This window comes from Nocardia elegans NBRC 108235, assembly GCF_001612845.1.
Taxonomy (GTDB): domain Bacteria; phylum Actinomycetota; class Actinomycetes; order Mycobacteriales; family Mycobacteriaceae; genus Nocardia; species Nocardia nova.
The window spans coordinates 57,672-114,908 of sequence record NZ_BDBF01000021.1 but is presented as its reverse complement, the minus strand read 5'-3'; the positions used below and the strand labels follow the sequence as shown (position 1 = coordinate 114,908).

The 57,237-nt window shown below is 66.5% G+C and carries 53 protein-coding genes and 1 pseudogene (2 of these 54 running past the window's edge); 21 read left to right on the top strand and 33 right to left on the bottom strand.

Going from position 1 to position 57,237, the window contains the following annotated elements; translation table 11 throughout:
* On the top strand, positions 1-96 hold the 3' portion of the coding sequence (locus tag NE2_RS16815; RefSeq protein WP_063027217.1) for a TetR/AcrR family transcriptional regulator. 537 nt of this gene lie to the left of the window's left edge; the window shows 96 of its 633 coding nt (coding positions 538-633); its start codon lies off the left edge, out of view; its stop codon occupies positions 94-96.
* Positions 97-107: 11 nt separating this feature from the next.
* Here the strand turns inward: NE2_RS16815 and NE2_RS16810 are convergent, their stop codons facing one another.
* Positions 108-710, bottom strand: a complete 603-nt coding sequence (locus NE2_RS16810) for a cysteine hydrolase family protein (protein ID WP_063027215.1) — start codon at positions 708-710, stop codon at positions 108-110.
* Between the two features lie 192 nt (positions 711-902).
* Here NE2_RS16810 and NE2_RS16805 point away from each other — a divergent pair.
* Positions 903-1,812: pseudogene (locus NE2_RS16805) on the top strand (enoyl-CoA hydratase); the annotation flags it as partial.
* Positions 1,813-1,888: 76 nt separating this feature from the next.
* On the opposite strand, the gene NE2_RS16800 reads toward NE2_RS16805, so the two are convergent.
* Together NE2_RS16800 and NE2_RS16795 are read right to left on the bottom strand one after the other, a co-directional pair.
* The gene (locus NE2_RS16800; protein WP_063027213.1) at positions 1,889-2,710 is read right to left on the bottom strand and encodes an acyl-CoA thioesterase; all 822 of its coding nucleotides are present in this window, start codon (positions 2,708-2,710) and stop codon (positions 1,889-1,891) included.
* Between the two features lie 104 nt (positions 2,711-2,814).
* A complete protein-coding gene (locus tag NE2_RS16795; protein WP_063027211.1) occupies positions 2,815-4,029 on the bottom strand; it encodes an amidohydrolase family protein in 1,215 nt (404 codons plus the stop codon).
* A gap of 213 nt (positions 4,030-4,242) precedes the next feature.
* Here NE2_RS16795 and NE2_RS16790 point away from each other — a divergent pair, with 213 nt between their 5' ends.
* On the top strand, positions 4,243-5,064 hold the full coding sequence (locus NE2_RS16790; protein ID WP_063027284.1) for an enoyl-CoA hydratase/isomerase family protein: 822 nt from the start codon (positions 4,243-4,245) through the stop codon (positions 5,062-5,064).
* A gap of 4 nt (positions 5,065-5,068) precedes the next feature.
* On the opposite strand, the gene NE2_RS16785 is transcribed toward NE2_RS16790, so the two are convergent.
* The 4 genes from NE2_RS16785 to NE2_RS16770 all read right to left on the bottom strand — a co-directional run bounded on the left by NE2_RS16785 (position 5,069) and on the right by NE2_RS16770 (position 8,054).
* Complete coding sequence (locus NE2_RS16785) at positions 5,069-5,863, bottom strand: FadR/GntR family transcriptional regulator (RefSeq protein WP_307617859.1); 795 nt, start codon at positions 5,861-5,863, stop codon at positions 5,069-5,071.
* Between the two features lie 274 nt (positions 5,864-6,137).
* Positions 6,138-6,908 (bottom strand): SDR family oxidoreductase, encoded by a 771-nt coding sequence (locus tag NE2_RS16780; RefSeq protein WP_063027209.1) that lies wholly within the window; start codon positions 6,906-6,908, stop codon positions 6,138-6,140.
* A 196-nt stretch (positions 6,909-7,104) separates the two neighbouring features.
* Entirely contained in the window at positions 7,105-7,446 is a 342-nt protein-coding gene (locus NE2_RS16775; RefSeq protein WP_063027207.1) for a nuclear transport factor 2 family protein, read from the bottom strand.
* Positions 7,443-8,054, bottom strand: a complete 612-nt coding sequence (locus NE2_RS16770) for a TetR/AcrR family transcriptional regulator (protein ID WP_218018616.1) — start codon at positions 8,052-8,054, stop codon at positions 7,443-7,445. Before NE2_RS16770 ends, NE2_RS16775 begins: the two co-directional genes overlap by 4 nt.
* A 140-nt stretch (positions 8,055-8,194) precedes the next feature.
* Between NE2_RS16770 and NE2_RS16765 the strand changes: the two genes are divergently transcribed.
* From NE2_RS16765 to NE2_RS16745, 5 genes are all read left to right on the top strand, one after another.
* Positions 8,195-9,427, top strand: coding sequence for an FAD-dependent oxidoreductase (locus NE2_RS16765; RefSeq protein ID WP_063027205.1), 1,233 nt, complete (start codon positions 8,195-8,197; stop codon positions 9,425-9,427).
* A 95-nt stretch (positions 9,428-9,522) separates the two neighbouring features.
* The gene (locus tag NE2_RS16760) at positions 9,523-10,560 is read left to right on the top strand and encodes an alpha/beta hydrolase (RefSeq protein ID WP_106958373.1); all 1,038 of its coding nucleotides are present in this window, start codon (positions 9,523-9,525) and stop codon (positions 10,558-10,560) included.
* A gap of 62 nt (positions 10,561-10,622) precedes the next feature.
* Entirely contained in the window at positions 10,623-12,167 is a 1,545-nt protein-coding gene (locus tag NE2_RS16755) for an AMP-binding protein (protein WP_063027201.1), read from the top strand.
* Positions 12,168-12,170: 3 nt separating this feature from the next.
* Complete coding sequence (locus NE2_RS16750) at positions 12,171-13,085, top strand: LLM class flavin-dependent oxidoreductase (protein WP_063027199.1); 915 nt, start codon at positions 12,171-12,173, stop codon at positions 13,083-13,085.
* A gap of 308 nt (positions 13,086-13,393) precedes the next feature.
* Positions 13,394-14,272, top strand: a complete 879-nt coding sequence (locus tag NE2_RS16745; protein ID WP_063909404.1) for an acyl-CoA thioesterase — start codon at positions 13,394-13,396, stop codon at positions 14,270-14,272.
* 39 nt (positions 14,273-14,311) lie between these two features.
* On the opposite strand, the gene NE2_RS16740 is transcribed toward NE2_RS16745, so the two are convergent.
* The 9 genes from NE2_RS16740 to NE2_RS16700 all read right to left on the bottom strand — a co-directional run bounded on the left by NE2_RS16740 (position 14,312) and on the right by NE2_RS16700 (position 24,725).
* Positions 14,312-15,853 (bottom strand): class I adenylate-forming enzyme family protein, encoded by a 1,542-nt coding sequence (locus NE2_RS16740; protein WP_233429803.1) that lies wholly within the window; start codon positions 15,851-15,853, stop codon positions 14,312-14,314.
* 242 nt (positions 15,854-16,095) lie between these two features.
* Positions 16,096-17,640, bottom strand: coding sequence for an AMP-binding protein (locus NE2_RS16735; protein ID WP_063027195.1), 1,545 nt, complete (start codon positions 17,638-17,640; stop codon positions 16,096-16,098).
* A gap of 35 nt (positions 17,641-17,675) precedes the next feature.
* Positions 17,676-18,824, bottom strand: coding sequence for a thiolase family protein (locus tag NE2_RS16730; RefSeq protein ID WP_063027186.1), 1,149 nt, complete (start codon positions 18,822-18,824; stop codon positions 17,676-17,678).
* Positions 18,811-19,260 carry a Zn-ribbon domain-containing OB-fold protein gene (locus NE2_RS16725; protein WP_063027184.1) on the bottom strand — a complete coding sequence of 150 codons (450 nt, stop codon included), beginning with the start codon at positions 19,258-19,260 and terminating at the stop codon, positions 18,811-18,813. The genes NE2_RS16730 and NE2_RS16725 overlap by 14 nt, the downstream gene beginning before the upstream one ends.
* Positions 19,261-19,322: 62 nt before the next feature.
* Positions 19,323-20,378, bottom strand: a complete 1,056-nt coding sequence (locus tag NE2_RS16720; RefSeq protein ID WP_063027182.1) for an acyl-CoA dehydrogenase family protein — start codon at positions 20,376-20,378, stop codon at positions 19,323-19,325.
* On the bottom strand, positions 20,375-21,520 hold the full coding sequence (locus tag NE2_RS16715; protein WP_063027180.1) for an acyl-CoA dehydrogenase family protein: 1,146 nt from the start codon (positions 21,518-21,520) through the stop codon (positions 20,375-20,377). The genes NE2_RS16720 and NE2_RS16715 overlap by 4 nt, the downstream gene beginning before the upstream one ends.
* The gene (locus NE2_RS16710; RefSeq protein ID WP_063027178.1) at positions 21,520-22,281 is read right to left on the bottom strand and encodes an SDR family NAD(P)-dependent oxidoreductase; all 762 of its coding nucleotides are present in this window, start codon (positions 22,279-22,281) and stop codon (positions 21,520-21,522) included. Before NE2_RS16710 ends, NE2_RS16715 begins: the two co-directional genes overlap by 1 nt.
* 204 nt (positions 22,282-22,485) lie before the next feature.
* Positions 22,486-23,529 (bottom strand): acyl-CoA dehydrogenase family protein, encoded by a 1,044-nt coding sequence (locus tag NE2_RS16705; protein ID WP_218018615.1) that lies wholly within the window; start codon positions 23,527-23,529, stop codon positions 22,486-22,488.
* Entirely contained in the window at positions 23,526-24,725 is a 1,200-nt protein-coding gene (locus tag NE2_RS16700) for an acyl-CoA dehydrogenase family protein (RefSeq protein ID WP_084494094.1), read from the bottom strand. The genes NE2_RS16705 and NE2_RS16700 overlap by 4 nt, the downstream gene beginning before the upstream one ends.
* Positions 24,726-25,108: 383 nt before the next feature.
* Here NE2_RS16700 and NE2_RS16695 point away from each other — a divergent pair, with 383 nt between their 5' ends.
* Positions 25,109-26,014 carry a VOC family protein gene (locus NE2_RS16695; RefSeq protein WP_063027176.1) on the top strand — a complete coding sequence of 302 codons (906 nt, stop codon included), beginning with the start codon at positions 25,109-25,111 and terminating at the stop codon, positions 26,012-26,014.
* A gap of 79 nt (positions 26,015-26,093) precedes the next feature.
* Here the strand turns inward: NE2_RS16695 and NE2_RS16690 are convergent, their stop codons facing one another.
* Positions 26,094-26,549 (bottom strand): MaoC family dehydratase, encoded by a 456-nt coding sequence (locus NE2_RS16690; RefSeq protein WP_063027174.1) that lies wholly within the window; start codon positions 26,547-26,549, stop codon positions 26,094-26,096.
* Between the two features lie 158 nt (positions 26,550-26,707).
* Between NE2_RS16690 and NE2_RS16685 the strand changes: the two genes are divergently transcribed.
* Both NE2_RS16685 and NE2_RS16680 read left to right on the top strand, forming a co-directional pair.
* Positions 26,708-27,403, top strand: coding sequence for an SDR family NAD(P)-dependent oxidoreductase (locus NE2_RS16685; protein ID WP_084494093.1), 696 nt, complete (start codon positions 26,708-26,710; stop codon positions 27,401-27,403).
* A gap of 48 nt (positions 27,404-27,451) precedes the next feature.
* The gene (locus NE2_RS16680; protein WP_063027170.1) at positions 27,452-28,237 is read left to right on the top strand and encodes an enoyl-CoA hydratase/isomerase family protein; all 786 of its coding nucleotides are present in this window, start codon (positions 27,452-27,454) and stop codon (positions 28,235-28,237) included.
* Between the two features lie 85 nt (positions 28,238-28,322).
* On the opposite strand, the gene NE2_RS16675 is transcribed toward NE2_RS16680, so the two are convergent.
* Both NE2_RS16675 and NE2_RS16670 read right to left on the bottom strand, forming a co-directional pair.
* On the bottom strand, positions 28,323-29,465 hold the full coding sequence (locus NE2_RS16675) for an acyl-CoA dehydrogenase family protein (RefSeq protein WP_063027168.1): 1,143 nt from the start codon (positions 29,463-29,465) through the stop codon (positions 28,323-28,325).
* Positions 29,466-29,589: 124 nt separating this feature from the next.
* On the bottom strand, positions 29,590-30,075 hold the full coding sequence (locus tag NE2_RS16670; protein WP_063027274.1) for a MaoC/PaaZ C-terminal domain-containing protein: 486 nt from the start codon (positions 30,073-30,075) through the stop codon (positions 29,590-29,592).
* Between the two features lie 250 nt (positions 30,076-30,325).
* Between NE2_RS16670 and NE2_RS16665 the strand changes: the two genes are divergently transcribed.
* The 3 genes from NE2_RS16665 (at position 30,326) to NE2_RS16655 (ending at position 33,955) form a co-directional block, all read left to right on the top strand.
* A complete protein-coding gene (locus NE2_RS16665) occupies positions 30,326-31,447 on the top strand; it encodes an acyl-CoA dehydrogenase family protein (RefSeq protein ID WP_063027272.1) in 1,122 nt (373 codons plus the stop codon).
* Between the two features lie 108 nt (positions 31,448-31,555).
* On the top strand, positions 31,556-32,746 hold the full coding sequence (locus NE2_RS16660) for an acyl-CoA dehydrogenase family protein (RefSeq protein WP_084494099.1): 1,191 nt from the start codon (positions 31,556-31,558) through the stop codon (positions 32,744-32,746).
* Between the two features lie 3 nt (positions 32,747-32,749).
* On the top strand, positions 32,750-33,955 hold the full coding sequence (locus NE2_RS16655; protein ID WP_063027166.1) for an acetyl-CoA hydrolase/transferase C-terminal domain-containing protein: 1,206 nt from the start codon (positions 32,750-32,752) through the stop codon (positions 33,953-33,955).
* Positions 33,956-33,986: 31 nt separating this feature from the next.
* On the opposite strand, the gene NE2_RS16650 is transcribed toward NE2_RS16655, so the two are convergent.
* The 5 genes from NE2_RS16650 to NE2_RS16630 all read right to left on the bottom strand — a co-directional run bounded on the left by NE2_RS16650 (position 33,987) and on the right by NE2_RS16630 (position 40,142).
* Complete coding sequence (locus NE2_RS16650) at positions 33,987-35,618, bottom strand: AMP-binding protein (protein WP_063027163.1); 1,632 nt, start codon at positions 35,616-35,618, stop codon at positions 33,987-33,989.
* Between the two features lie 237 nt (positions 35,619-35,855).
* Entirely contained in the window at positions 35,856-36,653 is a 798-nt protein-coding gene (locus NE2_RS16645) for an SDR family NAD(P)-dependent oxidoreductase (protein WP_063027161.1), read from the bottom strand.
* The gene (locus tag NE2_RS16640; protein WP_063027159.1) at positions 36,650-37,597 is read right to left on the bottom strand and encodes an acyl-CoA dehydratase activase; all 948 of its coding nucleotides are present in this window, start codon (positions 37,595-37,597) and stop codon (positions 36,650-36,652) included. The genes NE2_RS16645 and NE2_RS16640 overlap by 4 nt, the downstream gene beginning before the upstream one ends.
* 3 nt (positions 37,598-37,600) lie before the next feature.
* Positions 37,601-38,941 carry a 2-hydroxyacyl-CoA dehydratase subunit D gene (locus NE2_RS16635; protein WP_063027158.1) on the bottom strand — a complete coding sequence of 447 codons (1,341 nt, stop codon included), beginning with the start codon at positions 38,939-38,941 and terminating at the stop codon, positions 37,601-37,603.
* 28 nt (positions 38,942-38,969) lie between these two features.
* Positions 38,970-40,142, bottom strand: a complete 1,173-nt coding sequence (locus NE2_RS16630) for a 2-hydroxyacyl-CoA dehydratase subunit D (protein WP_063027268.1) — start codon at positions 40,140-40,142, stop codon at positions 38,970-38,972.
* Between the two features lie 136 nt (positions 40,143-40,278).
* On the opposite strand from NE2_RS16630, the gene NE2_RS16625 reads away from it, so the two are divergent.
* The 6 genes from NE2_RS16625 (at position 40,279) to NE2_RS16600 (ending at position 47,574) form a co-directional block, all read left to right on the top strand.
* Positions 40,279-41,382, top strand: a complete 1,104-nt coding sequence (locus NE2_RS16625; RefSeq protein ID WP_063027156.1) for a CaiB/BaiF CoA transferase family protein — start codon at positions 40,279-40,281, stop codon at positions 41,380-41,382.
* Between the two features lie 91 nt (positions 41,383-41,473).
* Positions 41,474-42,313 (top strand): PaaX family transcriptional regulator, encoded by an 840-nt coding sequence (locus NE2_RS16620; protein ID WP_063027154.1) that lies wholly within the window; start codon positions 41,474-41,476, stop codon positions 42,311-42,313.
* Between the two features lie 249 nt (positions 42,314-42,562).
* A complete protein-coding gene (locus NE2_RS16615) occupies positions 42,563-44,206 on the top strand; it encodes an amidase (protein WP_063909403.1) in 1,644 nt (547 codons plus the stop codon).
* A gap of 497 nt (positions 44,207-44,703) precedes the next feature.
* Entirely contained in the window at positions 44,704-45,498 is a 795-nt protein-coding gene (locus NE2_RS16610) for an enoyl-CoA hydratase-related protein (RefSeq protein ID WP_063027152.1), read from the top strand.
* 1 nt (position 45,499) lies between these two features.
* Positions 45,500-46,636 carry an acyl-CoA dehydrogenase family protein gene (locus tag NE2_RS16605; protein ID WP_063027150.1) on the top strand — a complete coding sequence of 379 codons (1,137 nt, stop codon included), beginning with the start codon at positions 45,500-45,502 and terminating at the stop codon, positions 46,634-46,636.
* 41 nt (positions 46,637-46,677) lie between these two features.
* The gene (locus tag NE2_RS16600; RefSeq protein ID WP_063027148.1) at positions 46,678-47,574 is read left to right on the top strand and encodes an SDR family oxidoreductase; all 897 of its coding nucleotides are present in this window, start codon (positions 46,678-46,680) and stop codon (positions 47,572-47,574) included.
* A gap of 153 nt (positions 47,575-47,727) precedes the next feature.
* Here NE2_RS16600 and NE2_RS16595 read toward each other — a convergent pair whose 3' ends face one another.
* The 5 genes from NE2_RS16595 to NE2_RS16575 are packed head-to-tail and all read right to left on the bottom strand — an operon-like array spanning position 47,728 to position 52,328.
* Entirely contained in the window at positions 47,728-48,750 is a 1,023-nt protein-coding gene (locus NE2_RS16595) for an Rv3169 family protein (protein WP_063027146.1), read from the bottom strand.
* A gap of 45 nt (positions 48,751-48,795) precedes the next feature.
* Positions 48,796-49,839 carry a phosphotransferase family protein gene (locus NE2_RS16590; RefSeq protein WP_063027144.1) on the bottom strand — a complete coding sequence of 348 codons (1,044 nt, stop codon included), beginning with the start codon at positions 49,837-49,839 and terminating at the stop codon, positions 48,796-48,798.
* 7 nt (positions 49,840-49,846) lie between these two features.
* Positions 49,847-50,659, bottom strand: a complete 813-nt coding sequence (locus NE2_RS16585; RefSeq protein ID WP_063027142.1) for an enoyl-CoA hydratase/isomerase family protein — start codon at positions 50,657-50,659, stop codon at positions 49,847-49,849.
* Positions 50,660-50,691: 32 nt separating this feature from the next.
* A complete protein-coding gene (locus NE2_RS16580) occupies positions 50,692-51,501 on the bottom strand; it encodes an enoyl-CoA hydratase/isomerase family protein (RefSeq protein WP_063027140.1) in 810 nt (269 codons plus the stop codon).
* A gap of 44 nt (positions 51,502-51,545) precedes the next feature.
* Positions 51,546-52,328 carry an enoyl-CoA hydratase/isomerase family protein gene (locus NE2_RS16575; protein ID WP_063027138.1) on the bottom strand — a complete coding sequence of 261 codons (783 nt, stop codon included), beginning with the start codon at positions 52,326-52,328 and terminating at the stop codon, positions 51,546-51,548.
* Positions 52,329-52,585: 257 nt separating this feature from the next.
* Between NE2_RS16575 and NE2_RS16570 the strand changes: the two genes are divergently transcribed.
* On the top strand, positions 52,586-53,302 hold the full coding sequence (locus tag NE2_RS16570; protein WP_063027266.1) for a FadR/GntR family transcriptional regulator: 717 nt from the start codon (positions 52,586-52,588) through the stop codon (positions 53,300-53,302).
* A 25-nt stretch (positions 53,303-53,327) separates the two neighbouring features.
* On the opposite strand, the gene NE2_RS16565 is transcribed toward NE2_RS16570, so the two are convergent.
* The 4 genes in view from NE2_RS16565 to NE2_RS16550 are tightly spaced (at most 39 nt apart) and all read right to left on the bottom strand, a layout consistent with a single transcriptional unit that may run on beyond the window.
* Positions 53,328-54,395 carry an LLM class flavin-dependent oxidoreductase gene (locus NE2_RS16565; RefSeq protein WP_063027137.1) on the bottom strand — a complete coding sequence of 356 codons (1,068 nt, stop codon included), beginning with the start codon at positions 54,393-54,395 and terminating at the stop codon, positions 53,328-53,330.
* 20 nt (positions 54,396-54,415) lie between these two features.
* On the bottom strand, positions 54,416-55,273 hold the full coding sequence (gene menB, locus NE2_RS16560) for a 1,4-dihydroxy-2-naphthoyl-CoA synthase (RefSeq protein WP_233429802.1): 858 nt from the start codon (positions 55,271-55,273) through the stop codon (positions 54,416-54,418).
* Positions 55,274-55,281: 8 nt separating this feature from the next.
* Positions 55,282-56,040 carry an SDR family NAD(P)-dependent oxidoreductase gene (locus NE2_RS16555; RefSeq protein WP_063027135.1) on the bottom strand — a complete coding sequence of 253 codons (759 nt, stop codon included), beginning with the start codon at positions 56,038-56,040 and terminating at the stop codon, positions 55,282-55,284.
* Positions 56,041-56,079: 39 nt separating this feature from the next.
* A protein-coding gene (locus tag NE2_RS16550; protein ID WP_063027133.1) for an acetyl-CoA hydrolase/transferase family protein crosses the window boundary here: on the bottom strand, positions 56,080-57,237 show its 3' portion. 72 nt of this gene lie beyond the right edge of the window; only the last 1,158 of its 1,230 coding nucleotides appear in the window; its start codon lies off the right edge, out of view — the gene reads right to left on this strand; the stop codon is at positions 56,080-56,082.

The window sequence follows — 57,237 nt, the reverse complement described above, 5'->3', positions numbered from 1 at the left end:
TGGTATCTGAGCCACACCCAGCAACAGCTGCCGGTGGATCCCGACGACATCGTCCGCACCGCAACCGATTTCCTGATGGCGATCCTGACCGCCTGAGCCCCGTCCGGTTACGCGCGCAGCGCCGACTCGGCCCAGGCAGTGATCAGGTCGTCGACGGTGACGATATCGGCCAGCATAGCCATCGTATTGCGCAGCACCTGCTCGGCGTACTCGGCCGGGGTGCCCATCACCGCGTCGCGCGCGACCACCACCCGGAATCCCTCCTCGCTCGCATCGGCCGCGGTCAACGGCAAGGCCACATTCAGCGAGACCCCAGCCAGCACAACAGTGTGAATTCCCATGCTGCGCAGCACCGGAAGTAGTTCCGTACCGTGTGTGGGCGAGAGCCCCTGATGCCGGCCGAGCACGAAGTCGGCTGGATCCAACAACTCCGCGACGACTTGGGTGGACGGGTCCCCCGGCCCCCACCCGCCGGCTCGGTCCAGTGCACGCCACAACGGCGCCTTCCCGGGCCCACCGGCACCGAGGAATCCTTCGAACGTCGCGTGCACCACCGGGATACCGGCAGTGCGGGCGCCGGCCAGCAGCCGTGCGACACCCGACACAACGGACCGTACATCGGCGGCCAGCGCGGGAAGCACCGACTCGGGCCCGATCACGCCGTTCTGACATTCGACGCACACGACGGCGACTCCGGTGGGATCGGCCACCGCTCGGGCGCCGGGGATGCTAAATCCGCTTCCGTTACTCTTATTTGACGTCATCGTCAAACACTATCGAAAGCAGGTTCCGGTTTGTGGAGCAACAGGAGATTTTCGTAAGATCCCGCCCATCCCCGGTTCGGTACGGGCCATTTTGTCACTATCGTCAATTGAACTCCGGAGCTCGCCGTCGGCAGCTGCCGGGAAAGGCGTCCCCGTGAGTTACCGCTACATCCGCTACGAAACCCTCGAACAGGGCCGCATCGCACGCATCACCCTGAACCGGCCGCAGGCGCGCAACGCCCAGAATCGTGGGATGCTCGTGGAATTGGGCGAGGCCTTCGAATGCGCCGAAGCCGACGACACCGTCCGCGTGGTGGTGTTGCGCGGCGACGGTCCCGCATTCTCGGCCGGACATGATCTGGGCACCGCAGAGAGCGTCGCCGAACGCGAGCCCGGACCCGACCAGCATCCGAGCTTCCAATGCAACGGAGGCACTCTCGACGGCGCCGAATCGCGGCTGCGTCAAGAGTGGCATTACTATTTCGAGAACACCAAGCGCTGGCGACAGCTGCGCAAGATCACCATCGCTCAGGTGCACGGGAAAGTCCTTTCGGCCGGACTCATGCTGGCGTGGTGCTGTGATCTCATCGTGGCCGCCGAGGGCACTGCCTTCGCCGATGTGGTCGGCACCCGGCTCGGCATGTGCGGCGTCGAATATTTCGCCCACCCGTGGGAGTTCGGCCCTCGCAAAGCCAAAGAGCTACTGCTGACCGGTGATTCGATCGACGCCGAACAGGCGTATGCGCTCGGCATGGTGAGCAAGATCTTCCCCGCCGAAAGCGTATCGGAGCGAACGGTCGAATTCGCGGCCCGCATCGGCAAGGTCCCGTCGATGGCCGCGCTGCTGATCAAGGATTCGGTCAATCAGGCACAGGACGCCCAGGGCTTCAGCATCGCGCTGGACGCCTGCTTCACGATCCATCAGCTCAACCACGCCCATTGGAGTGAGATCTCGCGCGGCGAAACCTACGTCGGCACGGTCGACTACGGACTGGAGGACTGGCGGGCGGCCCCCGTGCTGCGGCCCGCGGACAAGAACACGCCGTGACGACCGCCGTCCCGTGGGGACCGAGCGCCGCCGGGTATCCCGGCGGCGCATCAGGTTTCACAGCCGCGGCGGCGATTCAGATCTTCGGCACGGGCCTGCCGGGCGGCGGCTCCCGGAACAGCGACTCCTGAGCCAGGGTGGCCACCGTGGCGCCGTCGGCCCGGCGAACCGTTCCGGTGTAGAGCCCCCGCCCTCCGGCCACCGTCCGCGGGAGCAGGTCCACCAGCACCCACTCGTCCAATCGCGCCGGACGATGGAACCACACGGTGTGGTCGAGAGTCGAACCCGCCCACTGCGCGCCACCGGGCACATCCACCAGACCACTTGACGTATCGGACAGATAGGTCAGCACACAGGCGTGCACGAGCGGCGAATCCGGCAACTCGATCGCGCTGCGAGCCCAGAACCGGCTCGGCCACGGAGTGGACCGGGTTCGCTGCGGTGGCACTCGTGCCTGCATCGACCACATGCGCTCGAATTCCCACTCGGGCAGCAACTCCGGCGCTGCGATGTCGGGCATCGGCTCGACCTCGTGGTCCGCGTCGTGCCGCGGCGTCGCGAACGACGCGGACATTGTGAAGATGACTTCGCCATCCTGCAGTGCGATCACCCGGCGCGCGGAATACGACCGGCCGTCGCGGTCCCGGTCGACCCGGAACAGCACCGGCCGCGCCGCACTGCCGCCGCGCAGGTAGTAACAGTGCAGCGAATGCGGCAATCGGCCCGGGGGTACCGCCCGGCCGGCGGCGTACAGGGCCTGCGCGGCGACCTGGCCCCCGTACAGCGAGAACGGCTCGTCGAAAAGCACGACCGAACGATGCAGATCGCGATCGATCTGCTCCAACTCCAGCAGATCCAGCAGCGTCGCAGACGCTATCGGTGCCGACTCCAGCGACATCTCACACCTTTCTCGGCGCACACCCGCGCGCCGGGCCGACCGGGTCGTCAACCGGTGTGCGCCACATCGATCGTCGAATATCAGTGTGGCACACTGTATTTCGATTAAGCGGAGACGGGCACACTGTCACCGGCGGGGTTGCGCACAGGAAGCCCGAGCAGACGGCGCGCGTTGTCACCCATGAAGTCGCGGGTGCGCCGCTCGTCCATGCCCTCGGCGTATTTGTAGAAGCCACGCGGTTCGGTCAGACCCTCCGGATGCGGAAAGTCCGAGCCGAACAGCACCTTGTCCCAGCCGACGGTGTGCACCACATCGGCGACCTTGCCCTCCCAGAACGGGCTCACCCAGATGTTGCGGCGGAACACCTCGTGCGGATGCTCGTCGAAGGCCTGCGGCATCTTGGCGTACGTGGCCTCGAAATCGTCGAACAGCGGCTGGATCCAGGCGCTGCCGTTCTCCACACTGGCCACGCGCAACTTCGGGAACCGGGTCAGCGTGCCGTGGCAGATGAGGCTGGTCATCATGTCGGCGATTTCGCGGTGCCCCAGCGCGATCCAGCGGAACGCGCTCATCTCCAGGTGGTTGTTGGTCTCCGGCGGTTCCCACTGATTGATGTAGCCGTCCAGCGGTGGCTGACTGGCGTGGAATACCACCGGGATCCCCGCCTGCTCGACATCACTCCAGAACGGGTCGAACTCCGGCAGCGCCGGCGAGCGCCAGCCCCGCAGGCCCTTCACCGGAGCCGGCTTCATCAGCACTACCTTGGCCCCGTTCTCTATGACATAGGCCAGTTCCCGGCGAGCGTCGTCGACCATGGCGGCGCTGATCACCGGTGTCATGAACAGCCGATCCTGATGGGTGTAGCCCCAGGTGTCGAGCATCCAACGGTTCAGCGCGTGGATCACCGCGACCACCAGTTCGGGGTCCTCGGCCGCGGAGTGCTCGACCAGATTGGCCAGCGTCGGATAGATCAGCGCCTCATCGACACCCTGACGGTCGAGTTCGGCGATGCGGGGTCCGGGCTCCCGGAACGAGGGTTCGGCATCGATGCCGACCGACAGCTCGCGCAGCGATTTGCCCTCGGCGTTCTGACCCGCGAAGAACTTCTCCCACGATCCCGGCGCGGCCACCCGGTCGAATGTCGGGTTCGGGATGTATTCGGTGATCCGGCCGAGGATCGCGATCCGCGCCGCGTTCCCGACCTGCACGAATTGCACTGCGCGGCGGTACTTCTCAGGTAGATAGCGCGTCAGCGCGTCCGGCGTCTCGTACATGTGCTGATCGGCGTCGAAGATCGGCGCGTCGGTGAACTGCGTCATGGGATGTCCCTATCCAAAGTTCGGCTACTGGCTCGACATCTACAGTAGAATGTTTTTGACGAAAGCGTCAAGTTCGTGCCCCTCTTTCCGCTACTTTCCACTTCACCAGACAGATCAACCACTAATACAACCGTCAAATCTGGCACAAAAGCCTCGGATGTAGCAAAATAAGTTACCCGTATCAGGATCGGTCGTGCCGGCGAAGGGAAGATGATGTCCGCGAACGCGCAGCCCAGACCACCCGCGGGCGACTGGCTCGGCACTCCGTATCTGCGCTTCGAGCGCGAGGGCGTATTCGCGGTCTGCACGGTGGATCGGCCGGAGGCACGCAACGCGCTGACCCCGGCGATGTACTTCGGTCTGCGGTACGTGATCAACCGGGTCGACCGTGATCCCGCCGTGGCCGGACTGCTGCTGACCGCTACGGGCGGCACCTTCGTCCCGGGCGGCGACCTCGGCAAGAGCGGCGCCGACGACTGGCTGGATTTCGAAACCGCGCTCGGAATGGACGTCACGCCGTTCGATACGCTGCGCCGTTCGGCCAAGCCCGTGGTGTGCGCGGTCAACGGCCTGTGCCAGGGCGGCGGCCTGATGATCGCTCTGTGCAGTGATCTGGCGGTGGTCAGCGACCGGGCGAGTTTCCGCGTCCCGGAACTATTGCGCGGCATCGCCGATACCTACTACGCCCAGGTGCTCGCACGCGTGGTCGGCGCCGTGCGCGCCCGCGACCTGCTGCTCACCGGGCGCACACTGTCCGCACAGGAGGCACTGGACTGGGGCCTCGTGTCGCGGGTGGTGCCGCACGACGAACTTCGCGGCGCCGCGACCGAAGCCCTGGCCCAGATCTGCCGGACCGCGCCGGCCGCGCGCCGGGAGATCAAGGCCAGTCTGGATGGCTACCTCGGGCATTTCGCCCGTATCGCGATGGAGGCCAGTCTCGCCGGTCCCGAAGCACTGGAAGGTTTCCACGCCTTCAAACAGCGTCGTTCGCCGCACTGGGTGCCCGCCGAATTGCGCCGCGACGGCCGGCTGTGAGCTGTCAGCCGAGCAGATCCAGCACGCTGGCCGCCGCATCGTCACCGAGAACGTAGCCCTCGGCTTCGCCGAGGTGACGGCGCCACAGCTCCTCGGCCGCGTCAGCATCCCGCTCGCGGATGAGCTCGACCAGCTTGCGATGGGTCCTACCGGTGTCGCGCCGCGCCCGCTCGGCGGAGGGACCACTGTCGGGTTGCAGTGTCACATTGGCGGTCTCGATGATGTGATGCACCATCTCCGACAGCAGGGTCAGGGTTTCGTTACCTGCCAGCCGGACCACCAGTTGATGGAATTCGCCGTGCAGCCGGATCGACCTCGGCGGGTTGTATTCGTCGTCGTAGCGGTCGAGCGCCTCGGTCAGCGCGGCCAGATCGGCCGCGGACCGGCGCAGCGCCAACCGGCCGACGCTCGGCACCTCGAGCGCGGCACGTGCTTCGTAGACATCTTTGACCGAGGCACCCTGATACTCGAGGATGAAACCCGCATAGCGGGCGGCGACTTCACGCCGCGGCGGCTGCACGCGCGCCCCGCCGTTGGCGCCGCGGCGGATGACGATCAGCCGTTCGGACTCCAGCACCCGATACGCCTCGCGCAGGGTCGGCCGCGACACCCCGAATCGGCTCATCAGCTCCGTTTCCGACGACAGCGCCTCACCTTCGGACAACTCACCCCGGATGATCTGACGCCGCAGTTCGGCGGCGACGAGTTCGGCCATCTTGGGCACCCGGACACGCTGGGTGGTGCCGCGGGCCGGGGATCGCCGCGCACGTGAGGCCCCGGTGGTGGAATCGACTGCCACATTTACCTCCACCGGCGAACCAATAGTCTATATGAATGATATAATACAACTAATTGAGAGTCTGTGTGCGCAGCGGTGAACTCAGCGGCTCAGCGCGTCTCGGGCAGGTCATCCGAGGCCGAAGTGACATCGGCTACTCCTCGAAGTGATCCGATCTATTCAAGAATCACACTCCAGCGGCGAGATCATTGCGCACGTGTCGACAACCGTCTTCCGCGTGGAGCTCTGAACCGGCCGACCCGGGCCCGTCCGGGGACGGACCCAGGTCACGCGTTCACCGCGGGGTGAAGCGCTGCGCACCGTCGAGTCGAATGGTCTCGCCGTTGAGGTAGGTGTTCTCCAGAATGTGGCGCGCGAGCGCTCCGTATTCCTCCGGCTTTCCCAGCCGCCGCGGATTCGGGATGTTGGCGGCGAATTTGGCCAGCGCCTCGTCGCCGACGGACTCCATGATCGGCGTGCGCATGGTGCCCGGCGCGATGGTGACCACCCGGATGCCCAGCGACCCGAGGTCGCGGGCGGCCACGATGGTCATACCGACCACACCGGCCTTGGCCGCCGAGTAGGCGATCTGGCCGATCTGACCTTCGAAGGCGGCGATGCTGGCCGTGGCCACGATGGCGCCGCGCTGTCCGTCCTCGTCGGGCTCGGTCTCCGCGATGGCCGCCGCAGCGATGCGCAGCACATTGTAGGTGCCGGTCAGATACAGGTCGATCGTCTTGGTGAAGCCCGTCAAGCTCGCCGGGCTGCCGTCCTTGCCGACCACCTTCTCCGCGACGCCGAAACCGCCGTGCGCCACCACCGCGTGCCGGAAGGTGCCGAGCTTGCCGGCCTCGGCCACCGCATTGCGCACGCTGTCCTCGTCGGTCACGTCGGTACGCACATACCTGGCCTTGGAACCGAGGTCGGCAGCGAGTTTCTCGGCCTTCTCGTCGGCGAGATCGGCGATGACCACCGCGGCACCGGCCGCGGCAACCTCACGGACCACGGCCTCACCGAGTCCGCCCGCGCCCCCGGTCACCAACACCACACTGTCGGCCAGATTCATATTTGCTCCTCGTCTCGATCCGATCGCCCGTCGCGACCGCGAGCACCTGGCGGCAACTCGGCCGCGACGCTGGGCGACATCACCCCATAGTAGAATCAGTTATCTAAATATTCTAATTCTGCGGATAGAGCGGATTGCGCCGCAGGTAACAGGTCTCGCCCGCCACGGCGGTGGCACGCCCTTCCGCTGTTCACGCTCAGGCCGGGGCCGGGCCCGCATTCCAATAGTCACGGTTGGCACTGATGCGCCCCCCGCGCAGTGAGCCGACCGACGCGCCGCGCAACCCGATCGGTTGCATGATCCATTCCACGACGAACGCATCCCCGCTGATATGGCTGCTCACCACGTCGTAGGAGGCCCCGGGCGCCTTCTCCAGCGCCCCGGCGACGAATGCCCGCGCCTCGCGGGGGCCGCGGGCGATGTGGCCGCTGGGCACATCCTCGAGTACGACATCGGTATCGAGCGCTGCCATAATGGCGTCGGCGTCACCGACATTCCATGCAGCGAAGTAGCGCTCGATCGCGGTCGTTTCGGTCATCGTATTCTCCTGTCTCCTGCATTATCTCGTTCGTTCCCGGGGCCCGAACGGGCCGCCGCAGCGTTTTCCAGCAGTCGCCGCAGTGGCCGGTCGAGCGCCGTTCCGTCTGCCAGGTCCGGTACCGTGACACCGGCGGCGATCAACGCCGGATGGGTGCCGCCGGTCTCGCGCAGGCCGCGGGTGGCCAGCCACCCGGCGAACATCAGATACGTGGCCGTGAAGAGGTCTACCGCGTCCGCCTCGCCAAACCCGGCGGTGCGCAGAATCGACAGCGCCGCACCGGTCAGGCGCTGAGCGGCCCGGGATTCGCGTGCGGCCGTGAGCACCCGCGTGCCCGTGCCGGGATAGCGCAGGAACGCGCGGTCCATGCTCGACACCAGATCGGCGTACTGATCCACCCAAGGCGCCTCGGGGTCGACGGTTATCTCGATGCGGGAGGCCACCGCTTCGATCACGCGATCATTCAGATCCTCCCCGCCGCGCAGGTGATAGTGCACCGCCGGCGGCGTGACCCCGAGCTCGTCGGCGACCGCGCGCACCGTCAGCCCATCCAGACCGCACCGCTGCACGATCCGCAGTGCGGCCTCGAGGATGTCCTGCGCCGACAAAGGGACGGGTTGTGTCCCACCACGCTGACGTGCCACCGACACCTCCGGGCGGTCGAGCTTCTCTCGCGTTCCGCGAATCATTATGTCACAGTAAATGAGCTTCTCATTACGCACCAGTAAATGAACTCGAGGAGGATGGAATGCGTTGTGACGCAGTCATAATCGGCGGCGGCGTGGCCGGATGCGCATTGGCGGCCCGACTGGCGGCGGCCGGGGTGGCGGTGACCGTACTCGAGCGCGAGCCGGTCTATCGAGACCAGGTTCGCGGCGAGGCCCTGGTGCCGTGGGGATTTCTCGAAGCGATCGAGCTCGGCATCGCCGAAGCCGTCACCGGCGCCGCCGGCGCCTCGGTGATCACCCGGATGGTGCCCTACGACGAGAGTCTCGACATCGCCCGGGCGCGGCGCGGGGCGATCGATCTCAGCGCGGCGGTACCGCAGGCGCCCGGCGTCATCGGAGTCGGCCACCCCGAGCTGCGAGAGGCCTTGGCCACCGCTGCGACCAAGGCGGGCGCCACGGTCGTGCGCGGTGTCGCCCGCTGTGCCGTCGGGCACGGCGCGACACCATCGGTCGACTACGAAAGCGCTGGAACCGAACACCATCTGGACTGCCGGATCGTGGTGGGCGCCGACGGCAAGAACTCGGCCACCCGAACCGCGGCACAGATCCCATTCACCATCACCAGCCCACGAGTAATGCTGTCGGGCATGCTCGTCGACGACCACGGCGCATGGGATCGCACCGAGACCACGATCGCGGTGAGCGGTCGCAACCAGTACATCGTCATCCCGCGCGCCGACGGGCGGATCCGGCTCTACGTGGGCCGCCGCACCACCGATCCGGAACGCATCACCGGGCCGGACCGGATCAGCCGATTCCTCGATGCCTACCGCACCCCCGCACTGCCGTGCGGCGACGCCCTGGCCACGGCGCAGCCCCTGGGCCCCTGCGCCACCTTCCCGTTGACCGATGCCTGGACCGATACCCCCGTTGTCCCCGGCGTGGCCCTGATCGGCGACGCGGCGGGGTGGAGCAATCCCGTCGGCGCCCAAGGGCTCAGTATCGCCCTGCGCGATGCCCGGCTGCTCGCCGAAGCGCTGCTGGACAACCGGACGTGGACCCCGGCGACCTTGCGTGGCTACAGCGAGGAGCGCAGCGTGCGCATGGCCCGACTGCGTTTCGCCACCGCGCTCACCGACATGCTCTCGGCGTTCGGGCTGCCCGACCGGACCGCCAAGCGGGCACGCATGCAGAAACTGGTGACCGAGCACCCGGAGACGACCGCAGCACTCGAGGGCATCCACTCCGGCCCCGGGACGCCACCGGCCGCGGCCTTCAGCCCCGACATCCTGACCACTCTCGCACTGGCCTGAGATCACCCGGGCAGAATTAGATTAATTGGTAATCTTATTGTTCTATTGACTGTTAGCATTCTCGACACTCGGACACAGTGGAAGGACGGTCGAGAATGACAAGTCTGCGGGCAGTACGGTTCTGGCCGGTCGTTATCGCTGTCATGGCCTTCGCGGGCGTGGCGGCACCGGCGACCGCCGCACCGGCGGGCAGCACCCGGTGCACGGAAGTCTCGATTCCGATCACCGCGGACCGCGGTGCCCAGATCTCCGGAACCTATTGCGTACCGGACGCTCCGGCCCGGGTACTGCAGATACTCGTCCCCGGCGCCACCTACGACCGAACCTATTGGGACTTCCCCGGATTCGACGGCCGCTACTCCTATGTCCAGCATGCCACACGCGCCCGACTGGCCACTCTCGCCATCGACCCGATCGGTGTCGGCTCCAGTTCCAAGCCGGGCGGGGTGCAGGTCTCGGCGTTGTCGGCGGCGCAGGCCGTGCACGAGGTCATCGGCGCCGCACGCGCCGGCGCCCTGGGCCGGGCATGGGACCTTGTCGTGCTGGTCGGCCACTCGTTCGGCTCGCTGACTTCGATGCTCGAGGCCGGCACCTACCACGATGTGGACGGACTGCTGGTCAGCGGCGCGTCACACGCCCCCGGGCCCGGCGGGGTCGCCACCATCGTCGGCGCGGCGCGCCCCGCACTCGACGATCCCGCCACCGCGGGCGGGATACCCCCCGGCGACCTGGGCTACCTGAGCGTCCCCGGCGCCCGCCAGGCCGCCTTCTACGCACCGGGAGACTCCGATCCGCGAGTGGTGGCCGCCGATGAGGCGACACGTGTCGCCGGTACGGTCGGCATTCTGGCCACCATCCCGGTCTTCATCCCCACCACCTTCGATATCGCGGTGCCGGTGCTGATCGCCAACGGGACCGCGGACAAGGTCTTCTGCGCGCAGGGCGCGGGCGGCTCCCTCACCGACTGCTCCAGCGCCGGGGCCCTGTACGGCTCCGAACGCCCGTTCTTCCCCCGCGCAAAGCTCGAGACCTATGTGCTGCCGGGATCGGGCCATTCGATGAATATGGCGCTCAACGGCGCCGAGTTCTTCGACCGGGCCGCCCAGTGGGTGCACAGCATCAGCGAATCGTGAAGCCCGCGAGGTGATCGACGATCACGTCGGGCAACGCACATCGAGCGACAACAGGAGAGTACGTGTACCCAGCTCACTTCGCCGCCGCCACGCCGGATAAGCCGGCGGTGATCGATACCGCCACCGGCGCCGTGCAGACCTACGGCGATCTGGTCGCCGGTGCGAACCGGCTCGCCCGGCTGCTGCGGGAGGCCGGATTGCGGCCCCGCGACCACTACGTCATCCTCGCCGAGAACCACCTGCGATATTTCGAGCTGGTCTGGGCGGGACTGAATTCCGGGCTGTACGTCACTCCGGTCAACCCCCATCTGACCGCCGCCGAGGTCGCCTATCTGGTCAACGACAGCACCGCGAAGGCGGTCATCACGACTGCCGCGCTGGCCTCGGTGGCCGAACAGATCGTCGACCTCACTCCCGATGTCGCGCGGCGTTTCATGCTCGACGGCACCAGCACGTCCTACGAATCGCTGGACGACGCGGCCGCGCGGTATTCAGGCGGACCGGACGATCAGGAGGTCCGCGGTACCTTCATGCTCTACAGCTCCGGCACCACCGGCCGGCCCAAGGGCATCCGCTACCCGCTGCCCGATCACCCGGCCGCCGACGGTGACGCGGAGTTACTGCCCAGCGGGCGAGCCCTGTTCGGGCTCGACGCCGACACCGTATTCCTGTCCCCCGCTCCGCTGTATCATGCTGCGCCACTGCGAGTTTCATGCCTGGTGCACTGCAGTGGCGGTACGGTGGCCATCATGCCGAAATTCGATGCCGAGGCCGCCCTGCGCGCCATCGACGAATACTCGGTCACGTCGAGTCAGTGGGTACCGACGATGTTCGTGCGCATGCTGAAGCTGTCGCCGCGGATCCGGTCCCGCTTCGATCTGTCCAGCATGCGGGTGGCCGTGCACGCCGCGGCACCGTGCCCGATCGAGATCAAGAAGCAGATGATCGACTGGTGGGGGCCGATCATCACCGAGTACTACTCCGGCACCGAGAACTTCGGCACCACCGCGCTGTCCAGCGAGCAATGGCTCGACCATCCGGGCTCGGTCGGGCGGCCGGTGGGCTGCACCGTCCATATCTGCGACGACAACGGCGAGGAACTATCGTACGACGACATCGGCACCGTCTATTTCGAAACCGCCGGCGCGAACTTCAGCTATCACCACGACCCCGAGCGCACCGCGGCCGTCGCGCATCCGGCGCATCCGGACTGGCATACCCTCGGCGATATCGGGCAGCTGGATGCCGACGGATATCTGTATCTCACCGACCGGCGTGATTTCACGATCATCGCGGGCGGAGTCAACATCTATCCCCGCGAAATCGAGGATGTGCTGATCCTGCACCCGCAGGTGGCCGATGTGGCCGCCTTCGGGGTGCCGGACCCGGACCTCGGCGAACAGGTCAAAGCTGTTGTCCAGCCCGCTGATTGGGCCGACGCGGGACCGGAGCTGACGCAGCGGCTGCTCGACCACTGCCGCGGCCGACTGGCCCCCTACAAGTGGCCGCGATCGATCGATTTCGCCCGCGCACTTCCCCGGCAGGACAACGGAAAGCTATACAAGAAGCTGCTGCGCGACCCGTACTGGGCCCAGGCGAGGCTGTGACCGATGCCCGAGCCGATTCCACAATTCGGGGTCTTCCTCCCGCAGTTCAACACCAGCCCGGATGCCGTGATAGCCACCGCTCGCACGGCCGAGGACGCGGGTTTCGATTCGTTCTGGCTCATGGATCATCTCTACGCCCCCGCCACCCCGCCGGTGGATGTGCCGGAGAGCTGGATTCTGCTCACCGCCATCGCCACCGCGACCGCCACGATCCGCCTGGGCCATCTGGTCGGATGTGCACCATTGCGGCATCCGGCGGTGCTGGCGAAGATGGCCGCGGCCCTGGATCGGATCAGCGGCGGCCGCCTGGATCTGGGCCTGGGCTGGGGGTCGGTCGAGGAGGAATTCGACCGGTTCGGCATCGAGGCCGGTTCGCCGCGGGTGCGCTCGCAACGACTGGCCGAGACGCTCGAGATCCTGGCATTGATGTTCACCGGTGAACGTTTCGACTACGCGGGCAAGCACTTTCAGCTGCACGACGCGTGGGGGCTGCCCGTACCGGCACAGGACCGGATCCCGATCCACATCGGTGGCGGCGGACCGACCCTGACGATGCCGCTGGTCGCCGAATACGCCGACTGGTGGAACTGCGTCGCCGGCGCCCGCGAGCGTATGGACCGGCTCGCGCCGCTGCGCGGCAGCGCGCGCATCTCCGCACAATATCCGGTCGGCCTCGTCCATCCCGGCGACGATCCCGAAGCCGTGCGCGCGAAACTTCTGCGGCGCATGCCCGAATCATCTTGGGGCCCATCGGTTGTCGGTACACCAGCCGAACTCGTCGAATACTTCGCCCGCGAGCGGTCGCTGGGCGTGGATCTGTTCATCCTGCGCTTCCACGACCACGCCCCCGCACGCACGCTCGACCTGTTCGCCACCGAGGTCGCGGCGCCGTTGCGGCGCGCGGCCGCGGATCGCTAGGTGCGCCGCCGGCCCGGCTATTCGATCCGGCCGACGACTGTGCCGACCGGGTATTCCACCTCGATCTCACCGACGATGACCAACGTGCCCACGGCGGGTGATTCGATCTCGGTTAGTTCGTGCGGCACGGAAGGCTCCGCTCGCGATGAATCGGGTGATCGGGTCTCACAACAGCCTGCGCACGGCGGCCCCAACGCGAACCGGTAGCACCTTCACAGGGTTTCGCCATATAGTTAGATAGTTAAGCGAAACAGTCGACTGGGTACGTCCGCTGTGCGGACTTGCCACCGAGAGAAGAGGTTCCGGCGATGAGTATGGCGACGCGGACTGTCGATCCGGTCTCCCTGGCCGATGTCCTGAGCATCCACCGGATCGGCGGATCCGAATTTCTCGGCCCTGCCCGGCCCACCGCGGCACCGCGCATCTTCGGCGGGGTCACCGCCGGACAGGCCATACTCGCCGCCCGGGCCACGGTCACCGACGACCGGCCGATCCACGCCCTGCAGACCACATTCCTGCGCCCGGGATACGGTAATTCTCCTGTCACCTACCGGGTCGAACCCCTGCACGACGGGACGTCACTGACCACCCGGCTTGTCACGGCCACCCAGCACGACCGGATCATCTTCACCGCCACCGCCTCGTTTCAGAGGCCCGAAAGCGGTCTGGCACACCAACTTACGACGCTGTCCGCACCCGATCCCGAAGACGTCGAACCGGCCGCGCAGATCGTGGGCGAGGGTGCCGGTCGGTCATGGCTGTCGGCACTCGAGCAGACCACGATGCTGGAATTCCGCTTCCCCGACACCCCGGTCCGGGTTTCTGCCGGCCAGGGCACCGCCGTGGCGCCTTCCCAGAGGTTCTGGGTGCGTCCCCTGCAGCCGCTGCCGGACGACGGCGTGGTCCATGCCGCCGTACTCGGTTATCTCTCCGACGCGCTACTGCTGTCGACCTCGCTCGGTCCGCATCGCCGGACCGCACAGGACCCCGATCTGCGCTTCGCCACCATCAACCACAGCATCTGGTTCCACTCACCCGGCCCTGCCGACGAGTGGCTGTGGTACGAGCAGGAAAGCATCTGGGCCGGATCGGCCCGGGCGCTGTGCCGTGGCTCGATCTTCCGGCGCGGCGGCGAGCTGGCGGCGACCGTCGTTCAGGAGGGGCTGATCCGGATCGCGCCGGAATAACGCGGTCGCCCGCCGGCCGTCTCGGACGTGCGCATCCGATCATGCTCCGGAAAAGGTCCGCCGCAGCGACTGCTTGTCCAGCTTTCCCAGCCCGGTCTTGGGCAGCTCCGCCACGACCTCGAGGCGCTCGGGCAGCTTCTGTGGCATGAGGCCCGCCCGCCGCAGGTGCGCAGCGACCTCGTCGAGGGTGGGCGTTGCCACACCCGGACGGGCGGTGATCACCGCACACACCAGCTCACCGCGTTCGTCATCGGGCAGGCCGATCACCGCCACCTCGGCCACGGCAGGATGTTCGGCGAGCAGCGCCTCCACCTCGACGGGTCCGATGTTCTCACCCTTGCGAATGATCATGTCCTTCAGGCGGCCGGTCACCTCCACATGTCCGTCCGAACGCAGATGACCCAGATCACCGGTGCGGAACCAGCCGTCGGCGGTGAACGCCGCGGCTGTCAGCTCCGGATCGGTATAGCCACGAAATACCGATGCGCCCTGGACCTGAATTTCCCCGTCCTGCCCCAGCGGCAGCTCCCCGTCCTCGCCGACGACGCGCAGCCGAAGTCCCGGAATTGGGCGGCCTTCGGTGTGTGCCAACTGCTCGTCGGTGTCGTCGGGGGACGCGACGCAGATCATCGGCACCTCGGTCGCGCCGTAGTCGTGCGCAACCGTCGCGTTCAGTTCGGCGCGGACCGCGTGATACACACTCGGCGGGCACGGCGCTCCGCCACCCTTCAGCAGGCGCAGGCTCGGCAACAGCCGCTCACCCGGGGGCAGTGTGCGCTGCTGGTTGAGCAGTGCGGTGTAGAACACGGTGCTGCCGCCGGTGAATGTCACGCGATGCCGGCGGAACAGCTCCGACGTGGTGGCCGGATCGAACGCCTCGACCACGACCGCGGGGAATCCGGCCAGCAGCAGCGACATCAGATAGACCACACCGCCGACATGGGCCACCGGGAACGGTATTCCGCCGAATTCACCGGGCTCGCGCCCGAGTGCGCCGCGCTGGGTGAATCCGCGCGCCGCGGCCAGCAGGGAGCTGTCGCCGTGACAGGCCCCCTTGGGCAGACCGGACGACCCCGAGGTGAAGTAGACCCACCGGATATCCTGCGAGACACCGGGTTCGGGCGGGAGCGCCGCCATATCCGCCGACTCGGGTGCGGACATCCCAATGGTCAGTACTCGACGCGTCCCCGGCAACCCCGCGGCCATCGCGCGGTAGTCGGTGCCGCGCCACGTTCCCGGTATCAGCATCGTGTCGGTTTGGGCGGCGGCCACCGCCGCACCGGTCTCGCGTTCCCGGTAGATCGGGATGATCGGCGCCTGCACCGCCCCGAGCCGGGCCAGCGCGGCCATCACCAGCAACGTGCTGATCCGCGTCGGCAGCTGCCAGGCCACCCGCGTCCCCGGGCCGATTCCCTCGGCCTGCAATGCGGCCGCGACCCGCTCGGCCCGTGCACGGAAGTCCCCGAAGGTCAGTGTGGTGCCGTTTTCGTCGACCAGCATCGGCAGGCGCGCCGATCGTTGCGCGCGCTCGCGGATCAGATCCCAGAACCCCTCCGCCGCAATCGGATCGGTGTCACTCACAACAACAGTAGCAGCAGGATCGAGTGGCATCGGAGGGTCCTTTCACCAGCCCGTGGCGGCCGCCACAGTCTGGGCATATAGTCTAAATATCTCACTATTAACTTCAATGTCTTGTTCCCGGTCCGCCCCGGCGTCGGGCACGAGAACACCGCGAACGGTGCGGTTACTCCCGCGGCGGACACCGAAAATCTGCCGGGCATGCCCCGCAGCCGAAAAGTGCTGCGCTACATCGGAAATGCGGATCAGGTACCCGCGTAACGAGCCCGCAACACTTTCTTGTCCAGCTTTCCGGTCGGCAGTTTCGGCAGCTCGTCCACCACGATCGTGCGGCGCGGCGCCTTGTATCGGGCGATCCGCGCCGCGACATGGTCACGCAGGTCGTCGGCATCGACGGTGGCTCCCTCGACCGGGACCACCACCGCACAGACGGATTCACCCCAGCGCTGGTCCGGGATGCCGATCACCGCACATTCCGCGACCGCGGGATGGCTCGCGACAACCTCTTCGACCTGCACCGAGTAGACGTTCTCGCCGCCGGAGATGATCACATCCTTCTTCCGGTCGACCAGGTACAGCAGACCCTCGGTATCGAACACCCCGACATCACCGGTATGACACCAGCCATCGCGAATCGTTTCGGCGGTGGCCCGGTCGTTGTTCCAGTAGCCGCGAAACATCACGTCCGAGCGAACCACGATTTCTCCCGGCTGTCCCGGCGGGCACTCCCGGACGTCGCCGTCGATGATCCGGACCTCGGTGTCGGGAAAGGGGTGGCCGACCGAGGTCAGCCGCCGCCGGTCGTCCTCGGTCGCGGTGCGATGCAGCTCGCGCGGCAGGCCCGAGGTGATCACCTCGGTCTGCCCGTACAGATTGAGGAATCCGGCATTCGGCATCGCCGCCATCGCCGCACGCAGAATAGTGCTGGTGACCGGGGCCGCGGAGTAGACCACCGTGCGGATGCCGGCCAGTGCCGGACTGTCCGGGCCGGCCACGTCGACCAACGTCTGCAACATGGTCGGCGCCAGGTGCAGGATGGTGATCCCGTCCGCGGCCGCGGTTGCCAGCATCGCGGCCGGCTCGAACTGCCGGTGCAGTACGGCGGTGCCGCCGCGTGCGTGCACACCCAGCGCGATCGCGATCGCGCCGATATGCAGCATCGGCATCACCAGCAGCGCACGATCGCTACTCCCGCTACGCATCTCGCCGTTGAGCACGGCACCCATCCGCCGCAGCTCACGCTGGCCCAGGATGCATCCCTTGGGACGTCCGGTGGTTCCGGTGGTGTAGATCAGGCAGGCGGTGTCGGCCGCCACCGCGCTGAACGGCAACTCACGATCGGCGCCCGCGGCCAGCAATTCCCGGTATTCCACGGCGCCGGGAGCCGGAGCGTCAAGGCATACATAGAGATCGACACCGGTCAGCCCCGGGCGAAGCTCTTCCACGGCTGCCAGATATTCGGATTCGAAGAACAGCACCCGCGGCGCGGCGTCGCGCAGGATCGAGCCCATCTCCGGCACCGCCAGCCGATAGTTCACCGTCGCGACCACTATGCCACTGAGCTGACCCATCGCTAGCACCTCGCCGAAGCGAATGCCGTTGCGGCTCAGTACCGCAACGCGATCCTGGCGGCGCACGCCGCGCTCGCCCAGTGCGGCGGCCAATTCCGTCGCACGACGAAGCAACTGGGCGTGGGTGCGGATTTCCCCGTCGGCGATATAGGCGGGAACATCCGGGAACCGCACCGCATTGTCACCGATGATGGCACCCAGGGTCAGCTCCGATGGCATGGTGCTCCTTTCCGAAATCCTTGGGCCCCTTCGTGTCAGCGCGACAGAATCGTGACCGCGGCCGTGCCCGGGGAACCGTAGAGTTGCGCGTAGCCGACCCGCGCACCCTCCACCTGCCGGCCGGTCGCGCGCCCGCGCAGCTGGTTGACCAGTTCGTACACCTGCCGCAGGCCGGACGCCCCGACCGGTTCGCCATTGGCGAGCAGTCCGCCGTCGGTATTGATCGGCAGCCGCCCGGTGATCTCGGTCGCCCCCTCGGCGAGCAGCTTCTCCTGATCGCCGTCGGCGCAGAAACCGTTCTCGGCCATGTGAATGACCTCCGAGCCCGCGTCGGTGTCCTGCAATTGGATGACGTCGACATCCTCGGGACCGATGCCGGCCTCTTCGTAGGCGGCCCGGGACGCGAAGACGGTCGGGCTCGGCGCGGTCTCGATATTCAGCGACGGGGTCAATACCTCGATCGAGCCCTCCCGGCGGGAGGACAGCTGGGAGGCCCGCAGATAGATAGGTGTATCGGTGTATTTGTGTGCCTGGTCCGCGCGGCACAGGACGGCGGCCGCCGCCCCTTCGTCCGGATTACAGTACATGTACTGGCGCAGCGGATAATTGAGCACCTGCGAGGCCAGCACCTCCGCCTCGGTGACCGGCTTGCGCCGCCACGCGGTCGGATTGGCCGCGCCATTGCGAAACGCCTTTGCCGACACCCGGGCGAGCGTCTCGTGCGAGATCCCGTGGTCGTGCATGTAGCGGTTGATCTTCATACCGAAGAAGTGGGTGGTCAGGAACAGGCCGATCTCGCCGTACCAGTCCGGGAGCCCGACCACCGACGGGTGGTCGGAGAAGGCGCCGCGCGGATGCTTGTCCAGCCCCACCGCCAGCGTCAGGTCGTGATCACCGACCCGGATCGCGTTGGCCGCCATGGCAAGTGAGGTGCCGCCCGTGGCGCATCCGGTGAACACCGCGCGCGTCGGGATGCCCGTGGGACCGAGCAGCGAGACGACGTTCTCGGGGTTCTTCACCTCCATGCTGCCCGCGTAGAGGGCCTGGATATCCGGCCAGGCCACGTCGGCGTCGGCGAGGGCGTCGATGATCGCGTCCTCGCCCATCTCCAGGGCGGACTTGCCCTGATGGCGCCCGAACGGGTGCAGACCCACTCCGATGATCGCGACCTCACTGCTCGCCACGGCTGTCCTCCTTCTCGTCGACCGGAGCGAAGGCGAACATCATCGTCTGCGCACCTTCCTTGTTCTTGCCGAAGGGCACGATCCGCAACTCCATCGGCTGACCGATTCGCAGCTTTTCCGGATCGGGCTCGGTCAACCGAGCTTCCACCCGCAACGCGCCGGGAAGTTCGACATATCCGACCGCGAATGGTTCGAAGGCTTCGGCGTCGCCCGCGTAGGGCGGAATCGGCGGGCAGAACCGCTGCGTGGTGAACGTCCACAGCGTGCCCCGCCGGGGCAGCTCCACCGGCTCCAGCTTCTCCCTGCGGCCACCGACGAGGCGGTGCTCACGGTAGGGGAAGACGATGCTGCCGTCGGAGGCCTTCCCGCCGATCAGGGCGGGATCGTCCGAAGGCCAAGTGAACAACCCCTCGGCCAAGGGCACTGAACGGGTCATGCGCGATGTTCCTTCCACTGAGTGATAAAGCGTCGTGTTGCGTTGAACGGAGCGAGCGCAGCTCAGACGGCGACCGTCGAACCGACCGATGTGACCGCGGCGGCGATACCGCGCTCCCGGGCCATCGCCGCGCCGAGCCGCATGTTCAGCGTCATCTCGTCGCCGAATTCCCCGCGCCAGCCCTGCAGGCGGCGCGAGAGCAGTTGCAACGAGTACTCCCTCGTCATCCCGATCGCGCCGTGGGCCTGATGGGCGGCCCGGACCGCGAGGCCCGCGTTTCGGTTGGCCAGCGATTTCGCCGCGACGATCTCGAACGACGCCCGGCCACGCAATGCCGCGACCCCGGCCCGATCGACCGAGAGCGTGGTCAATGTCGATGCCTGCGCCAGCTCCACGATGTGAGTCTGGACGGACTGGAATGCACCGATCGGCCGACCGAACTGCACCCGCTGTTCGACATATCGTTTGGTGAGATCGAAGGCCGCGGTCATCGCGCCCGCCATCTGCGCCGAGCGCAGCAGCGCGCCACGAAGCAGCAGGGCATCGGCGGTGACGTCACCGGCCCAGGTCTGCGCCTCGACGTGCGCGGCCGATATCCGATCCTTCGGCATACCGGCGAGGTCGGTGCTCGCTTCGATATCGAGATCCGCCGCATTCACCGAAACGACGCGCGAGGACCCGCTACCGTCCTCGACGATCGCGACCACGCGGGTGGCGCCGCTAGCCCATGCCACGTCCCCGGCGGTGCCGGACAGGCGATTTCCGTCCAGACGCAGGCGGGTCGCATCCGGGATCACGGTCATCGGTCCAGGCTCCACCGGCGCACCGGCGCAGGTGAGCAACCAGGCGGCCAGGCTGGTCTCGGCCAGCGGCAGCGGCACCGCATACTCTCCGGCCGCGTGGCCGACGGCCAGCAGATCCAGCAGCGAGCCGCCGGAACCGCCGAGGTCTTCCTCGATTCCGATCAGCGGCAGGCCGAGTTGTTCCACCGAGGACCACAGACCGGGTGAGAAACCCGTGTTCTCCACCGTTGTCACCACATCCGGAGTGAATGTCTGCGAGAAGAATTCCGTGACGAGCCGGACCAGATCCGGATCGCGCCGGACGACTTCGCTCATGTCCGGATCAACCCTTTCGCGATGATGTTGCGCAGAATTTCGGTCGTGCCGCCACGAATGGTCCACGAGGGTCCGGTGAGAATGGCCCGGGCGAGCAGCGACTCATAGGGGTCCGCCGAGGACAAGTCGGGTGTATGGCCGAAATGACGCGCGACGATCTCGATACATTCCTGTTCGAACCGGGTCGCCATTTCCTTGGCCAGCGCCGCCTCGACGGTGGGCGAGCGGCCTTCGTCCACAGCCCTCGCTATCGACAGCGACACACCGTGGAATGCCCAGGCCCGGGCGGCAATCGACCCCACATCGCTGCGGGCCCATCGCGGATCCGCACTGCTCGGATGCGCTGCCCAACGCTCGAGGACCGGCATCAGCGACATCCACCGGTCCACTCCCCCGCGTTCGAGGACGAGCTCCGCCTTGTTCTGTCCCCAGCCCGCGCCGATGTCTCCCAGCCGCATGGTGTCGGGCACGAAGACGTCGGTGAACGACACTTCACAGAAATGCCGGGTCCCGTCGATGAACGGAATCGGTGATACTCGCAGCCCCTTGCTCCGGCGATCCACGATGAACTGTGTGAGGCCCCCGTACCGTTCGTCGGATGTGCGGAAGAGCCCGAGGATATGCGTCGCCTCCAGCGCACCGGAGGTCCATATTTTGGTTCCGTTGATCAGCCAGCCGTCGCCGACCCGGACTGCCCTGGTACGCACCGACGCGAGATCCGAACCCGATTCGGGTTCGCTCATCCCGATCGCGAACGACAACTCCCCCTTGGCAATTCGCGGGAGAAAGTACCCCTTCTGTTCGTGGGTGCCATTGGCCGCGATATTCGGCCCCGATTGGCGGTCGGCAACCCAGTGCCAGCCCACCGGGGCCCCGACCGCGAGCAATTCCTCGACGACGATCAGGCGCTCCACCGCCGTTCGGCCGCCACCGCCGTACTCCTCGGGCAGCGCCATTCCCAGCCAACCGCGCTTGCCGAGGTCGCGGGAGAATTCCGCGTCGATATCGGCCGCGATTCCGAGCCCGATGTCGTAACTCCCCGCCGGCAAACGCTCGGCCAGGAATTCGCGGACTTCCTCCCGCAGTCGTTGCTCTTCGGTGGTCAGTTCCGCGGCTTCGAGCCGCTGCACATCTGCGGCCATCAGCGCACCATGACCAGTCCGCCGTCCACCGGAAGCACCTGTCCGGTGATGTAGTTCGCGTCCTCGGACGCCAGGAAGGCGTACGCGCCGGCGATCTCCTCCGGCTGCGCCCATCGCTGCAGCGGGATCTTCTCGAGGTAGGCGTCCTTGAAGCGCGGGTCCGTGCGCACGGTCTCGGTCATCTCGGTCGCGGCCGCGGGCGCCACGGCGTTGACGATGATGTTGTGCCGGGCCAGCTCACGCGCGGCCGAGCGGGTCATACCCAGGAGTGCGGCCTTGGCGGACCCATAGTTGATCTGACCGATCGTCCCGTTGATCCCGGCCGCGGAGCTGGTGAAGATGATGTAACCCTTGCGCGCCTCCTTCATCGCGGGCACCACGGCCTGCAACCAGTAGAAGGCGCCGTTGAGGTGGATGTCGAGTACGCGCGACCACTCGTCGTCGGTCATCTTCGTGATCAGGGCGGTGCGTGTGACGCCCGCATTGCTGACCAGTACGTTGGCCGGGCCGAGCTTGGCGGTCACCAGCTCCGCGGCCCGGTCGACCGCGCTGCGGTCCGAGACGTCACAGGCGACGGCGACGGCTTTGCCGCCCGCCTCGGTGATCTCCCCGGCCACCTTCTCGGCCGTGGCCTCGTTGATGTCGACGACGGCGACCTGGGCCCCTTCGGCGGCGTACCGCAGCGCGATCGCCCGGCCGAGGCCCTGACCGGCGCCGGTCACGATCGCGACGCGATCGGCAAGGCGCGCAGCGGAAGTCATGTGATCTCCTTGAACAGATGGTCCCACGGTGTGTCGACCGGGGCCGGACGAACGTAAATTCTATAGGTAAATGAGTGCGCTAATTGCACTTATTACAATGCCACCTTCGCATTCCACATTCCGCAGATCCTCGCCGAAACTTTGCGCCCATAGGCCGCCGGAAGGTCGTGCCCCGTATTTCACGCACCGACCGGAAAATCCCGCTCAGAAGCCGAAGGCGGAGTCGTCCTCCGTCCCGTCGAGCACCGCATTTCCCGCGGCTTCGGCGAGCAGCCGATGCCCGCCGAGCAACGCGTCGAGCGCGGCCGCCCTGGTCACGTACCTGTGCAGATCGCCCTCCCGCGTCAGGCCCAGGGCGCCGAATACCTGAACGGCGTTGCGCATGAGTTCGGCCTGAGCACAGCCGGCTCGCAGCTTGGCGATCTTCGCCGCCCACGCGCCGCCGCCGGGTGCCGCGGCCGCGTTCCACGCGGCGTCCAGGACCGAGCGTGCGCCGGCTATCGCGACGGCCGCCTCGGCGAGCCGATGGCGCACCGCCTGGAACGAACCGATCGGGCGGTTGAATTGGACGCGCGTCGTGGTGTGCGCGGTGACCAGATCCATGGTCGCATCACAGATTCCGAGTATCTCGGCCGAGAGTGCTCGATGCCCGGCGGCGACGGCCCGTTCCCAGCTCCGGCCGGCCGGTGTGGAAACCAGATCCCCCAGCGCGAGCCCTCCGATCGCGGTCCATCCGGCGGCCGGGTCGAAACCACCCAGCGGGGCAGCCGAGGCGCGGATATCGGCCACCGGCACGATGAACAGCGCTGGTGTCCCCTGCGCCCCGGCCACCGGGATCACAACCTCGTCGACGTCATCCAGTGGTCCCAGCACGATTCCGTCGATCCATTCGTGGTCCCGCGGCAGATCGATGGTTCCGGACGGATAGACGACGGCGCGGCGCAGATCGGCGTCGGGCACTTCGGGCAGTTCGGCGAGCACGACGTCGTCGAGCGCGCGGGAGCCGGCCAGCGCGCGACCGTGCTCGGTGAACAGCAATCCGACCGCCGCGCGCGGATCCGCGGCGAGTACCTCTGCCCAGCCGAGTTCGGCGAGCAACGGCGCCAGACTCGCTCGTCCGTTCCGCGCCGCGAACAACTCTCGCAGCGACTCGGCGATGACGGTCTGTGTCTCGGCATCCAAGCCCATATCTCTTCCCTCGGCCGTATCCGTCGCGGAGCGCGTGGTCGTGATCGATGCCGCGCTCATGCGCCACGCTCCTTGGGCAGGCCGAGGACCCGATCGGCGATGATCCCGCGTTGGACCTCCGCGGAACCGCCCATAATCGTCGAGGCCCGGCTGTACCACCACTCGGCCCGCCACTGCTGTGCGGCAGGGTCGTCCCCGAAGAGGAATTCACCCGGCAGCACATCTCGGGCGAGGTCGTGCAGTCCGGTCTCCACCGTTGCCAGCAGGATTTTGTCGATACTCGCTTCGGGCCCCACCGTCCGGCCCGCGGCGAGCCGGCGCACCGTATCTGCACTTCGTGCTTTCAAAGTGGCTATGTCCGAATAACATTCGCCGAATCGGCGGATAGCGCCGTCGGGCAGCAGTCGCCCGCTCAGCGCCGCGCGCAGTTCGCGCAGCCGGCGCGAGGCCACCGTGGCGCTGAGCCAGGCGTACATGGCCCGCTCGAACTGCAGCAGATACATCGCCACCGCCCAGCCCTCCCCCTCCTGGCCTAGCAGGCGCGCCGCCGGAACTACGGCATCGTCGAAGAACACCTCGGCGAGCTCGTTGTGACCACTGGCCAGCGCGATGGGCCGGATGGCAACGCCCGGCGTGTCGGTATCGACCATGATCATGCTGAGTCCCCGGTGCCTGCTCTCCAGCGTGCCGGTACGGACCAGGCAGATCAGCCGGCGCGCGGTGGCGCCGTGACTGGTCCAGATCTTCTGGCCGGAGAGCACGTAATTCTCGCCCGCACGCCGGGCGCGGCAGCGCAGCCCAGCCAGGTCGCTACCCGCCTCCGGCTCGGAAAAGCCCTGGCCCCACCACTCCTCGCCGGCCAGATAAGACGGCATGAACTGCGCCGCCAAGTCCGGAGCGAACCGCAATACCGCCGGGCCGAGCGTCTCGAGCAGCTTGTTCTGCTCTGGCACCGCCAGCCCCGCGGCGCTCAGCTCGTCATACATCACCGCGCGATGTCGCTCGTCTCCGCCCAGGCCGCCGGCTGACGGGGGCCATCCATAGCGATTCCAGCCGCCCTCGCTGAGCAACTTCGACAGCGCGGCGTTGTCGCGCATCCGGTCTTCGGTGGTCGGATAGTCGACCCCGCGCCAGCGATCCAGCCCTGGCTCGGTGGCGATGAATTGCCGCAGGGCCCGGCGATAGGCGGAGGGGTCTCGCGCCCAGTCATCGCGCGCCTCGGGGTAGGAGACCTCCCCCCCGGCCGACTCGGTCATCCGAATCCACCCACGATCGCCCGGCCGGGTGCGAACGGGTTCTGCATGACCCCTCCTGGTTCCAGCGGTGCCCCACTGCGGGGCCCACGCGATGCTGATGTGCCGGTCGGCCCCCCTGTCGGCGGGAACGGGGCCACGGTCGAACTTCGACTGTCACTGTAACAGATTATTTGACTATTTCGTCAAAACAAGTCAAAGCAGTGCGGAATCGCCCTTTTTACAGCGCATTTCGATGACTCTGCCCAGCGGAAACTGTAGGATAGCGGCGCATCCCGCCCGATCAGCGGACTATATTGACGCAATCGTCATAATTGGTTAGGTTGAGCCGATCCCGAGGCCGCGATCTCCGTTGCGGCCCGATCTTCGAAGGGGAGAGCCCTGCCGTGAAACCACCTCCCGAACACGCCCATGCCGTGATGCACTGCAACCTCAACACCGTTGATCAGGCGCGCGCCGAGGCCTACTACACGACCTTGTTCGAGATCGCGCCCCGGATGCGTTCAACGGGAAAGGGGGTGGATGCCACATGCATGGGGATGCCGTCGAGCACCGACAGCGAGACGGTGTTTCTCTACGATCCGCGCGGTCCGCGGGCGGCGCCTGCCCTCGAACTGGTCGAGTGGCAGACACCCGCGACCGTTGCACCCACCCCGCGTCCGGGGGTGGCGGGCCTGGCAGCTATCGGATACCGCGTGCCATCGCTGTCCCGGATTCGTGGGCGCCTCGCCGAGTCCGGTCACGATCCGGTGGACGTCGCCGGCGGCAGCATGGTCCGCGGAGCCCACAGGCCCGCGGTACGACTGCGGGACCCCGACGGGGTTGTCGTCGAACTCGTCGAGATCGAACATGCACCCTCGGACCCACAGTCGGCGCTCATCTCCCACGAGCGGCTCAGTTGCTCCGATCTGTCCGCGAGCCTGCGGTGGTACTCGCGGATCGGCTTCGCCGCGCGCGCCCGGGGTGAGGGCTGGATTTCGCTTGTCCTGCCTACGGACCCGACGTTCTCGCTGGAACTCGACCAGGCGCCGGCGGCCGGCGCGGCACCGCAGCGGACCGCGAATACGCAGGGCCTCTACCGGATGGCACTCGCGGTCGACGATGTCCGCGCCGCGTACGCGGCCCTGGCCGCGAGCGGTCACCCCGGCCTGCAGCAGCCGTCGTTCATTCCGATGCCCGACGTTCCGACCGGCGGTTTCACCGTCCTGTTCCTGGCGGATCCCGACGGTGTGGTCGTCGAGCTCGTGGAACGGCCGCGCACCGAAGTGCGCCGGCCGGCCGAGCCGCGCTGACCACTCGATCTCGACTCCGGCGTCTCATCGGCAGCGACAGCCGCGCCGTTCACGGGGCGCACCGATCGGAAGTGGCAGCTCAAAAGTAGTAGCGGGCAACGAGTTCCGCCACGCAGCCCGGCTTGTCACCGCCTTCGATCTCGACAGTGGTCCGGGTGACGAGCTGCACGCCGTCCGCACCGACACGCTCGGCGCCGATCAGAGTGCTGCGTGCCCGGACCCGGTCACCACTACGAACCGGCGCCGGGAAGCGAACCTTGTTCAGCCCGTAGTTGACCCCCATGCGTACACCTTCGATCCGGCGCAACTGGTTCAGGAAATACGGCACCAGCGAGACCGTGAGGAACCCATGGGCCAGGGTCGCCCCGAACGGGCCAACGGCCGCGCGCTCCGGGTCGACATGAATCCACTGATGGTCCTCGGTGTCATCGGCGAAGCCGTCGATCCGCTTCTGCTCCATCGTGAACCACTCCGTGGGCCCCAATTCCCGGCCGACCGCGGCCTCGAGGTCCGCGATACCACGGTAGATCTCCATTATTCACCTTCCGACTGGATACCCGGCGGCGAAACGCACTTCGGGATCCCCCGAGCGTAGGACCGTTGCTCGCATTTAGTCAAATAATTTACCTGATTATGAAGCCCTGGCGGTGGATCGAATTATAGATATATGATTCTACTAAATAAACGATTGAGATGCAGAGGTGGCAGATGCGGGTGCTGGTGATCGGCGCGACAGGTGACGTCGGACGGGGTGTCGTCGCGTCGTGCCTGAAACGCGGGTGGACGACCGTCGCGGCCGCGCGGACCGAGTCGACACTGACCGACCTCGCCGTGCAGCACAACGATCCCCTGCTCTCCACGGTGCCCGGGAGCCTGCACAGCGAAGCGTCGGCCGCCGAACTCGCGGACGCGGCCGATCTCGCCACCGTCTCCGCCGTCGTGGTCACCGTCAGCGGGCCGTGGCAGCCGACGCCCGTCGCCGAATGTGGCTGGAACACAGTCACCGAGGTGTTCGACAAGCTCCTGCGTCCGCACGTCAATGCCGCGCGGGTGCTGTTGCCGCGGCTGTCGCCGGGAGCAACCTATCTCGCCATCGGCGGTGGCATGGCCGATGCCGTCTTCCCCGGGATGGCCCCGGTTTCGATGGTCCAGGCTGCCCAGCGCAACCTGGTGCGCGCCTGGGCCAAGGAAGCCCGCGACTCCGGAGTGAAGATCCGTGAACTCCTGATCGCCGCCATGGTCAACGGCCGCAGCACCCGTGCGCAGGCCGAGCCGGATTGGCTCACCGATGTCGAGATCGGTGAGCGGGTCGCGGAGCTGTTGACCGTCCCGGATTCGAATCCCGTTCCGGTACTGACCTTCTCGGCGAAGGACCGCGCCGGCACCTGACGCCAGCACCCGCCGACCGCACACCCATCCGAACACCTGGGAGAACCTATGAGCTCGACTTTCGAACCCGAACTTCTGATCGAGGCGCGCGGTGCCGTGCGTATCGTGACCCTCAACCGGCCGGAGGCCCTGAACGCGGCGAACGAGCAGCTGCATGACGCCGTCGTCGGAGTCTGGCGCCACATCGCCGCCGATCCGGAGGCGCGCGCGGTAGTGCTGACGGGGGCCGGGCGGGCGTTCAGCGCTGGTGGCGATTTCAACCATCTGCGCGCGGTGCGGCTGGACCGCGACATGCGACGCTCGGAGATCGACGGGGCACGGGCGCTGGTGAACGAAATGGTCGACTTCCCGCTGCCGATCGTGGCCGCGGTCAACGGGCCGGCGGTCGGGCTCGGCTGCAATCTCGCCGTGCTCAGCGATGTCGTCCTGATCGCCGAAAGCGCCTACATGGCCGATCCGCACGTGGGCGTCGGACTCACCGCGGCCGACGGAGGCGCGCCCACTTGGCCGCTGCTGATGGGTCTGTTGCGCGCCAAGGAATACCTGTTCACCAGCGAGCGCATTCCCGCCCAGCAGGCCGTCGCGCTCGGTCTGGCGAACCGCGTGGTGCCCGACGCCGAACTGCTGGAGCAGTCGGTCGCCTTGGCCGCAAAGTTCGCCGCCCAGCCTCCACAGGCCATCCAGTCCACCAAGCGCGTGCTGAACCTGCACGTCAAGCGCGCTATCACCGGAATACTCGAATACGCGCTCGCGGAGGAATTCCAGTCCTTCGATACCCCCGAACATCAGGCGATCGTCGACAAATTCTTGAGCAAGAGCGATTCCAAAGCCTGAGCGGCCCGACCGCCCGAACGAGTAATCGCGGGCACCGCCCCTATGGTCGGTGCCCGCGCTTGTCGTGCTCCGAGGCGGTCCGGCCTCAGAACCCCATCGACCGCCCGATGAGATCCTTCATGATTTCGGTCGTTCCGCCGTAGAGGCGCTGCACGCGGGAGTCGCGCCAGAGGCGGGCGATCTCGTATTCGTTGATGTAGCCGTAGCCGCCGTGCAGCTGCATGCAGCGGTCCAGAATCTCCCATTGCACTTCGGAGGTCCACCACTTGAGTCCGGCGGCCTCTTCGGCGGTGAGTTCACCGGCGTTCGCCGCCAGCACGCACTGGTCCAGATACGTCTGCGCCACTTCGAGTTTGGTCTTCATCTCGGCCAAGAAGTGCCGGTTCACCTGGAACTTGCCGATCGCGGTCCCGAACGCCTTGCGATCGGTGGCGTACGCGAGGGTCAAATCCAGGGCGCGCCGAGCCATCGGCACCGCGTAGGTGGCGATACCGAGCCGCTCATAGGGGAGATTGGCGACCAGGTGGTAGAAGCCGCGGTTCTCCTCACCCACCAGGTTCTCGACCGGCACGCGCACATCATCGAAGAACAGTTCGGCGCTGTCGGTCGCGCGCTGGCCGATCTTGTCCAGCTTGCGGCCCCTGGTGAAGCCGGGCGTATCCGATTCCACGACGATCAGACTGATGCCCCGACGCCCCGCGGCCGGATCGGTCTTGGCGGCCACGAGCACCAGATCGGCCAGAATGCCGTTGCTGATGAACGTCTTCTGGCCGTTGATGACGTAGTGGTCACCCTCGCGGCGGGCGGTGGTCTTGATGCCGGCGAGATCGGAGCCCGCCGCCGGTTCGGACATTCCGATGGCCGTGATCGTCTCGCCCCGGATATATCCCGGCAGCCAGCGCTTCTTCTGCTCATCGGTGGTCAGCCCGATGAGGTAGGACGCCATGATGTCGTTCTGGATGCCCAGGCCGATTCCGACGGAGCCGGTCGCGAACATCTCCTCACTCACGATCTGATTGAAGCGGAAGTCGCGCAGGCCGAGGCCGCCGAACTCCTCGGGGGCCTCCCAGCCGATCAGCCCCAGCTCGCCGGCCCGCTTCCAAGCTTGCCGGCTGACCTTCCCTGCGGCCTCCCACTCCTCCACATGCGGAGCGCACTCCGTGTCGAAGAACGCTTTCGCGGTTGCGCGGAACTGCTCGTGCTCCGGCTCGAAGATGCTGCGGCGCATCGCCTGTACCCTTCATTTGCAGGTAAATTAACTATATAATAGAACTATATTTTTCGGTGCGACGTCAATCGCCGCACATCGCCGACGCCCTCGGCACGAATCCCCACGGTCGCCCCGCGTCGCGTCAGCGCCCGAGAATCAAGCGCACGGGCCGGTACTCCAGCACGACGGCGCCGTCCCGCTTGACCACCGAATTCTCGGTCGTCACCACACCTCTGCCGCCCGAACTCGTCGGCCGCGATTCCAGCACCTCGACCACGACAGAGATGGTGTCACCGACGAAAACCGGTCCCTTGATATCGAGATCCGAACGCATGAACGCCATGCCGGTACCGTGCAGCACCCCGGTTTGCAGGACCAGCCCCTCGGCATAGGCGAAGGTCAGAGTCGCGGGAACGACCCGCCCGGAGTAACCGGCCTCGACCGAACCTTGCTCATCGAGAAACAGCGGCTCACTGAGCCCGGCGAGGGTGACGAAAGCGATCAGGTCGGATTCTGTGATGGTCCTGCTACCGGTTCGGAAGCGGTCCCCCGGCCGCATCTGTTCGAATGTCCGCCCATGCAGAACCGGAGCGAGCGCCCACGGATCCGGTTTGTCGCCGCCACTCATCCGGCCTACCTTCCACTGATGATACATATAAGTTATATAATTTACCTCTACGCCCGTTTTGTAACCGGCAGGCGCCGCCAGGTGTGAGCCCGGGGGTTGCAGGCAACAACATCGACGTCGATCCAGCGCGAAGGTCACCGGTCGCCGGATCTCACGACCCGAACCGGCACATCCACTCGGGGACGCATGCAGACCCTGGCACATACTGATAAATTATCTAACCATTATAGCTGATTAGGCAGGAGTGGACATGTACGGCGTACGCAGTGCGGAACAGCAGGAACTGGCCGCCACCGTTCGAAAGTTGCTGCAGGAGCGATCATCGGAGTTCGCTGTCCGCGCGACGATGGATGCCGCCGAGGGGTACGACCGGGAGCTCGCGACAGTGATGGCCGAGCAGATGGGACTACACGGCATCGCCATCCCGGAGGAGTACGGCGGCGCGGGGTTCGGCTTCCTCGAACTGAGCGTTGTACTCGAGGAGATGGGCCGGGTACTGCTGTGCGGCCCGTTCTTCAGCAGTGTGGTCCTGTTCGCGACCGCGCTGCTGGAGAGCGGAGACGACGACGCCTGCCGAACCTGGCTGCCGCAGATCGCCGCGGGCCGGCTCATCGGAACGGCGGCATTCGCCGAGGATGCCGAGGGATGGGATGAGCAATCGATCCGACTGGCGGCGCGCCGCGAGGGCGAGCACTACCTGCTCAGCGGCCGCAAACGGCATGTACTCGACGGCGCGTCGGCCGAGGCGATCGTGGTCGCCGCCCGGCTGCCGGAGGGAGTAGGACTGTTCCTCGTCGACACCGACCTCGGACTGCGCCGCACCGCGGTGCCGACGCTGGATCGAACCCGCAGACAGGCCACCCTCGACTTCACCGACACCCCGGCGCGATTGCTCGCCGGGCCGGAGCAGGGCCGGGTGGTACTGCGCCGGGTCCTCGATCGCGCCGCTGTCGCCTTGGCGTGTGAGCAAGTGGGCGGCGCGGAGCGCGTGCTCGAGATGGCGGTCGGCTACGCCAAGACGCGCCACCAGTTCGATCGGCCCATCGGTTCGTTCCAGGCGATCAAACACACCTGCGCCGACATGCTGGTTGCCGTGGAATCGGCGCGCTCGGCCGCGCGCTGCGCGGCCGAGGCGGTGGCCGCGAACGACCCCGATCTGGAGTTGCTGGCCGGACTGGCCAAGACCGTCTGCTCGGAGACGTTCAGCCTGTGCGCGCGCGACAACATCCAGATTCACGGCGGAATCGGCTTCACCTGGGAGCATCCGGCGCACCTGTACTACAAGCGCGCCAAGAGCAGCGAGGCACATTTCGGAACACCCCGTTACCACCGCGAGCGACTTGCACTGCGCACGGAGGCGTTGCCCACATAGGCGGACGCGCCACGTTCGGTTGTTCAACTCAATTACCTATCCAATTTAACCTATTCCAATGCCGCCCCGGTGTATTCGACCGAACAGGGCGACAAGGAGGGAGCCGGCATGGCAGGGACGCCGACCGCACGACAGAGGTCCGGGAACACGTCCGATCGGGCGGAGGACACGACCGAGTTCCGCGAGCAGCTGCGGGCGTGGCTGGAGTCGGTGCCCAGGCCCGCCGGCCTGCGGGACTACGGCCCCACCCCGACGGTGGACGACGTACTCCCCGGACGGCAATGGCAGCGTCTGCTGGCCGATGCCGGCTATGCCTGCCTGCCATGGCCGGTCGAATACGGCGGCCGCGGCTCGAGCATCATGGAACAGGCGGTCTTCGCCGAGGAGACGGCGCGCGCAGGGGTGCCCCGCCAGCTCGGACTCGTCGGCCCGGCGCTGGCCGCGCCGGTGATCATGGAGTTCGGCACCGATGAGCAGCGAGCGCGGCACCTGGAGCCGATCCGGGTCGGCGAACACCTCTGGTGCCAGCTGTTTTCCGAGCCGGAGGCCGGATCGGATCTGGCCTCACTGCGCACGCGCGCGGTCGCCGAGGGCGACGAGTGGGTGATCGACGGACACAAGGTCTGGACCAGCGCCGCGGCGGCGGCCGATTACGGTCTGCTGATCGCGAGGACGGGTCCCGGCCGATACGACGGCCTGACCGCGTTCATCGTCCCCATGACGGCGCCCGGAATAACCGTGCGCCCGCTCGAGCAGATGGACGGTGAAAGCAAATTCAACGAGGTGTTCCTCACCGGCGTGCGACTGCGGACACAGGATCGGCTCGGGGAGATCGGGCAGGGCTGGGCGGTAGCGACCGCGACGCTGGGCACCGAACGGCTGTCGCTGGGCACGCAGTCGGTGTCGATGTTCGCCGCGCTGGACGATATCGTCGTCGCCGCGGCCCGGCGCGACCGGCTCACCCCGCGCCTGCGCGAGGACATCGTCTCGATCTGGACCCGGATATGGCTGCTACGCGCGACCTGGCTGCGTGCGGTGCACGCCAAGTCCTCGCTGACCTCCCCGACCTTCTCGGTGCTGAAGGTGATGAGCTCGGAAACCCATCGCGATCTGGCGGATCTGGCCGTCGACGCCCTGGGACTCGATATCACCGACGATCCCGCGGACAATCCGATCGTGCACCGGATGCTCGTCGCCCGCGCCCAGACCATCCTGGGCGGCACCAGCGAGATCCAGCGCAATATTCTCGCCGAACGAGTGCTAGGACTTCCCCGCGAACCCGCCGTGAAGAAGGGCTGACCGATGCCGACCGACACCGCGGCGCTCGCATCGCTCATCCGCTCGGATACCACTATCGCGATCGGTGACGGGTTCGGGGCGCCGCGGGGGCTGTCCAGGCAGCTGACGGCGGCAGCCGAGAACATCGCGGGCCTGCGACTGGTCCTGGGCTGGGTACCCATCGCCGATCCCGATCTGGACCTCACCGCATTCGCCGACGTGCGAACCTTCATGCCCGGCTGGGGATTACGCCCGGCAGTCGCGCAGGGGCATATCCGATTCCTGCCGGTACGGCTGGGCGCCACCACCAAGCTGCTGCACGGCCCCCTGCGTCCCGACCTGCTGGTGGCCACCGTGGTGCGCACCCCGGACGGTTACCTGTTCGCCAACGAGATCTCCTGGCAGCACGCCGCGATCGACGCCGGCGCTCGGGTGGCCGCGTTGCTGTCGCGGGCCGCTCCGGTGTGCGCGGCGGGTCCCGTACTGCCCCCCGAGCGGGTGACCGTGGTCGGGGAAACCGATCAGGCGCCGCTGGACATGCCGGACGAACCACCGACGCCGGAGCTCGAGCGGCTCGTCGGCAATCTGGTGCGCCTCGTTCCCGGGGGCGCGCGACTGCAGATCGGTCCGGGAGCGCTCGGTGCGACGGTGCTGCGGAAACTCGAGGTCCCGGTGCGCATCGACTCCGGCCTGCTCCCGGATTCCGTGGTCGACCTCGCCGAGCGCAACCTTCTCATCGGGACCCCGGTGGCGACCTACCTGGCCGGTGGCCCACGGTTGCGGGAGTGGGTATCGGGCCGAAAGGTGTTGCACCCCATCGAGTTCACCCACGATCCCGGCAGGCTGTCGGCGTCGCCGCTGTTCGCGGTGAACACCGCCGTGGAGGTCGATACCGACGGACAGATCAACGTCGAGGGCACCGAACGTGCCGTGGTCGGCGGTATCGGCGGCCACCACGACTACGCGGCCGCGGCGGCGCGCTCGGTGGGCGGGCTCAGCATCATCGCCGTGACCACGACGCACAGGGGCCGGTCGACCCTGGTCGAGCGACTCTCCCGGCCCGTCAGCACACCGTCTCACGATGTCGACATCGTCGTGACCGAGCACGGTATCGCGGATCTGCGGGGTCTGGACCGCCCGGAACGGACCGAGGCATTGCGCGCCGCGTGGGGTCCCGCAGGTGTCCGCGAACCCGATGATTCGTCCGAAACAGATAGCGGCACAACCTGATCGTCGAGGCCGCCGGCTGCCCTTCGCATGTTCACCGGGCCGAATCCTCCAGCGTCACCGCGGGAAGCAAGCGCCCGGCGGCGATCTCGTCCTGAACACGAAACTTCTGGATCTTCCCCGAGGGGGTCATCGGTAGTTCGTCCGCGAAATACCAGAGCGAGGGAGTCTTGTGGGCGGCGATCCGTTCCCGGCACCAGGCCTTGAGCGCGGCTACCTCGGGCGGGTTGCCCGGGTCCTCCACGCGCAGCACCGCGCCGATCTGTTCACCCCATTTCTCGTCCGAGATGCCGACAACCGTTGCCTCGACCACCGCAGGGTGACGGAAAAGGAGTTCCTCAATCTCACGCGGGTAGATATTGAGGCCGCCGCGGATGATCATGTCCTTGAGCCGGCCCGTGATGCGCAGGAATCCGCGCTCGTCCATGGTCCCCAGATCGCCCATGCGCAGCCAGCCCTCGGTGTCGATCGTCGCCGCCGTCTCATCCGGCATATCCGAGTATCCGAGCATGTTCTGATAACCGCGGCAACAGATTTCGCCCTGCTGGCCGATCGGCACGATAGCGCCGGTGAGCGGATCGATGATCTTCACTTCGAGTTCGGGCAACGGTTGCCCCACTGTGGCGGCCTGGTCCACCGGGTCGTCGGTGATCCGCGTCTGGCTGATCACCCCGTGCATCTCGCTCTGTCCGAACAGGATCGTGAATCGGCAGCCCAGCCGGTCGATGACGCGCTCCACCAACGCCTGCGGCACCGCGGCTGCGCCCGACATGATGGTGTGCACGCTCGACAGATCCCGGGTATCGAAATCCGGATGCTCGAGCAGCGCGATGAGCATTGTCGGAACCATCAAAGAGTGTGTGCCACCGTAGGTTTCGAGCATCTCGAGCATGAGCGCGGCGTCGAATCCGGGTAGCACGACGTAGGTGCCGTGTGCCGCGATGGTCCCCAGCTCGGTGACGCCCCCGCCGCCGATGTGGTACATCGGCATCGCATTGACACAAACGATGGGTCCGGACCGACCGGCGCGTTCGAAGACGAAGGTGGCTTCGTTGACGATCCCTTTGTGATGCAGCACCGCGCCCTTGGGAAAGCCCGTGGTGCCGGAGGTGTATTGAATCTGCACCGGGTCGGTGGGCGATACCTCGGGCAATTGCGCCGTCTCGGTTCCGGACGCAAGGAATCGCGGCCACTCGCTCGTTGGCACCACGGTGCGAAGATCGGGCAGGTTCCCCGCGATTTCGGCCAGGACGTCGGCCAAATCGACGCCGCGATAGTGCTCGCGGAAAAACAGTCCCGACGCGCACGACTGGCGCAGGATGTATTCGAGTTCGTGCGCGCGGTAGGCCGGGTTGATGCCGACCACCACCATGCCCGCCATAGCGATCGCCTGCTGCAGAATCACCCAGTCCGCACTATTTGGCGCCCATACCGCGATCCGCTCACCGGGCTCGAAGTGCGCGAGCATCGCGCGTGCCACTTGTTCGACATCGGCGAGGAGTTCGCGGTAGGTCCATTCTCGCCGATGGGCCGGATCGGCTTCGCCGTCGACCAGCGCCACCCGATCGGGCACCGTGGCCGCGGCCTGCCTGAGCAACTCGCCGAGCGTGATGTCCCGGACGCCGGAGCTTTTCGTGGCCGGCCAGAACGATTGTGTGAGTGTCATCGCGCGATCCGCCTTCGACTGTGCGGTGTGGAACCAGGTAGTAAATCGGAGTGCCGGTCGTCCTGGGCATTCGCCTGCGGAGTATGGCGCCAGTCACATTTAACGTAGTACATATCCAGAACTAATATCTAACTAAATTGTCCAACAATTTAAAGATTCGACCGACGGACAGGGGCTGCCGTCGCGCACACCACCGGCCGCCCGGTCGACGGGCGGTGGTGTGCGCGCGACCTCTGGTTATCCGGCGGATATGCCGCCGTTCGGACTCACCGCCTGGCCGGTGACCCGGCGCGCCTGGGGGCTGCACAGAAAGACGATCAGGTCCGCGACGTCAACGGGCTCGGCCACGCCGAGCGATGCCGCGCGAGCGGCCTTTTCGAACAGTTTTGCACTGAACGGCTCGGACATGACGCGCTCGTGCGCTCCGGTATCGCGAATGAGCGACGGTGTGACGGCATTGACGCGGACACCGTCGCGTTTGGCCTCCATCGCCAAGGTCTTGCTGAAGGTGACGATGGCGGCCATCGCCGCACCGAGGACGGTCTCTCCCGGCGTCGGCCACTTGGCGGCGTCGGAGGCAATGTTCACGATCGCCCCGCCGCGTTGTGCACGCATATCGGGAAGGACCGCACGACACATATTCATCGGCCCGAGCGCCTGTTGCATCAGTATGGTGGGCACATCCTCGGGGCAGGTGTCGTGGAACAACCGCGGCGAGTATGCCGCTGTCATGCTGTTGACCAGGATGTCGGCGGGTCCGAGGCCATCGCGCAGTTCTGCGCACACCCGGCCCGCTTCGGCGGGATCGTTGGCGTCCCCCGCAGCGAACAGGCACCAGACTCCCGGTGCAAGCGACCGAATATGGTCCGCCGCTTTCTCGCCGCGTTCGGCATTGCGCCCCACCAGGCCGAGGCGCTGCGTTCCCGCCGCCACGAAGCGGCAGGCAACCTCCAATCCGACTCCGCTCGTCCCGCCCGCGATGTACACGGTCGATTCGGCCAGGTTCGGTACTCGGATCTCGGGCTTGTCGTTCATCGGATACTCCTTGGCAATTCGAGCGCGATCAGCCCGGTGTGCGGTGCGTGTTCGAGGGTGCCGTCACAGTCGAGGCAGTGCGGTGTCGCAGCTGATGTCGTTGCCGCCCATTGGCTTTCGGACAGCGTGTCGCGGTGAGCGGCCGCTTCGGCCGAGCCGAGGTATTCGTCGCGTGCGAGCAGCCCCGCCCCGTACGCGCCCGCGATCTGGGGTTGATCAAGTAGTTCGACGGGCCGGTCCAACGCCCGCGAGACGTAGCGCAGCGCCGCGACATTCTTCGCCACCCCGCCGGTCATCACGACCGGCGACGCCTTACCCACCTGCGCAACCAGACCAAGGGTGCGCGCGGCCACCGCCTTGTGCACCGACGCGGCGATATCGGCCCTGGCGCGACCCTGTGCCAGCAGCGAAATGACCTCCGTCTCAGCGAAAGTCGCGCACATGCTGCTGACTTCGAGGTCGTCGGCACCGGACAGTGCCAGCTCGCCCACGTCTTCGATATCGACTTCCAGGGCCCGGGCGAGCACATCGAAGAAGCGCCCGGTTCCGCTGGCACATCGGTCGTTCATCGCGAACCGGTCCACCAAGCCGTCGTCGTCGACGATGATGGCCTTGCTGTCCTGGCCGCCGATGTCGATCACCAGCCGCACTCCCGGATACAACGCCGCGGCACCGCGCGCATGGCAGGTGATCTCGGTGAAACTGCGATCCGCGCCCGGCACCAGTTTGCGCCCATAACCGGTACTGATCGTCCGGCGGATGTCGCCGGTGGTTACCCCAGCGGCGTGCAACGCACCGTCGATCGCACGCGCGACCGCAGCGGGGCTCACCGCACCCATCTGCACGACCCCGGCGCCGCGCAGGCCGCCGTCCTGATCGACCACGACCGCTTTGGCGGTGGTCGAACCGAGGTCGACGCCCATGACGAACCAGGTGCCGATCATCGCCTACACCACTGACTTCATGCGCTGGACGTCGATGGCTTCCAGCATGGCCCCGAGGCGGCTGTCGAAAAGCTCGTCGTTGTAGAACGACGCGTCGGCGACGTCGCCTTCGAAGAAGAACGATTTGACTCCACGCTCACGTTCCGCGGTCCGGGCCAGCATTGTCTGCGGATTCGTCATTGCCCGGCAGGTGCGTGTCGAATGGAACGCGATGCCGTCGATGGCGTATTCGTCCAGGCGGCGCAGCAACAGCTCCTGCAAATTCTTCAACCCGTGGTTCAGCGGGCACAGCAGATAATGCTGCGCCATACCGAGCAACGGATTGTCGACATCGATTAGTTGTGGTTCCTGCCAGAAGGATTCATGGGTGTAGCGACCCGCGACCACGGCCACGTCGTACTCGGCGAACTTGCGGGTGAGAAAGCCGAGTTTGTTCCAGTTCATGATGCCGTCGAAATACACCCGGTAACGCTCGTTGTGCAGCGCGCTTACGCCGTCGGCGAGACGCTGCTCGATTTCGGCCTTCACCCCGGCGAAATAGTCGACCAGGGCCTGATTGCCCGGAAGGAAGTTGATCGGCGCGATACTGGCCACCCAATCCCAGTAGGTCGCCGGGGTCGGCGCCTGCCTGCACAATTCCATGCCCTCGAGGCGCAGTTCGGAGGCGCGCTTGATGTAGAACATGCTCTCGCTCAACGCATCCCAGTCGAACGGCCGCCCGGTCTGGTGTTCCAGGAAGTCGATCAACTCGCGCAGCTGCCTCTCGACGTACCGGCTCACCTCGGTCCATTCCTCGCCCCGCATATACCCGGCGTCGGGCTTGTTGCCCCACAGCATCGGCATCGAGACGTTGAACAGCGGCAGTTTGCGGTCGAAGACCCGGTAGGTCATCGCATCCCACTGCTGGCCCGTGCTACATCCGGCGTAGCCGTTGACGAAGAAGTCCGGGGCCGGCAATTTGGCGGCCAGTTCTTGCTGGTCGACCATGCCGACCACACCGGTCGATTGGCCGCTGACGGTCTGATGGGTCAGTACGGCGCAGCCGAGATGCGTTCTGGCATAGGAGCAGAGCTCACCGATATAGCCGTACTCCGCGCCTGCCGCCTGCGCGGGCCCTTCCAGATGCTGGGCCGCCAAGCGGGCGGCGAACGCCTCACCGTGACACCATTCCAGTCCCGCCGCTTGGAACAGTGGGTTCATCGCGGCGCCGTTGTACCAGACGACGTGTTTTCCACGTTCCTTCGCGGTGAAGATATTTTCCCAGTAGTCGGCCACCATGCGCCCGCCCGCGCGGGTGCTGGTGAGCCGGTTGGCCTTCTGGAGGCTCGTTTGCTGGGTCGCCATGGCGAACTCCTTTGTGCGATAGGAGGATTCAGGACCGCGCGAGTGCGGGTTGCCGACGGATGCGCTCGACGAAGGTCTCGACGCGGGTGCGCAGCGTTTCCACCGGATTGCCTTCGTGTTCGGTTTCGAGCAGCAGCGACGGAATCCCGCGGGCCTCGAGTGCCTTGCGCAGTTCGGGGTAGTACAGCATGTGCGGTTCGCAGAATTTCGCCATCAGCACCACCACACCATCGCTGCCGCTGCGCTCGAGCGAATCGATCAGGTAGGTGTCCCAGTCGACGTCGGTGGTGACCCGGGTCGGGCAGGGCGCGACGCGATTGCGATCGAGGTACCACTGCGACAACGCCGCGAGCGGATCACCCCTCTCGGGCACATCGGTCGAGATGTAGCGGAAGCCGGTGTAGAGATCGTCGTCCACGACGATCGCACCGGATTCCTCGATCACATCCAGAATTTCGACGCGCGGGGCGTGACAGAAGTGTCCCGACAGATGCAGCCGTACCAGATCGGCAGGTGGCTGCGCGACCGGATCCAGCTGCGCGAGTAGCCGTTCGAGCAACGCGGTGTGCTCCTCGACATCCATCACCATGCTGGACTTGACCAGCAGCTGCATCTCGCCGGCGGTGATCCGCGCACGACCCGAGCGGCGCAGATCGTAGAACGTACGCAGCATCCGCCGATTCTGGTTGAACAGCCCGATACTCGCCGACAGTGCCCGCATTGTCACCGTGGTGCCCTGCACCTGTTCGATCTCACGCTGCAGTTCCTCGATGCGCCCTTCCACCCGCGGCTTGGTCCACGCGTCGTCCATCGCACTGGTGAACTGCGCGAAATTCACCGGCTTGTCCGGACGTGCCCAGCGGATCACATCGACCGCGCCGAGCAGCTGCACACAGTGATCGGCGGCGACGAAGGCGTCGAACACATCCAGCCGGCCGAGTGCGACCTGGTCGACGACACTGCGGGTGTAGCCGCAGTAGAACTCGGCGAGCAGGCTGCGCCCTTCCGTGATCGGGGTGGGATCGTCCTGCACGATCACCGGCAGCGCGCCGGCCGCGTGCACGAGTTCGGCGGGAAAGTTCATCGGGAACGACGCGATCGCGCGCCCTCCGCTTTTCGCTTTCCACATCCGGGCGTATGTCGCCGGATCGCCGGCCACCGTGCGTAGTGCCGACATGATCGTCGGATCCAGTTCGCGCATATTCAGTCCTTCGGCGTCGAGGACGGCCGCGCCGCGGGCGCTCGAACGCCGCCGCAGAGCCTGATTCAGATGATACGTTATTTGATAGATACTATCCACAACTGTCAAATGTTGGAAGAGTTTCAGGAGGATTCCGATGGAGCGCGTGCTCACAGGACTTCGCGTGGTGGAGCTGGCCGGAATCGGCCCGTCGCCGCACGCGGCGATGGCGCTCGCCGACCTCGGAGCCGACGTGGTTCGGGTCGAAAGACCCAGCGGCGGAACACAATTGGTTCCGGCCGACAAGGACGCGATCCTGCGCAATCGCCGCTCGATCAGCGCCGACCTCAAACAACCTGGCGACCTGACCCGGGTGCTGACGTTGATCGACCGCGCGGATGTCCTGATCGAGAGCTGTCGACCGGGGGTAGCCGAGCGGCTCGGAATCGGACCCGAGGTCTGCAGCGCACGCAACCCCACGCTGATCTACGCACGAATCACCGGATGGGGCCAGAGCGGCCCGCTGGCGGCCTGTGCCGGTCACGACATCAACTACCTCGCCCTCAGCGGCGCCCTGAGCGCGATCGGCCGCCGGGGTGAGCGGCCGTTGGCACCACTCAATCTGGTCGCCGACCTGGGCGGCGGCTCGATGCTCGCGGTGCAGGGCATCCTCGCCGCGTTGTACTCACGCGATCGGACCGGCGCCGGAAAGGTGCTCGATATCGCGATGGTGGACGGGGTGAGCACCCTCATGTCGATGGTGTGGACCCTGTCGGAAAACGATCTGTGGTCCGAGCGCGGAACCAACATCATCGACGGCGGCGCTCCCTTCTACGACGCCTACGAATGCGCGGATGGTCGTCACCTCGCGGTCGGCGCTGTGGAGCCGGTCTTCTACGCGCGGCTCCTCCAAGGCCTCGGCCTCGACGCCTCGACGCTGCCGGAACAGTACGACCGCAGCGCGTGGCCGAAGATAAGCGACTGTTTCACCCGGGTCTTCCGCACCCGGACCCGCGCGGAGTGGGTCCACGTCTTCGAATCACTGGATGCTTGTGTGACACCGGTACTTTCGCTGGGCGAGGTCCCGGACCATCCCCATATCCGCGCTCGCGCCACCGTGGTCGAGTCCTTCGGGCAGCGGCAGCCCGCGGCGGCGCCGCGCTTCAGCGCCACCGCGGCCGCGACCTATATCGCGCTGCGGATCCCCGGCCAGGACAACGAATCCGTCTTCCGGGAGTGGGGTGTCGATGACGATCTCTGACCGGGCCGCAATCCGGCGCGCGACGGGTTCGTGTGCAGGCCCGCGCGGGGCACGGTGGCCGTGCACCGGCGCGTTGCGAGACGATAGAGCCATGCCCGACGCCGATCCGACGCCGACCAAGGACACCACGCCGGCCCGCAGTGCCCGGTCCGCGCTCATCACCGTCCTCGGTGAGCTGGTCGAACCCTACGGCCGGCCGGTCCGGACGGCCGCACTGCTGTATGTGCTGAACGGACTGGGTTTCGGGGCGCATGCCGGCAGGCAGGCCGTCGCGCGAACGGGGTCGGCGGGGCTGATCACCGCACAGCGTGAAGGACGCCAAACCCTCTGGCACCTCACCGACAAGGCACATCGCCTCTTCAGCGAGGGCGACGTCCGGGTGTTCTCCACCGACGTGGACATCACCCAGTGGGATGGTCAATGGCTCATCGTCAACGTCCCCATCCCGGAGTCGCACCGCTCGACGCGTAAGAAACTGTATGCGGCACTGCGGTGGGCGGGCTTCGGCAATCCGGCACCGGGGGTGTGGGTGACCCCCCACTCCAGCCGCGCCGCCGAGGCCGCGAAAGCGATCGACGCGCTCGGCCTCACCGCGAATACGGTGTCGTTCATCGGAACCACCGCTGCCACAGGGATTTCCGAAGAGGAGCTGGTTCGCCGATCCTGGGATCTCGACGCCGCCGAACAGGCTTATGACGAACTACTCGAGCGTTTCGGTTCCCGCGACTACGAATCACCGGACGAGTTGCTGTTCGCGCACGTCGAACTCGCCGACTCGCTGCGGCACATGACGTACCTGGACCCGCGGCTACCGGATGTCCTGCTTCCGGATTGGCGAGGGCAGGCCGCCGCCAAACGCCTGCGAGACCTGCGCGCGGAGTCGACGCCGGCGGCACATGCGCATTGGCGCCGCATCGCCGGATTCGACTGACATCTCGGAGGCGATCGGACGGCAGCGAGTTCGTTCTCCGAAATCGGTCCTAGAACTTCAATGGTATGACCTATTGTGGGCACCGGCCGGTACACGGACGCGATCCACGGCTCGCGGATCGTCGCTGGCCCACGGCGGAACGATCGCGCCGAGCGATGGTCCGTCTCCACAACATTTCCCATGCACAACCGCAGGACCTGTCGGGTCAGCATCACGCCGCGAGTCCGACCACACCGGTAGGAGTTCCCCATGGAACAACCCCTCACCATTTCCGAAGCCTTGTCCGCCATGGATTCCGGGGCGCTCACCAGTGTCGAGTTGACCGGCATGGTCGTCGATCGCGCAGACCGATACGACGACGGGCTCGGCGTCTTCGTCAGCCGGTTCGCCGAATCGGCCATTCGGGCCGCCGAGCAGGCCGACCGGATGCGGCGGGATGGACAGCACCGCCCGCTGCTCGGCATTCCGATCGCGGTCAAGGACATCATCACCACCGCCGACGGCCCCACCACGGGCCAGAGTGCGGTCCTGGATCGGGAGTGGGGCGCCGGCGACGCCGCCGTTGTCGCCCGCTTGCGCGACGCGGGGGCGGTGATCGTGGGCAAGACCACCACGATGGAATTCGCCTTCGGGTCCCCGGATCCGGCCAAGCAGTTTCCCATTCCCCGCAATCCCTGGGATCCGCGGCGCTGGCCGGGTGGTTCCAGCTCCGGGTCGGCCTCGGGGTGTGCCGCGGGAATGTTCCTCGGCGCGGTCGGCACCGATACCGGCGCGAGCGTTCGGATGCCGTCCGCGTTGAGCGGGACGACCGGAATAAAGCCGACCTACGGCCGGGTGCCCAAGTCGGGTTGCGTACCCCTGGGATACACGCTCGACTGCATCGGCCCGATGGCGCGCAGCGCCCACGACTGCGGCGTGCTGCTCGCGGCCATGGCCGGGGCGCACCACTGTGATCCGACCACGGATCGGCGCGATGTTCCGCACTATCCGGACGCCCTGGACGGCGATCTGACCGGCTACACGATCGGAGTGGATACGCTCCAACGCTTTTCGGGCGATACCGACCCTGCCCTCGCGCCATTGTTCGCCGATACCATAGCCGCGCTCGAAGCGGCCGGCGCCACGGTCGTCGACCTGGCACTGCCCTACTACCCGGAGGTCACCGCCGCGGCGGTCATCACCATTCTGGCCGAGGCGAGCGCGTACCACGCACCGGACATCAAGAGTCGCTGGGCGGACTACTTCGGATTCACCCGGCTCGGCCTCGGCCTGGCGGCGTTCGCCAGCGGGGCGGACTACGTGCAGGCTCAGCGCGTACGCCAGGTGGGGCAGCGCGCTGTGGCGCAACTGTTCGAGAACGTGGACCTGATCCTGACTCCCACCGTCTCCCGACCGGCACCACTTGTCGAAGCGAGCGGCGACTACACAGCGACACTGTTTGCGGGCGAGGCGTTTTCGTATCACACGGCCTACTGGAACGCGCTGGGAAACCCTGCCCTGTCTATGCCGATCGGCTTCAATTCCGGCGGATTGCCGCTGGCGGCGCAGTTGATCGGCCGGCCCTTCGACGAGTCGCTGGTCCTGCGTGCCGCCGACGCCTACCAACGCCGGAACCGATGGCACCTCGCCGAGCCGCCACTGCGAGACGGCGTAGACAACCGGGCGTGGGAGGACGCCGAGCCGCCGGAGCAGCCCTCGGATCAGACGGAGACCTTCGTCGAAGAGACCCTGCGCCGCAGCGGATACGACGTGCCCCCGCAAGAACTCCCCGGGCTGGCCGCATCCCTACCGCTGGTCCGGCACAACTCAGACATCATCTATTCACTGGCCGAGACACGGTACGCGGAGCCGGCGACCGTTTTCCGGGCCACCGAAGTCCCAGCGGCGCACTGACATCGGCTCCACACTGCCCCAGAGTTCGCACCCTCTACAACGAACCTCGACCGCCCCACCCCGCCGCCTTCATCCCAGCGGCTTGATTCCAGGTTGAATGAGATGATCTTCATGAGGAGGGCAACCACTATCGTGTCGGGCCGCGGCGGCCGGAATGTGCCCGGCCTGCTCGGGAAGGCGGCCGGAGGACGGCCCGTCACCAGCCCGCAGCGATCGACCTCGGAAACCCCGCGCTGGTCGGGAAGCCGACCCGGATCAAGCGCCATATCCAACCAAACCTCAATCAAGTACCACCCGCCCACACAGTGACGGACACCTCAGTGTAGGCATCGCTGCCAGTGTGTAATAACGACGTTTCGTGCACCGCGAACCTGTGGCTCCTTCGGGGGACCCCAGCCTTGCGTGCGGCGCTCAGTTAAAGCTACTGTGATGCAAATGGTCAGTCCTAATGACCACAAAGTGGGAACTCCTCGTCAACGAAAGGACGTCGAAGTCTGATGGCTGAATTCACCGACATCACCTATGAGGTCGACAACGGACTGGCATGGATCACCATCAACCGGCCGGAGCGCTACAACGCTTTCCGCGCGCAGACGGTCGACGAGTTGGTCATGGCCTTCAAGCGCGCGTGGGCGAGCAGCGATGTCGGTGTCATCGCCCTCACCGGCGCCGGCGACAAGGCGTTCTGCGCCGGTGGCGACCAGAAGCAGCGGATGGAGACGGGCGACTACGGCCCCTCGGCGAGCGGCCTGTTCGAAGTCGAGGCGCTGCACCGGGTGATCCGCGACGCCCCCAAGCCCGTGATCGCGGCCGTCAACGGCCTCGCGATCGGCGGCGGGCATGTGCTTCACGTGCTGTGCGACCTGACGATCGCCGCGGACACCGCGCAGTTCGGGCAGAACGGCCCTCGGGTCGGCTCCTTCGACGCCGGTCTGGGATCCGGCTATCTGGCCCGCGTCGTCGGGGAGAAGCGAGCGCGAGAGATCTGGTTCATGCTGCGCCGGCTGTCGGCACAGGAGGCCCTCGAGTGGGGCCTGGTCAACAAGGTGGTGCCGGCCGCAGACCTCAAAGCCGAGGTGCGCGCGTGGGCGGACCAGATGCTCGACTTCTCGCCGACGGCCCTGAAGGTGCTCAAGCAGTCGATGAACACCGATACCGAGCACTTCGTGAGTATCGGGACGATGGCGTACTCCACGCTGGCGATGTTCGGTGAAACTCCGGAGGCCCAGGAGGGCATCACCGCCTTCAACGAGAAGCGCAAGCCCGACTTCTCGCCGTACCGAGGCAAGTGATTTGCAGTTCTCGATCGAACAGCGTGAGTTCGCGGCGGCAGTCAGCGAGTACTGCCGCCGCCGGCTCGCGACAGTCGCACAACGGGACGCGGTGACCGACGGCGGAAAATTGTCCAACAGCCCCGAAGTGCTGTCCGACATGGCTCGCAACGGATGGCTCGGAGTGTCGCTCCCCGCCGAATTCGGCGGTGGCGGAGCCGGTTTCGTCGATGAATGCATCTTTCTCGAGGAATCGGCGCGGGGCCTCGCGCCGATCACCGGATATTCGACCGGCCTCACCGCGGCGCAGACGTATATCCGGTGGGGCAACGACGATCAGAAGAAGACGGTCGTCGCCAATCTCACTGCGGGCCGCCTCGAGGCGATCGCGCTCAGTGAGCCCGGCGCTGGTTCGGATCTGGCCGGGCTGCGGGTGACTGCCCGCCGCGACGGCGACCGATACCTGATCAACGGCCAGAAGACCTGGATCTCGGCGGCACATGTCGCCGAACACCTCCTGGTCCTGACCCGCGAGGACAACTCGGGCGGCAAACACGAGGGCATGACCCTGCTGATGGTGCCGACCGACGCACCCGGCCTCACCATCCGCGCCATCGAGACGATGGAAGCCCACACCTGCAACGACGTGTTCTTCAGCGATGTCGAGGTGCCCGTTTCGGCCGTGATCGGCGAAGCGCGCAATGCGTGGAAGCAGCTCATGCGCGGACTGAGCATCGAACGCCTGATCATTGCCGCCATGAGCATCGGCGGTGCTCGGCGTGCCCTCGACGACGCGGTCGCCTACGCGCGGGAACGGGAGCAGTTCAGCCGGCCGCTCGCTACATTCCAAGCCCTGCGCCACCGTCTGGCCGACCTCGCCACCGACATCGAGCTCGCTCGCACCTTCGTCTACGACGTCGCGACCAAGATCGACGCCGGACTCGAGGACGACCTGGCCCGCGAGAGCGCCATGGCGAAGATGCGGTGCACCGAGATCGCCAAGAACACCACCCTCGAGGCCATGCAGATGATGGGTGGCTACGGCTACGCCCGCGAGTACGGCATGGAAGGTCAGGTGCGGCGTGCGCTCGCACCGCCGATCTACGGCGGTACCAACGAAATTCAGCGCGAGATCATCGCCAAACACATCGGCTTGTGAACGGGCCGCCAGCTGGAACCATCGACAAACGAGGTGCATTGATGACCGACACGACCTTCTCACCGACATTGTTGTCCGGGAAGCGGATTCTGATCACCGGCGGCGGTACCGGGCTGGGCCGCGGCGTGGCGCGGCATCTGGCCGAGCACGGCGCCGAAGTCCATCTCTGGGGCCGGCGCGAGGCGGTGCTGGCCCAGGCCGCCGCAGAGGCGTCGGCAAGCCGCCCCGGATCGGTGCACTACCACACGGTCGATGTCCGCGACTACGAGAACGTCGACGCGACGATGGGGCGAATCTGGTCCGACCACGGCCCGCTGACGGGAGTGATCAACAACGCTGCCGCCAACTTCATCGCGCCGACCAAGGATCTGAGTCCGCGTGCGTTCCAGGCGATCACGAGCACGGTGATGAACGGTTCGTTCCACACCACCCACGCCGCCGGCAAGCGGTGGATCGCCGAAGGGCTGCACGGCAGTGTGCTCTCCACACTGACCACCTGGGTGTGGACCGGATCGGCCTTCGTCGTCCCTTCCGCGATGGCGAAGGCCGCCGTACATTCGATGACGATGTCGCTCGCCGTGGAATGGGCCAAGTACGGCATTCGCGTGAATGCTCTCGCCCCCGGCCCCATTCCGACCGATTACGCATGGGAAATGCTGAATCCGACCGACAAGTCGTCGGTCGGTGCCACCCAGGCCGACCAGATCCCGGCCGGGCGCACCGGCACCATCGAAGAACTCGCCAACCTGACGATGTTCCTGCTCTCGGACGCCTGCGATTACCTCACCGGCCAGACCATCGCCATGGACGGCGGTCAGATGCTGGCCGGGCCGGGCACCTTCGCAGGCTTGACCAGCCTCTCCGATGCCGATTGGCAGCAGATCAAGGAAACCAGCAAGGCAGCCTCGGAATCCAGTAAGGCCCAGCGAACCGTGTGAGTCCACCAGAGCTCACGACAACGAAGAGGGTGCGCATCCACAAGATGCGCACCCTCTTCTTCGTGGAGATTCAATTCGGAGGATGTTCGGCGCTGCCGCGCACAGAGGAAGTTCGAGCGCTGCCGCGGCCGGAAGTTCGGCCGCGGCAGCCGTTCACAGCGAAGGGCGATATTCGTACTTGCTGCTGCGGGTCAGGGCGAATTCGAAAATCCCGGCCCCCCGCACATCACCGAGAGTGAACGCACACAAGCGGTCGGTCAATGCCGAGTCGAGAGAACGCGGGGACACCGAACCGTCGAGGCGATAGCGTTCCGACGCGACTTCGTCGGCCCCCGACGAATTACCATGGTGGCCACCATAACCGGCACCGGCCATATAGCCCCCGCCCGCTCGGGCGTCGGCATGGATGATGTACTTCTCACCTGCCGCAGTGTCGACGTGTACATCTCCTTCGACCAGATCCAGATCCGACGTGAAGACCAGTGCATGCCGCACGTCGGTGATCGGATCCAAGCGGCCGTTCTCGTGCATGACGGCCCCCTCGAGGAGAAGCCGCTCGTGCGAACGGGTTTCGACCAACAGGAAACCGACCGAGAAATCGGGGAACTGGGCTTGATACCAGATGTGCAGGCCTTGGCCGCCCGCCATCGTGCGTACGCCCCGAGAACGATCGCGCTGCCCGTACCATCCGTCGACCGATTGGGTCCGACCGTCGATGGTCAGGGTGCCCTCGTAGCGGCCCGACTGGAAGAGATGGTCGAACGAGGTCCGCTGCGCGGATGTGTTCGTGACCGCGATCTCGCCGAACCAGGCTGGTGTTCGGGCCCGCCAGGTCAGGTCGAATTCGGTGCCGATCTCGTTTGGCCCCAGACGGAGGCGCCACAGCTGATTCGGCTCGAGCATCTCGAAGCGGAAGGGGCCGGCGCCGTCACGGTCGGTGGCGCCGAGCCGGCTCGAGAAGCGCAGGTTGCGCTGCTCGTGCTCACCGCCGACGATGACGTAACCGTCGACCGCGTCCTTGGGCGGGTAGATCCCGAAACCCATGATCACCGACGGTGTGGTGGCATCGACCGGGTGCAGGTTGAACATCAGCCGATCGAAGAAGTCGGCCGGGAGGTCGGTGGCTTCGGGGCCGACGAGCGGATCGTGGAAAGCGGTGCCGGGTGGGTGTGCCATCGAAACTCCTTGTGGTTCAGGCGCGCAGCGCCACGTGGTGCGCGACTACAGTGCCCGGGCTCCGGCTTCCGCCAGGCCCGCCACGTGCCGCGCGTCATCGAGAAAGCTCCGCACCAGTGCGGGATCGGAGTAGTAGGGATCGCCGATGCCGTCCAGCACGCGTCGGCGGCTGTACTCGTACAGAACAGCGAGCTTCCACAGCGCCAGGGTCGTATACCAGGCAAGATTCCCCAGATCACGCCCGGTGCGCTCGCAATACCGCTGCGCGAGTTCCGCCTTGGATGGATATCCGGGTTCAAGCATCGCGGCACTCAGCTGCGCGGTGGGGTTCATCGCGCGGCCGGGTTCGGGCACCGTGGCCAAGAGATAGCCGACGTCGAGCAGTGGATCACCGATGGTGGCGAGTTCCCAATCCAGGACCGCGGCGATACGTCCCGGCCGAGTCGGTTCGAGGACCACATTCCCGATCCGGAAATCGCAGTGAATGAGCGTCGCACCCGATTCGGCAGGTGTATTCGCCTCCAGCCAGGCATCGACGTCCGCGAACTCCGGCGGGGGATTTCCCGCATCGTCGGCCACCAGTCGGCGCATCCGCCGAAGATGCCTGGCGTTGAAACCCTCCGGGCGTCCCAGCTGGCCGAGACCGACTGCCCGCCAATCCACGTTGTGAAGTTCGGCGAGCGTGTCGATCATGCTGTGGCCCACGGCGCGGCGTTCGTCGGGCGTGTCGAGCGGTGCGGGAGTGCGGGTCGTCACAACCGGCCCCTCGGCGAAACTCATCACATAGAAGGGAACGTCGAGCACCTCACCCTCCGGGGCTACGGCGAGGACGTCGGGTACCGGCACACCGGTCGCAGACAGCGCCCGCAGCAGCTTCGCTTCCCGGAGCATGTCGTTGGCGCCCGGCGGAATCGGCGGCGGCGGCGGGCGGCGCACGACCACTCGCGAGGCGCCGTCACCGACCAGGTAGGTCAGGTTGGAATGCCCGTCGCCGATTCGCTTCGTGGTGATCGGCCCCGCGAGTATCCCCCGGCTACCCAGGAACTCTCCCAGCGCATTTTGTGTTCGGGGCGTCCATTCCCACATCATCTCGGCCTCACCGCCCGGTGAACTCGGGGGCGCGCTTCTCCTTGAAGGCCGCCAGCGCTTCGGGCATGTCGTCGGTCCTGGTGAGTAGAGCCTGGCCGCGGTTCTCGAGTTCCAGAGCTGCCTGGTACGAACCGATTTCGGTATTGCGCTGGATCGCTCGCTTGGACATCCGCACACCGCCGGGGGAGTTCTGCGCGATCAGGCGGGCCATCGCGAGCGCTTCGTCGAGCAGTTTCTCCGACGGGACCACGTGATTGACCAGGCCGATACGCAACGCTTCATCCGCTCCGACGATCCGCGCGGTGTAGGCGATCTCGGCGGCGCGAGCCGGACCGACCAGGCGCGCGAGGTTGAACGACGAGCCCAGTTCACCGATCGAGAGCCCGACTTTCACGAACGCCGCGCTCATCTTCAGAGTCGGTGCTCCCAGGCGGATGTCGGCGGCGAGCGCCAGTGCCAGACCACCTCCGGTGGCAGGCCCGTGAATGGCCGCGATCACCGGAAACGGCAGGTGGCGCAGGGATTGAATTCCTCCGGTAGCCGTTTCCTGGAATTTCAAGAATTCCCGGACACCCATCTCGGTAATCACGTGGATTTCGTCCAGATCGAATCCGGCGCAGAACGCCCGCTCACCCGTACCGGTGACGATCAGCGCGCGCAGACCACTGTCGCGCAGTGCCCGCCCGGCCGCCAGGTACTCGTGGAACATGGTGACGGTCTGCGAATTCATCCGGTCGGGCCGGTTCATGCGCAGAATGCCGACTCCGGGTTCGGCTTCTTCGAAGGTCAGCGTTTGCAGCTCGGGAAAGTCGATGGTCATATCTCGGCCTCGCCTCGTATCGTTGCGCAGTGCTACTTGCCCTGAAAGACGGGCGCGCGCTTTTCCTTGAAGGCGTTCAACGCCTCGGACATGTCCGGACTGCGGGTCAGCAGGGCCTGCCCGCGGTTTTCGAGCTCGATGGCCGCCGCATAGGATCCGACCTCGAGGTTGGCTTGCAGAGCTCGCTTGGACAACTGCACTCCGCCGGGTGAATTCGCGGCGATCTGTTCGGCGAGGGACAGCGAGTCCGCCACCACATCGCCCGCGCCGACCGAGTTCACGATCCCCAGTTCCGCGGCTTCGGCAGCGTCGACAACCCTTCCCGTGAAACAGATTTCGCTCGTCTTCGCCGGTCCGATCAGGCGGGTGAGCAACCACGACGTTCCGAGGTCGCCGGCGGACAGGCCTATACGCACGAACGCGGCGTTGAATTTCGCCGCGGGGCCCGCCAGGCGGATGTCAGCCGCGAGCGCCAACGCCAGACCGCCGCCCGCGGCGGGGCCGTTCACCGCGGCGATGACCGGAACACGCAACGAGCGGATCGCGGTCAGAGCGCGCGCGGCGCGCTCCTGCTGGTCCAGCATCCCAAGCGCGCCCAGGTTCGGCAGATCGTCGGCATCGGCGAGGTCGTAGCCCGAGCAGAAGGCCTTGCCGGCGCCGGTCACGACGACCACGCGGCAGGAGTCCTCGGTTTCCAGACCCCAGGCCAGCCGCTCCAGTTCGACGAACATGGTGTTGGTCATCGCGTTGTAGCGGTCGGGACGGTTCAAGGTGACCACGACGATGCCCGGCTTCACCTCCTCCGCGAGCAGGGTTTCGAAATGTTCTTCCAGCGTTTGCATGCAGGCTCCTGTGGCAAGCAGATCGATAGCGGCGGGGTCTGGGCTCAACGGAAGTGCGGCTTGCGCTTCTCGACGAAAGCACTGATGCCCTCTGCAGCCTCCCCGTCCTCGAACAGCGCTTGGATCTGTTCGACCTCGTAGCGCGCCCCCTCTTCGAGCGGCAGGTCGAAAGCCGCGTCGACCGTGCGGACCACGGAGAGCTGGGCCGGCAAGGAGGGGCCGAGCAGTTCCCGCGCGAAGGCCTCGGCGGCCTCGGTGACGTCACCGTCGGTGAGCCGATCCACCAAGCCGATCCGGTATGCCTCCTCCGCGCTCACCTGACGAGCGGTGAGCATGATGTCCAACGCTCGCCCCCGCCCGACCAGCCTGGGCAGCCGCTGCGTACCTCCGGCACCCGGGATCAACCCGAGTTTCACCTCGGGCAGCCCGAATCGGCCCGCATGTCCCGTGACTCGCAGTGTGCATGCCATGGCGAGTTCGAGTCCCCCACCCAGCGCCACCCCGTCGATCGCGGCAATCGAGATCCACGGCGACGCGGTCAGTCGATCGTTAACCGCACGCATCGTGTCGCCGTAGGCCGTGAAGGACTCGGCGTCGATCGTCGACAGGTGTTTGATGTCGGCACCCGCGGCGAAGAATCCCGGCAGCGCCGATCGGACCACCATGATCTTGACGTCGCCCGCCTTCTCCGCAGCGTCCATCGCCAGGTGCATGCCGTCCAGCAGTGGCAGCCCCAGCGCATTGGCGGGCGGCCGCTGGAGCGTTACCTCCACGATTCCCGGCGCCACCGATTTCCAGGTGACCACATCCTGCGCCCGCTCTGCCACGCCGTCCCTCGCATTCAGCAACTCGTCGACACCGCTGCGGCCGACTTCCTTCTATTGGAAGCTATCCAGACCACGACCGTAAGTCAACCATTATTTTGGTATGACCAAAATACAGTTCTTCTCGCGCGTAGTCGAACTCGCATGACAGGACGCTTTGCTGATAGATTAGGTACGACCAAATACACAGAAAGCAGGTGACGATGCCCGAGTCGCCCTCGTCGAGCACGGTTGCGCGACACCCGGTTCAGCTGCAGCCGATGCAGGTACCCAAAGCGTCCGATGTCCTGGCGAACGACCTTCGCGAGCGCATCCTGCGCGGGGAATTCCCATCGGGCACCGCGTTGCCGCCCGAACGCGAATTGGTGACTCAGACGCAGATGAGCCGGACCACCGTTCGTGAGGCTCTCCGCATCCTCGAAGTCCAGGGGCTGGTCGTCATCAAGACCGGCCGGTCCGGCGGCGCCTTCGTCCAACAACCCGGGGGGGCCTCGGTGGCCTCATCGGTGAATCTGCTCATCCGCGGACAACAACTGAAACTGTCCGACCTGCTCGAAACCCGTGAGGCGATCGAACCGGCCTGCGCAGCGCTCGCGGCCAAGTACCGCACCGACGACGACATCGCCGCCCTGGACGCGACCAACAAGAAGCTGGGTGACCTCGACATCCCGCTCGAGGAGTTTTTGCAGGCGAACGTCGACTGGCACCTGGCGGTGGCAACCGCCAGTCACAACGAACTGCTGACCGGCTTCATGACCGCGCTGTCGACTGCCATCTACAGCTCGACCGAGAACACCGCGTTCGTCGACGAGGCGGTGCGCCAGACCACCTACCGGGCACACAAGACGATCACCGACGCCATCCGGGCGGGCGACTCCGCTGCGGCGACGCGACGCATGACCAAGCACGTCCACGGCTATGCCGAGGCCGTCGTCCAGGTCGAGGAACGGACCGAAATCGAGCTGCGCGAGGCCTGAGGCCGCAGCTCGGGCATCGCAACGCTCACACCGGCGCGGCACCGCTCGCCGGTACCGAATTCGCGAGGTGGGTCCGCAGGCCGGCGAGTATCCGGGAGTTGATCGCACGGGTCTCTTGATCACTCAGCCCCCACGGCGGCGCGATCAGGTCGAGATGGTCGAAGCCGGCGGGAATCCGCGCCAGGGCTGCCGGGAACTCCGACGGTCGGCAAGCGATCGCGATGGTGTCGATCATGTCGTCGGTGACGGCGCCGATCAGCGCCTCGGTGTCGCGTTCCCGGGCCGCTCGTCGGATCCTCTCCTGCTCCGCACTCCATCCGTGCAGGGCGAACAGCCGATCGTAGACCCGGGACGCGGCGTACTGGCCGATGGCGAAGGCGGCCTGGCGCCGCGCCAGTTCAACGTCGTCGTCGATCGCGCACATCCGGATACCCATGATGGTTACCTCGGCCGCGTCGCGGCCCGAAATCGCCGCGCCGGCGGCGATTTCGTCTGCGACCGGACCGCGAACATAGTCGGCGGTGAACATCGGATGGCCTACCAGCCCGTCGGCACGTTCGCCGGCGGTACGCAGCATCAGCTTGTTCACACCGGCGATCCAGATCGGAATCTCGGCCCGGATCGGTTCCGGCACGTCGGAAGTGGGCAAGATGTGGACGTGATAGAAGCGACCGTCGTGGTGAACCGGCCCCTCGTGCAGACGCCACAGCGCCTTCAGGACGGTGAGCAGTTCGGCCATTCTCGCGGCCGGCGCCTCGCCGGGTACGCCGTGCCAGGCCTCCATCATCTTCGGCGTACCGTTTCCGATGCCGAGAATGATTCGGCCACCGGACAATTCATCGAGGTCACGCGCTTCCGCCGCCCACATCAGCGGACTGCGGCCGACACCGTAGGCAATATTCGATCCGATCCGGATCGTACTGGTGCCCGCGGCCAGCGCCGCCATCGGCACTGTGGCCGAGCGGCTGTAGAGCTCGCTGGTCCACACTGCCGCGCATCCGATTTCCTCGGCTTCGCGCGCCAATTCGGTCATGGTCGCGAACCGCTGCGGCCCGCGGCCGACACCGAACGCGTTGACCCCAAATGTCGTCATCTCGGCGATCCTCCGATATGTCAGGCTCGACGCGGAAAACGGTCGAACTCGGGTCGCCGCTTGGCCTTGAATGCCTCGCGACCTTCCTTGGCCTCGTCGGTGGCGTAGAACAGCAGATTCGTATCGTGCGCGAGCTGCTGAATCCCGGCCAGACCGTCTTCGGCGGCGTGGAAACTCGCCTTCATCAGCCGAAGCGCCATCGGTGACAGCTCCAGCATTCGACGGCACCAGGCGAGTGTTTCCGTCTCGAGGTCGGCGAGCGGGACGACGGTGTTGACCAGTCCCATCTCGAGCGCCTCGGCGGCGTCGTACTGCCGGCAGAGGAACCAGATCTCCTTGGCCTTCCGCACACCGACCATATCGGCCAGCAGGCCGGCGCCGAAGCCGCCGTCGAACGAGCCGACCTTGGGACCCACTTGTCCCAGGCATGCGTTGTCGGCGGCGATGGTGAGGTCACAGACGATCTGCAGCACATGTCCGCCGCCGACGGCGTATCCCGCCACCATCGCCACGACCGGCTTGGGCAACCGGCGGATCTGCACCTGCAGGTCGGTGACGTGAAAGCGGCCGACCGCGGCCGGGTTGCCCGGATCGGAAAGGTAGCCGGTGTCGCCACGGACGCGCTGGTCGCCTCCGGAGCAGAACGCCTTGTCACCCTCGCCGGTCAAGACGATGACGCCGATCGACGGATCCTCCCGGGCATGGGTGAGCGCATCGGAGATCTCCACGAGTGTCTGCGGGCGGAAGGCGTTGTGGACCTCCGGTCTGCAGATGGTGATCTTGGCGATGCCGTCAGCCGTGCGGGAGTAGTCGACGTCCTCGTAGCGCCGGACCGTCGACCACTCCCCCGTGCCGTCACCCACGGTCTCATCACCCACAGCGGCGCTCACGCCATGGTCAGGCCGCCACTGACCGAGAGGGTCTGGCCGGTGATGTAGCCGGTCTCGTCAGAGGCGAAAAACGCTACCGCAGCCGCGATATCGGACGGCAGCGCCAGCCGCTTCATCGGCACCGCGCGCGTCATGCCGCCCAGCACCTTGTCGGCGTCCTGGCCCGAGTTGTTCGCGAACTTGCGCAGCGCGGGGGTGTCGGTCGGGCCGGGGCACACGGTGTTGACGGTGACGCCCTTGGTGGCAACCTCGCGGGCGAGGGTCTTGGTGAAGGCGATGATGCCACCCTTGGCACCCGAGTACACGGCCTCCAGCGAGGAGCCGACTCGACCCGCGTCGGAGCCGATGTTGATCACGCGCCCGAAGCCGCGCTCGATCATGCCCGGCACCACGGTGTGGTTGACGCGCAGGGCGCCCTTGAAGTTGATGTCGAGGATCTTGTCCCAGAACGCTTCGTCGGTGTCGAGGAACTTCATGAAGTCGTCCCAGCCGGCGTTGTTGACCGCGATCTCGACCGGCCCGAGGCTCTCGGTGACCTGCTGGACCGCTGCCCGAACCGAGACGGTGTCGGTCACATCGATCGGCACCGCGATCGCCTGACCACCGGCGGCGACGATCTCCTTCGCGGTCTGCTGTGCCACGTCGTGATTCAGGTCGGCGACTGCGACCCGAAACCCGGCCGCACCGAGTTTGCGCGAGATGCCCTCGCCGATTCCCTGGGCGCCGCCGGTGACGAGCGCTACGCGATTACTCATGAGTGGTGATTCCTTTCGATGACAAGTGGTTCGGTGGGTTCAGGACGCGAGGCGGGCAGCGCTCGCGAGTTCGTCTCGAAACTCCGGCGCCGCGATATCGATCAGACGGCGGCGGCGCTCGGCCAGTGGTTGCCCGCGCAGATGCGCGACACCGTGTTCGGTGACCACGCAGTCCACATCGGCGCGCGCGGTGGTGACAACACCTTCGTCGAGAGCGAATTTGATCGAGGAACGTCCGCGCATCTTCGACCGGAGCGCGATGATGGAGCGCTTCCCGGTCAGTGCGGCGGCCCGGGCGAAGTCCACCTGGCCGCCGACCGCGCCGAGATAGGTGCCCCGGCTCATCTCCGCGCCAACCTGGCCGGTGAGATCCACCTCGATCGCGAAGTTGACCGCGACCAGCGAGCTCAACGTCGAAAGCACTTGCGGCGCATGGGTATAGCTGGTGGGGCGGAACAGCACCGGAAGTTCACCGATCCGGGCGTACATATCCGCCGATCCCAATGCCGTTCCGGCGACCGAGAATCCGACGTCGATCTGTTTGCGGCTACCGGTGATCACGCCCTTGTCGATGAGCGCGAGCACCCCGTCGGTGATCATGCCGGTGTGCACGCCGAGATCGCGATGTCCGGCCAGCGCGTCGAAGACGGCCGCTCCCATGGAACCGATGCCGACCTGCAGCGTGTCGCCGTCGTCGATCAATTCGGCGATACGAGCCGCGATCACCCGGTCGAGGTCCCCAGCGGGACGGCGGTCCTCCTGTTGCAGCGGCCGATCGGTCTCGAGGGTTGCCGCGAAGCGACTCAGCGGAATTCGTGGTGAGCCGGGGACCGCGGGCATCTGCTTGTTGACTTCGGCGAACAGCAGCGGGGTGTGACCGATGGCGTCGGCCATGTAGTCGACACCGATTCCCAGTGAGCACATGCCGTCCCGGTCCGGCGGCGACACCTGGAGCAGTCCGGCTTCGCAGGGCAGGCGATGCTCGGCGAACATCCGAGGCAGCGCCGAGTAGTGACAGGGGACGACCTCGAGCCGGTCGGTCGCTCCGAGCTCGCGGAGCGCGCCGAGTCCGCCGTAGGAGACCATCGTGTCGGTGGGCGACATCGATTGCGCTAGCTGGTCGTTCCAGCTCAGCCCGGTGAACAGGCGCAGCGGGCCGAGTTCGGACGCCTGCGCGAGCAGTTGATCGACCAATGG

Coding starts and splice junctions, on each gene's coding strand:
- NE2_RS16800 (WP_063027213.1), bottom strand. CDS start 2,710: ATGTCGCTGGAGTCGGCACCGATAGCGTCTGCGACGCTGCTGGATCTG.
- NE2_RS16795 (WP_063027211.1), bottom strand. CDS start 4,029: ATGACGCAGTTCACCGACGCGCCGATCTTCGACGCCGATCAGCACATG.
- NE2_RS16790 (WP_063027284.1), top strand. CDS start 4,243: ATGTCCGCGAACGCGCAGCCCAGACCACCCGCGGGCGACTGGCTCGGC.
- NE2_RS16780 (WP_063027209.1), bottom strand. CDS start 6,908: ATGAATCTGGCCGACAGTGTGGTGTTGGTGACCGGGGGCGCGGGCGGA.
- NE2_RS16775 (WP_063027207.1), bottom strand. CDS start 7,446: ATGACCGAAACGACCGCGATCGAGCGCTACTTCGCTGCATGGAATGTC.
- NE2_RS16765 (WP_063027205.1), top strand. CDS start 8,195: ATGCGTTGTGACGCAGTCATAATCGGCGGCGGCGTGGCCGGATGCGCA.
- NE2_RS16760 (WP_106958373.1), top strand. CDS start 9,523: ATGACAAGTCTGCGGGCAGTACGGTTCTGGCCGGTCGTTATCGCTGTC.
- NE2_RS16750 (WP_063027199.1), top strand. CDS start 12,171: ATGCCCGAGCCGATTCCACAATTCGGGGTCTTCCTCCCGCAGTTCAAC.
- NE2_RS16745 (WP_063909404.1), top strand. CDS start 13,394: ATGAGTATGGCGACGCGGACTGTCGATCCGGTCTCCCTGGCCGATGTC.
- NE2_RS16735 (WP_063027195.1), bottom strand. CDS start 17,640: ATGCCATCGGAGCTGACCCTGGGTGCCATCATCGGTGACAATGCGGTG.
- NE2_RS16725 (WP_063027184.1), bottom strand. CDS start 19,260: ATGACCCGTTCAGTGCCCTTGGCCGAGGGGTTGTTCACTTGGCCTTCG.
- NE2_RS16720 (WP_063027182.1), bottom strand. CDS start 20,378: ATGAGCGAAGTCGTCCGGCGCGATCCGGATCTGGTCCGGCTCGTCACG.
- NE2_RS16715 (WP_063027180.1), bottom strand. CDS start 21,520: ATGGCCGCAGATGTGCAGCGGCTCGAAGCCGCGGAACTGACCACCGAA.
- NE2_RS16710 (WP_063027178.1), bottom strand. CDS start 22,281: ATGACTTCCGCTGCGCGCCTTGCCGATCGCGTCGCGATCGTGACCGGC.
- NE2_RS16705 (WP_218018615.1), bottom strand. CDS start 23,529: ATGAGCGCGGCATCGATCACGACCACGCGCTCCGCGACGGATACGGCC.
- NE2_RS16700 (WP_084494094.1), bottom strand. CDS start 24,725: ATGACCGAGTCGGCCGGGGGGGAGGTCTCCTACCCCGAGGCGCGCGAT.
- NE2_RS16690 (WP_063027174.1), bottom strand. CDS start 26,549: ATGGAGATCTACCGTGGTATCGCGGACCTCGAGGCCGCGGTCGGCCGG.
- NE2_RS16685 (WP_084494093.1), top strand. CDS start 26,708: ATGCAGAGGTGGCAGATGCGGGTGCTGGTGATCGGCGCGACAGGTGAC.
- NE2_RS16680 (WP_063027170.1), top strand. CDS start 27,452: ATGAGCTCGACTTTCGAACCCGAACTTCTGATCGAGGCGCGCGGTGCC.
- NE2_RS16675 (WP_063027168.1), bottom strand. CDS start 29,465: ATGCGCCGCAGCATCTTCGAGCCGGAGCACGAGCAGTTCCGCGCAACC.
- NE2_RS16670 (WP_063027274.1), bottom strand. CDS start 30,075: ATGAGTGGCGGCGACAAACCGGATCCGTGGGCGCTCGCTCCGGTTCTG.
- NE2_RS16665 (WP_063027272.1), top strand. CDS start 30,326: ATGTACGGCGTACGCAGTGCGGAACAGCAGGAACTGGCCGCCACCGTT.
- NE2_RS16660 (WP_084494099.1), top strand. CDS start 31,556: ATGGCAGGGACGCCGACCGCACGACAGAGGTCCGGGAACACGTCCGAT.
- NE2_RS16655 (WP_063027166.1), top strand. CDS start 32,750: ATGCCGACCGACACCGCGGCGCTCGCATCGCTCATCCGCTCGGATACC.
- NE2_RS16650 (WP_063027163.1), bottom strand. CDS start 35,618: ATGACACTCACACAATCGTTCTGGCCGGCCACGAAAAGCTCCGGCGTC.
- NE2_RS16645 (WP_063027161.1), bottom strand. CDS start 36,653: ATGAACGACAAGCCCGAGATCCGAGTACCGAACCTGGCCGAATCGACC.
- NE2_RS16640 (WP_063027159.1), bottom strand. CDS start 37,597: ATGATCGGCACCTGGTTCGTCATGGGCGTCGACCTCGGTTCGACCACC.
- NE2_RS16635 (WP_063027158.1), bottom strand. CDS start 38,941: ATGGCGACCCAGCAAACGAGCCTCCAGAAGGCCAACCGGCTCACCAGC.
- NE2_RS16630 (WP_063027268.1), bottom strand. CDS start 40,142: ATGCGCGAACTGGATCCGACGATCATGTCGGCACTACGCACGGTGGCC.
- NE2_RS16625 (WP_063027156.1), top strand. CDS start 40,279: ATGGAGCGCGTGCTCACAGGACTTCGCGTGGTGGAGCTGGCCGGAATC.
- NE2_RS16620 (WP_063027154.1), top strand. CDS start 41,474: ATGCCCGACGCCGATCCGACGCCGACCAAGGACACCACGCCGGCCCGC.
- NE2_RS16615 (WP_063909403.1), top strand. CDS start 42,563: ATGGAACAACCCCTCACCATTTCCGAAGCCTTGTCCGCCATGGATTCC.
- NE2_RS16610 (WP_063027152.1), top strand. CDS start 44,704: ATGGCTGAATTCACCGACATCACCTATGAGGTCGACAACGGACTGGCA.
- NE2_RS16600 (WP_063027148.1), top strand. CDS start 46,678: ATGACCGACACGACCTTCTCACCGACATTGTTGTCCGGGAAGCGGATT.
- NE2_RS16595 (WP_063027146.1), bottom strand. CDS start 48,750: ATGGCACACCCACCCGGCACCGCTTTCCACGATCCGCTCGTCGGCCCC.
- NE2_RS16590 (WP_063027144.1), bottom strand. CDS start 49,839: ATGATGTGGGAATGGACGCCCCGAACACAAAATGCGCTGGGAGAGTTC.
- NE2_RS16585 (WP_063027142.1), bottom strand. CDS start 50,659: ATGACCATCGACTTTCCCGAGCTGCAAACGCTGACCTTCGAAGAAGCC.
- NE2_RS16580 (WP_063027140.1), bottom strand. CDS start 51,501: ATGCAAACGCTGGAAGAACATTTCGAAACCCTGCTCGCGGAGGAGGTG.
- NE2_RS16570 (WP_063027266.1), top strand. CDS start 52,586: ATGCAGGTACCCAAAGCGTCCGATGTCCTGGCGAACGACCTTCGCGAG.
- NE2_RS16565 (WP_063027137.1), bottom strand. CDS start 54,395: ATGACGACATTTGGGGTCAACGCGTTCGGTGTCGGCCGCGGGCCGCAG.
- NE2_RS16555 (WP_063027135.1), bottom strand. CDS start 56,040: ATGAGTAATCGCGTAGCGCTCGTCACCGGCGGCGCCCAGGGAATCGGC.